Source organism: Xanthomarina arctica (assembly GCF_014638915.1).
In the GTDB taxonomy this organism is placed as follows: domain Bacteria; phylum Bacteroidota; class Bacteroidia; order Flavobacteriales; family Flavobacteriaceae; genus Xanthomarina; species Xanthomarina arctica.
Window position 1 is genome coordinate 922,741 of record NZ_BMFQ01000001.1, and the last position, 57,671, is coordinate 980,411.

Annotated in this window: 58 protein-coding genes (2 of these 58 only partly in view); 20 read left to right on the forward strand and 38 right to left on the reverse strand. The window is 32.6% G+C overall.

Annotated elements, in window-relative coordinates:
• Positions 1-360, reverse strand: partial view of an endonuclease/exonuclease/phosphatase family protein gene (locus tag IEV77_RS03995; RefSeq protein WP_188462064.1) — the 5' end (the start) only. It extends 693 nt beyond the left edge of the window; the window shows 360 of its 1,053 coding nt (coding positions 1-360); its start codon is at positions 358-360; the stop codon falls past the left edge of the window.
• Positions 361-499: 139 nt separating this feature from the next.
• Here IEV77_RS03995 and IEV77_RS04000 point away from each other — a divergent pair, with 139 nt between their 5' ends.
• From IEV77_RS04000 to IEV77_RS04010, 3 genes are all read left to right on the forward strand, one after another.
• Complete coding sequence (locus IEV77_RS04000; RefSeq protein ID WP_188462066.1) at positions 500-3,295, forward strand: carboxypeptidase regulatory-like domain-containing protein; 2,796 nt, start codon at positions 500-502, stop codon at positions 3,293-3,295.
• 38 nt (positions 3,296-3,333) lie between these two features.
• On the forward strand, positions 3,334-4,749 hold the full coding sequence (locus tag IEV77_RS04005; RefSeq protein ID WP_188462068.1) for a DUF5689 domain-containing protein: 1,416 nt from the start codon (positions 3,334-3,336) through the stop codon (positions 4,747-4,749).
• A gap of 77 nt (positions 4,750-4,826) precedes the next feature.
• Positions 4,827-5,204, forward strand: coding sequence for a hypothetical protein (locus IEV77_RS04010; protein ID WP_188462070.1), 378 nt, complete (start codon positions 4,827-4,829; stop codon positions 5,202-5,204).
• A 247-nt stretch (positions 5,205-5,451) separates the two neighbouring features.
• On the opposite strand, the gene IEV77_RS04015 is transcribed toward IEV77_RS04010, so the two are convergent.
• Entirely contained in the window at positions 5,452-6,360 is a 909-nt protein-coding gene (locus IEV77_RS04015; protein WP_188462072.1) for an endonuclease/exonuclease/phosphatase family protein, read from the reverse strand.
• 167 nt (positions 6,361-6,527) lie between these two features.
• Here IEV77_RS04015 and hflX point away from each other — a divergent pair, with 167 nt between their 5' ends.
• Complete coding sequence (gene hflX, locus IEV77_RS04020; protein ID WP_188462080.1) at positions 6,528-7,742, forward strand: GTPase HflX; 1,215 nt, start codon at positions 6,528-6,530, stop codon at positions 7,740-7,742.
• Between the two features lie 67 nt (positions 7,743-7,809).
• Here hflX and IEV77_RS04025 read toward each other — a convergent pair whose 3' ends face one another.
• The 12 genes from IEV77_RS04025 to IEV77_RS04080 all read right to left on the reverse strand — a co-directional run bounded on the left by IEV77_RS04025 (position 7,810) and on the right by IEV77_RS04080 (position 18,149).
• Positions 7,810-8,733, reverse strand: coding sequence for a DUF3078 domain-containing protein (locus tag IEV77_RS04025; protein ID WP_188462082.1), 924 nt, complete (start codon positions 8,731-8,733; stop codon positions 7,810-7,812).
• 116 nt (positions 8,734-8,849) lie between these two features.
• Complete coding sequence (locus tag IEV77_RS04030; protein ID WP_188462084.1) at positions 8,850-9,794, reverse strand: DUF3078 domain-containing protein; 945 nt, start codon at positions 9,792-9,794, stop codon at positions 8,850-8,852.
• Between the two features lie 114 nt (positions 9,795-9,908).
• Positions 9,909-10,421, reverse strand: coding sequence for a DUF2480 family protein (locus IEV77_RS04035; protein ID WP_188462086.1), 513 nt, complete (start codon positions 10,419-10,421; stop codon positions 9,909-9,911).
• A gap of 67 nt (positions 10,422-10,488) precedes the next feature.
• A complete protein-coding gene (locus IEV77_RS04040) occupies positions 10,489-10,815 on the reverse strand; it encodes a DUF59 domain-containing protein (protein ID WP_188462088.1) in 327 nt (108 codons plus the stop codon).
• An 83-nt stretch (positions 10,816-10,898) separates the two neighbouring features.
• Positions 10,899-11,321 (reverse strand): SufE family protein, encoded by a 423-nt coding sequence (locus tag IEV77_RS04045; protein ID WP_188462090.1) that lies wholly within the window; start codon positions 11,319-11,321, stop codon positions 10,899-10,901.
• Positions 11,322-11,372: 51 nt separating this feature from the next.
• Positions 11,373-12,170, reverse strand: coding sequence for an META domain-containing protein (locus IEV77_RS04050; RefSeq protein ID WP_188462092.1), 798 nt, complete (start codon positions 12,168-12,170; stop codon positions 11,373-11,375).
• Between the two features lie 53 nt (positions 12,171-12,223).
• On the reverse strand, positions 12,224-13,441 hold the full coding sequence (locus IEV77_RS04055) for an aminotransferase class V-fold PLP-dependent enzyme (RefSeq protein WP_188462094.1): 1,218 nt from the start codon (positions 13,439-13,441) through the stop codon (positions 12,224-12,226).
• Positions 13,442-13,560: 119 nt separating this feature from the next.
• On the reverse strand, positions 13,561-14,874 hold the full coding sequence (gene sufD / locus IEV77_RS04060; protein ID WP_188462096.1) for a Fe-S cluster assembly protein SufD: 1,314 nt from the start codon (positions 14,872-14,874) through the stop codon (positions 13,561-13,563).
• 157 nt (positions 14,875-15,031) lie between these two features.
• Positions 15,032-15,784, reverse strand: coding sequence for a Fe-S cluster assembly ATPase SufC (sufC, locus tag IEV77_RS04065; protein ID WP_188462098.1), 753 nt, complete (start codon positions 15,782-15,784; stop codon positions 15,032-15,034).
• Between the two features lie 66 nt (positions 15,785-15,850).
• Positions 15,851-16,258, reverse strand: a complete 408-nt coding sequence (locus tag IEV77_RS04070) for a hypothetical protein (RefSeq protein WP_188462100.1) — start codon at positions 16,256-16,258, stop codon at positions 15,851-15,853.
• A 63-nt stretch (positions 16,259-16,321) separates the two neighbouring features.
• Positions 16,322-17,770: a Fe-S cluster assembly protein SufB gene (gene sufB, locus IEV77_RS04075; RefSeq protein ID WP_188462102.1), complete on the reverse strand. Its 1,449-nt coding sequence runs from the start codon at positions 17,768-17,770 to the stop codon at positions 16,322-16,324.
• Positions 17,771-17,819: 49 nt separating this feature from the next.
• Positions 17,820-18,149, reverse strand: coding sequence for a HesB/IscA family protein (locus tag IEV77_RS04080; protein WP_188462104.1), 330 nt, complete (start codon positions 18,147-18,149; stop codon positions 17,820-17,822).
• Positions 18,150-18,524: 375 nt separating this feature from the next.
• Here IEV77_RS04080 and thiL point away from each other — a divergent pair, with 375 nt between their 5' ends.
• Positions 18,525-19,571: a thiamine-phosphate kinase gene (gene thiL / locus IEV77_RS04085; RefSeq protein ID WP_188462106.1), complete on the forward strand. Its 1,047-nt coding sequence runs from the start codon at positions 18,525-18,527 to the stop codon at positions 19,569-19,571.
• On the opposite strand, the gene IEV77_RS17655 is transcribed toward thiL, so the two are convergent.
• The 3 genes from IEV77_RS17655 to IEV77_RS04095 all read right to left on the reverse strand — a co-directional run bounded on the left by IEV77_RS17655 (position 19,561) and on the right by IEV77_RS04095 (position 20,963).
• Positions 19,561-19,788 carry a DUF1660 family phage protein gene (locus IEV77_RS17655; RefSeq protein ID WP_506016854.1) on the reverse strand — a complete coding sequence of 76 codons (228 nt, stop codon included), beginning with the start codon at positions 19,786-19,788 and terminating at the stop codon, positions 19,561-19,563. The two genes, thiL and IEV77_RS17655, sit on opposite strands and share 11 nt — an antisense overlap.
• 73 nt (positions 19,789-19,861) lie before the next feature.
• Positions 19,862-20,125 (reverse strand): DUF1660 family phage protein, encoded by a 264-nt coding sequence (locus tag IEV77_RS04090; RefSeq protein ID WP_188462108.1) that lies wholly within the window; start codon positions 20,123-20,125, stop codon positions 19,862-19,864.
• A 64-nt stretch (positions 20,126-20,189) separates the two neighbouring features.
• A complete protein-coding gene (locus IEV77_RS04095; protein ID WP_188462110.1) occupies positions 20,190-20,963 on the reverse strand; it encodes an alpha/beta fold hydrolase in 774 nt (257 codons plus the stop codon).
• A gap of 120 nt (positions 20,964-21,083) precedes the next feature.
• On the opposite strand from IEV77_RS04095, the gene brnQ reads away from it, so the two are divergent.
• Entirely contained in the window at positions 21,084-22,367 is a 1,284-nt protein-coding gene (gene brnQ, locus IEV77_RS04100; protein ID WP_188462112.1) for a branched-chain amino acid transport system II carrier protein, read from the forward strand.
• A gap of 12 nt (positions 22,368-22,379) precedes the next feature.
• Here the strand turns inward: brnQ and IEV77_RS04105 are convergent, their stop codons facing one another.
• Entirely contained in the window at positions 22,380-23,420 is a 1,041-nt protein-coding gene (locus tag IEV77_RS04105; protein WP_188462114.1) for a DUF481 domain-containing protein, read from the reverse strand.
• Between the two features lie 121 nt (positions 23,421-23,541).
• Positions 23,542-24,834, reverse strand: a complete 1,293-nt coding sequence (locus IEV77_RS04110) for an aminopeptidase P family protein (RefSeq protein WP_188462116.1) — start codon at positions 24,832-24,834, stop codon at positions 23,542-23,544.
• A 290-nt stretch (positions 24,835-25,124) separates the two neighbouring features.
• Here IEV77_RS04110 and IEV77_RS04115 point away from each other — a divergent pair, with 290 nt between their 5' ends.
• From IEV77_RS04115 to IEV77_RS04135, 5 genes are all read left to right on the forward strand, one after another.
• A complete protein-coding gene (locus tag IEV77_RS04115) occupies positions 25,125-25,796 on the forward strand; it encodes a succinate dehydrogenase cytochrome b subunit (RefSeq protein WP_188462118.1) in 672 nt (223 codons plus the stop codon).
• A 15-nt stretch (positions 25,797-25,811) separates the two neighbouring features.
• Positions 25,812-27,824: a fumarate reductase/succinate dehydrogenase flavoprotein subunit gene (locus IEV77_RS04120; protein ID WP_188462120.1), complete on the forward strand. Its 2,013-nt coding sequence runs from the start codon at positions 25,812-25,814 to the stop codon at positions 27,822-27,824.
• Between the two features lie 44 nt (positions 27,825-27,868).
• Complete coding sequence (locus tag IEV77_RS04125; protein WP_188462122.1) at positions 27,869-28,228, forward strand: four helix bundle protein; 360 nt, start codon at positions 27,869-27,871, stop codon at positions 28,226-28,228.
• Positions 28,229-28,291: 63 nt separating this feature from the next.
• Complete coding sequence (locus IEV77_RS04130) at positions 28,292-29,038, forward strand: succinate dehydrogenase/fumarate reductase iron-sulfur subunit (RefSeq protein ID WP_188462124.1); 747 nt, start codon at positions 28,292-28,294, stop codon at positions 29,036-29,038.
• 117 nt (positions 29,039-29,155) lie between these two features.
• Complete coding sequence (locus IEV77_RS04135) at positions 29,156-30,925, forward strand: MutS-related protein (protein WP_188462125.1); 1,770 nt, start codon at positions 29,156-29,158, stop codon at positions 30,923-30,925.
• On the opposite strand, the gene IEV77_RS04140 is transcribed toward IEV77_RS04135, so the two are convergent.
• Positions 30,918-31,808, reverse strand: coding sequence for a thioredoxin family protein (locus IEV77_RS04140; RefSeq protein WP_188462127.1), 891 nt, complete (start codon positions 31,806-31,808; stop codon positions 30,918-30,920). The two genes, IEV77_RS04135 and IEV77_RS04140, sit on opposite strands and share 8 nt — an antisense overlap.
• Before the next feature lie 212 nt (positions 31,809-32,020).
• Between IEV77_RS04140 and IEV77_RS04145 the strand changes: the two genes are divergently transcribed.
• Positions 32,021-32,974 carry a sensor histidine kinase gene (locus tag IEV77_RS04145; RefSeq protein ID WP_229736571.1) on the forward strand — a complete coding sequence of 318 codons (954 nt, stop codon included), beginning with the start codon at positions 32,021-32,023 and terminating at the stop codon, positions 32,972-32,974.
• Entirely contained in the window at positions 32,971-33,669 is a 699-nt protein-coding gene (locus tag IEV77_RS04150; RefSeq protein WP_229736572.1) for a LytR/AlgR family response regulator transcription factor, read from the forward strand. The genes IEV77_RS04145 and IEV77_RS04150 overlap by 4 nt, the downstream gene beginning before the upstream one ends.
• Positions 33,670-33,735: 66 nt before the next feature.
• On the opposite strand, the gene IEV77_RS04155 is transcribed toward IEV77_RS04150, so the two are convergent.
• Positions 33,736-35,859: a S46 family peptidase gene (locus tag IEV77_RS04155; protein WP_188462129.1), complete on the reverse strand. Its 2,124-nt coding sequence runs from the start codon at positions 35,857-35,859 to the stop codon at positions 33,736-33,738.
• Positions 35,860-35,955: 96 nt separating this feature from the next.
• On the opposite strand from IEV77_RS04155, the gene IEV77_RS04160 reads away from it, so the two are divergent.
• Together IEV77_RS04160 and IEV77_RS04165 are read left to right on the forward strand one after the other, a co-directional pair.
• Positions 35,956-37,098: a methionine aminotransferase gene (locus IEV77_RS04160; protein ID WP_188462131.1), complete on the forward strand. Its 1,143-nt coding sequence runs from the start codon at positions 35,956-35,958 to the stop codon at positions 37,096-37,098.
• 9 nt (positions 37,099-37,107) lie between these two features.
• Positions 37,108-37,887, forward strand: coding sequence for an amidohydrolase (locus IEV77_RS04165; RefSeq protein ID WP_188462133.1), 780 nt, complete (start codon positions 37,108-37,110; stop codon positions 37,885-37,887).
• Here IEV77_RS04165 and IEV77_RS04170 read toward each other — a convergent pair.
• Positions 37,879-39,486, reverse strand: coding sequence for an Ig-like domain-containing domain (locus IEV77_RS04170; protein WP_188462135.1), 1,608 nt, complete (start codon positions 39,484-39,486; stop codon positions 37,879-37,881). The genes IEV77_RS04165 and IEV77_RS04170 overlap by 9 nt on opposite strands.
• A gap of 58 nt (positions 39,487-39,544) precedes the next feature.
• Positions 39,545-40,222: a ComF family protein gene (locus IEV77_RS04175; protein ID WP_188462970.1), complete on the reverse strand. Its 678-nt coding sequence runs from the start codon at positions 40,220-40,222 to the stop codon at positions 39,545-39,547.
• 165 nt (positions 40,223-40,387) lie between these two features.
• Between IEV77_RS04175 and IEV77_RS04180 the strand changes: the two genes are divergently transcribed.
• A complete protein-coding gene (locus IEV77_RS04180) occupies positions 40,388-41,272 on the forward strand; it encodes a DUF8428 domain-containing protein (protein WP_188462137.1) in 885 nt (294 codons plus the stop codon).
• Positions 41,273-41,335: 63 nt separating this feature from the next.
• Complete coding sequence (locus IEV77_RS04185) at positions 41,336-42,874, forward strand: glycine--tRNA ligase (protein ID WP_188462139.1); 1,539 nt, start codon at positions 41,336-41,338, stop codon at positions 42,872-42,874.
• A 119-nt stretch (positions 42,875-42,993) separates the two neighbouring features.
• On the opposite strand, the gene IEV77_RS04190 is transcribed toward IEV77_RS04185, so the two are convergent.
• The 8 genes from IEV77_RS04190 to IEV77_RS04225 form a co-directional block, all read right to left on the reverse strand.
• Entirely contained in the window at positions 42,994-45,213 is a 2,220-nt protein-coding gene (locus IEV77_RS04190) for a TonB-dependent receptor (RefSeq protein WP_188462141.1), read from the reverse strand.
• 336 nt (positions 45,214-45,549) lie between these two features.
• Positions 45,550-45,954, reverse strand: a complete 405-nt coding sequence (arfB, locus tag IEV77_RS04195) for an alternative ribosome rescue aminoacyl-tRNA hydrolase ArfB (protein WP_188462143.1) — start codon at positions 45,952-45,954, stop codon at positions 45,550-45,552.
• A gap of 1 nt (position 45,955) precedes the next feature.
• A complete protein-coding gene (locus IEV77_RS04200; RefSeq protein ID WP_188462145.1) occupies positions 45,956-47,506 on the reverse strand; it encodes a DUF4301 family protein in 1,551 nt (516 codons plus the stop codon).
• On the reverse strand, positions 47,507-48,070 hold the full coding sequence (locus tag IEV77_RS04205; RefSeq protein ID WP_188462147.1) for an AAA family ATPase: 564 nt from the start codon (positions 48,068-48,070) through the stop codon (positions 47,507-47,509).
• Positions 48,031-48,663 (reverse strand): nicotinamide riboside transporter PnuC, encoded by a 633-nt coding sequence (gene pnuC / locus IEV77_RS04210; RefSeq protein ID WP_188462148.1) that lies wholly within the window; start codon positions 48,661-48,663, stop codon positions 48,031-48,033. Before pnuC ends, IEV77_RS04205 begins: the two co-directional genes overlap by 40 nt.
• Positions 48,647-48,907 (reverse strand): hypothetical protein, encoded by a 261-nt coding sequence (locus tag IEV77_RS04215; protein ID WP_188462150.1) that lies wholly within the window; start codon positions 48,905-48,907, stop codon positions 48,647-48,649. Before IEV77_RS04215 ends, pnuC begins: the two co-directional genes overlap by 17 nt.
• 59 nt (positions 48,908-48,966) lie before the next feature.
• Complete coding sequence (locus IEV77_RS04220; protein ID WP_188462152.1) at positions 48,967-49,695, reverse strand: phosphoglycerol geranylgeranyltransferase; 729 nt, start codon at positions 49,693-49,695, stop codon at positions 48,967-48,969.
• Between the two features lie 61 nt (positions 49,696-49,756).
• A complete protein-coding gene (locus IEV77_RS04225; RefSeq protein WP_188462154.1) occupies positions 49,757-50,386 on the reverse strand; it encodes a 4'-phosphopantetheinyl transferase family protein in 630 nt (209 codons plus the stop codon).
• Positions 50,387-50,516: 130 nt separating this feature from the next.
• Between IEV77_RS04225 and ahcY the strand changes: the two genes are divergently transcribed.
• Together ahcY and IEV77_RS04235 are read left to right on the forward strand one after the other, a co-directional pair.
• Positions 50,517-51,833 carry an adenosylhomocysteinase gene (gene ahcY / locus IEV77_RS04230; RefSeq protein WP_188462156.1) on the forward strand — a complete coding sequence of 439 codons (1,317 nt, stop codon included), beginning with the start codon at positions 50,517-50,519 and terminating at the stop codon, positions 51,831-51,833.
• A gap of 280 nt (positions 51,834-52,113) precedes the next feature.
• The gene (locus IEV77_RS04235) at positions 52,114-52,575 is read left to right on the forward strand and encodes a DUF1569 domain-containing protein (RefSeq protein ID WP_188462158.1); all 462 of its coding nucleotides are present in this window, start codon (positions 52,114-52,116) and stop codon (positions 52,573-52,575) included.
• A 44-nt stretch (positions 52,576-52,619) separates the two neighbouring features.
• Here the strand turns inward: IEV77_RS04235 and IEV77_RS04240 are convergent, their stop codons facing one another.
• From IEV77_RS04240 to IEV77_RS04260, 5 genes are all read right to left on the reverse strand, one after another.
• Entirely contained in the window at positions 52,620-52,952 is a 333-nt protein-coding gene (locus tag IEV77_RS04240) for a hypothetical protein (RefSeq protein WP_188462160.1), read from the reverse strand.
• A gap of 101 nt (positions 52,953-53,053) precedes the next feature.
• The gene (gene rpmA, locus IEV77_RS04245) at positions 53,054-53,314 is read right to left on the reverse strand and encodes a 50S ribosomal protein L27 (RefSeq protein WP_109681945.1); all 261 of its coding nucleotides are present in this window, start codon (positions 53,312-53,314) and stop codon (positions 53,054-53,056) included.
• Positions 53,315-53,356: 42 nt separating this feature from the next.
• Positions 53,357-54,028, reverse strand: coding sequence for a 50S ribosomal protein L21 (rplU, locus tag IEV77_RS04250; protein ID WP_188462162.1), 672 nt, complete (start codon positions 54,026-54,028; stop codon positions 53,357-53,359).
• Positions 54,029-54,125: 97 nt separating this feature from the next.
• On the reverse strand, positions 54,126-54,581 hold the full coding sequence (locus IEV77_RS04255; RefSeq protein ID WP_188462163.1) for a DUF4199 domain-containing protein: 456 nt from the start codon (positions 54,579-54,581) through the stop codon (positions 54,126-54,128).
• A 113-nt stretch (positions 54,582-54,694) separates the two neighbouring features.
• Positions 54,695-55,597, reverse strand: coding sequence for a DMT family transporter (locus IEV77_RS04260; protein WP_188462164.1), 903 nt, complete (start codon positions 55,595-55,597; stop codon positions 54,695-54,697).
• A gap of 89 nt (positions 55,598-55,686) precedes the next feature.
• On the opposite strand from IEV77_RS04260, the gene IEV77_RS04265 reads away from it, so the two are divergent.
• Entirely contained in the window at positions 55,687-56,079 is a 393-nt protein-coding gene (locus IEV77_RS04265; protein WP_229736573.1) for a heavy-metal-associated domain-containing protein, read from the forward strand.
• A gap of 215 nt (positions 56,080-56,294) precedes the next feature.
• Here IEV77_RS04265 and IEV77_RS04270 read toward each other — a convergent pair whose 3' ends face one another.
• Both IEV77_RS04270 and pckA read right to left on the reverse strand, forming a co-directional pair.
• The gene (locus IEV77_RS04270; protein ID WP_188462165.1) at positions 56,295-57,266 is read right to left on the reverse strand and encodes a T9SS type A sorting domain-containing protein; all 972 of its coding nucleotides are present in this window, start codon (positions 57,264-57,266) and stop codon (positions 56,295-56,297) included.
• Positions 57,267-57,368: 102 nt separating this feature from the next.
• A protein-coding gene (gene pckA, locus IEV77_RS04275; protein WP_188462166.1) for a phosphoenolpyruvate carboxykinase (ATP) crosses the window boundary here: on the reverse strand, positions 57,369-57,671 show its 3' portion. 1,308 nt of this gene lie beyond the right edge of the window; only the last 303 of its 1,611 coding nucleotides appear in the window; its start codon lies beyond the right edge, outside the window — the gene reads right to left on this strand; its stop codon occupies positions 57,369-57,371.

Genomic DNA, 57,671 nt, shown 5'->3' on the forward strand with positions numbered 1-57,671 from the left:
AATACCATAATCCTTGTCAATTAACAATGGGTCGTTGGCAACATCTTCCATAACCTTTCTATTTTCAACTTCTGAAACACCTAGAATAGCTGGAGAGTTATGTGCGACATCTGTTCCAATATCAGCAATAACACGCGCCATATTATGCACTTTCTTGTTATATACTGCTTGGATGTCTCCCTTCATTTCCATAATAGGACTGGCTTCATCATTTTTATTTGGATCATTGATTGTATCAAATAAATTTTCCAAATTATAAAAAGCGACTGTAAGGATTTTAAATTTCTTTTTTTCTTGAGCGTTAACAGATAAAACAGCCGTAAGAAGTAAAGCTGTCCACCAGAATTTCAAATTTTTCATTTACTAGTATGTTATGTTATAGTTATGTTAATACAAATTGTACGTCAAAAGTAGATATTTATTATAAATAATGTAAATTTGCTGGCCTTAATTAATTATTAAATTAATGCAAATTAAATTATTAACTATAAATTCAAGTATGAAAAAACGATTATTTATTTTTCTATTCGGGATTATTTCAACTGTTACAGCAGTCGCTCAAGAAACTGTTGTAAAGGGAAGTGTAACAGAAGCCATTTCTTTTGAACCAATTCCAGGTGTAACAATTGCAGTTGAAGGTACCGTGATAACTGTAGAAACAGATTCCAATGGGGAGTTTCAATTCCTAGAGCAAGTTCCATTAGGAGAACAGGTTTTGAACCTTTCTAGAAGCGGGTATACCTCTAAACGTTATCCTGTTGTAATAAACGAAGGTCAAGTCCTTAATATTACAGATATGACTTTAAGTAAGGATGTTGCTGACGATGCTTTGTTTACTATTACTTTATCAGACGATGAACTAGATAGCGACGATAGCGGTTTGGATAATGTTTCGGGACTTTTACAAGCGTCTCAAGATGTATTACAACGTACTGCTGCTTTCGAGTGGAGTTCTTCTTTCTTTAAAGTAAGAGGTTTAGATTCTGAAAATGGAACTGTTTTAATTAACGGTATCGAAATGAATAAATTGTACGATGGTAGACCGCAATGGAGTGATTGGGGTGGATTAAACGACGTACTTAGAAATCAAGAATTAACAACTGGTTTAGAGCCTTCAAACTATACTTTTGGTGGTATTTTAGGATCTACTAATATGATTGTTAGAGCTTCTAAATACAGAGAAGGTGGACGTGTTACTTACTCTTCTTCTAATAGAAGTTATACTAATAGAGTTATGGCTAGCTACTCGTCTGGATTAATAGATGGCGGATGGGCTTATACCATTATGGCAGGTAGACGTTGGGGTAATGAAGGATACCAAGATGCTACTTTATACGATGCTAATTCCTTTTTTGCTTCTGTAGAAAAAGTAATTAACGAAAAGCATAGCTTGAATTTCACTTCAATCTACACACCTAACCGTAGAGGTAAATCTTCACCAAACACGCAAGAAGTTTACGATTTAAAAGATATTCGATATAATGAATATTGGGGCTATGTAGATGGTGAAAAGAAAAATTCACGTATCAAAGAAGTTGAAGAACCAGTTTTAATGCTTAATCACTATTGGGATATTTCTGATAAGACCAGTTTAAACACAAATGTTGGTTATCAATTTGGTAAAATAGGAAATAGTCGTTTAGATTATGCTGGAGGAGCAAATCCAAGTCCTGCATATTACCAAAACTTACCTAGTTATTCTTTAGCAAGACCATTAGGTCCAGAATACGGACAGGCATATATAGATGAACAGAATTTTATAGATGATGGTCAAATAGATTGGAACCGTATTTTTGATGCCAATCTTACTAATAACATCGCTACAAATGGAGAGGAATATGCGGCTTATGTTTTATACGAAGACAGAAACGACGACAAACTATTTTCAGCAAATACGATCTTTAATACAGAGATTAATGAAAACATCATGCTAAATGCTGGAGTTACTTATAAAGGATATAAATCTGAAAATTTTGGAGAAATTCTTGACATGTTAGGTTCTACAACAGGTTATTTAAACGTAGATTCTTTTGATGGATACCAATATGATATGGAAAATCCAAACAGAGTTTTAGGAGCTGGAGATAAGTATAGATACAATTACAATATTTTATCCGATGTTATTTCTGGTTATGCACAAGCCCAATTTAAATATAATAAAGTAGATTTCTATGTATCGGGTAGTTTAGAAAACACAACCTATCAAAGAGATGGACTTTGGGAAAATGAAGCATACGAAGGTAATTCTGCTGGAAAAAGCGAAAAACTAAATTTTACGGGTATTGGTATTAAAGGTGGAGCAACTTATAAAATTTCCGGAAAGCATTTAATAAATGCAAATGCAGGGTATATTACTCAAGCACCTACCATTAGAAACACGTTCTCAAACTCAAGAGAAAATAATAATATAGTTGATAATATTACTGAAGAAAAAATAACTTCTGCAGATATTAGCTACATTTTTAGATCCTCAATTATAAAAGCAAAGATTACAGGTTTTTATTCTCAAATAGAAGATGCCAACGAAATTTCATTTTACTATGCAGATGGTTTAACAAACATTAATGTTTCTGGTACTGGTGACGTAACCGATTCAAACGACGTAAATATTAATGAGACAACAGCTTTTGTTCAAGAAATATTACAAGGGGTGGACAAACAGAATATTGGAGCAGAATTAGGTATTGAAGCGCAAGTAACACCAACCATTTTATTAAAAGGTGCGGCTTCAGTAGGTCAATATATTTACTCTAACAATCCAAACTTGTATTTAACTTCTTCAAGTTTTGGAAGATCACAAACGTTTACTGCTAATTTAGAAGATTATAAAGTTGCTGGTGGACCACAACAAGCCTATTCTGTTGGATTCGAATATAGAGATCCTAACTATTGGTTTTTTGGAGCTACTGTTAATTTCTTATCAAATACTTACGTAGATATTAGCCCAATAACAAGAACAGAAAATTTCTATCTTGATAGAGATGGTTTACCATTTAATAATTATGATGTCGCTACTGCTCAGGAATTACTTAAGCAAGAAGAATTTGATAGTTATTTTGTTGTAAACCTAACAGGTGGAAAATCTTGGAAAATTGGTGATTACTATATTGGTTTCTTTGCTAGTGTAAATAACTTGTTAGACGAACTTTATAAAACAGGTGGTTTTGAGCAAGGTAGAAATGCTAATTACGAAGAGTTATTGGCAGATAAAAGTCTTGAAACTCCAGTGTTCGGTTCAAAATATTGGTACGGACGTGGAACTACCTATTTTTTAAATGTTAACTTTAGATTCTAAAAAAAGAAAAAGAAAAAATTAATTAAAAATTATTACTCATGAAAACAAATAAATTTTTAAAAATAGTACTAGGACTAATGGTAACTTTCGCCACTGTCTCATGTGTGCAAGACGACGATTATACAGTTCCTACTAGTCAAGGAGATGAAGAAAGTGCGGCACTAGCAAATTTGATAGCAACTGGAATAGAAGTTGATATGGAATATGTTAAGGAATTATACAATTCTAGTCCTGGAATCCCTTTTGAAGTAGAAGATAATATATACGTAATAGGATATGTTTCTTCTAGTGACAAAACAGGAAATTTCTTTAAAGAATTTTTTATGCAAGATAGTCCTAGTAATCCAATGGGAGGATTAAAAGTGGTGCTTGATGAACTAGATTCTTATAATCAATTCAACCAAGGACGCCAAGTTTACATCAGTTTAAAAGGAACATTTATTGGTGAAGAACGTGTAGGAAATGGAATTTATACCATTGGTGGAGGTACAGAATTTGACCAATATGGTGGTACAGTTACAAGACTTAATGTAAATCAAGTTGGAAACAATTTGTTACGTTCTTCAGTTACTGAAGAGATTGTACCTTTAAATGTTACTTTTTCTGAAATTACAGATCAACATGTAGGTGTTTTTGTTCAAGTAGATGGAGTTGAATTTGCGGCGAACTTAAATGGGTTACGTTATTTCGATCCGATTCAAGTGTATGATACGCAAAGAACAATGCAAACTTGTACTGGATTTGGTTATGCTTCATTCTCTCTAGAAACGAGTTCTTTTGCAAACTTTAAAGCAGAATTATTACCAACTGGAAATGGTTCAATTAAAGCTGTTGTTAATAAAACTTTCGATGGTAGTGCTCGTGTGTTAGCATTAAATAATGTATCAGATGTTAATATGAATTCTGATAGATGTACACCTTTAGATTTTAGTGATTTTGAAGTTATATATGAAGAAGATTTTCAATCTGCTGTAGATGGAACAAATTTAGATTTACCAGGTTGGACTAATTTTGCTGAAGCAGGTTCTCGTGTTTGGAGAGAAGAAGCTTTCCAAGGTAACGGTTATGCAGAATTTAGCACCTTTGGTTCTGGTGATGTTTCAAATATTGGATGGTTAGTAACTCCGGGATTTGATATGGATGCACAAGAAAATGAGTTCATAAATTTCACAGCAGCTCAACACCACTTGGACTCTCCTGATAATACTATAGAAGTTTTTGTTTCTACAGATTATGATGGTTCTGATGTGCTAGGAGCAACTTGGGAACCATTAGTAGCTAGTTTTCCTACTCAAGCTAATTCTTGGTATGAGTTTGTAGACTCTGGTTTAATTGATGTGTCTAGTTACTCAGGAACACTTTATGTAGCTTTTAAAGTTACTGGTTCTGGAACAAACGAACAATTAGATGGTGCTTACCAGGTTGATAATTTTGTTATGTTAGCTAGTATGTAATTAATTTTTTAAGACATATTAAAACCTGCTAATTAATAAAATTAGCAGGTTTTTTAATTTTTATTTAATCACAAAATATGACTCTTTTCGATTCTCTATTTTTCAATGTATTTAAGCATTATAAAGATGCTAAAAACAAAAATGCGAACCAGATTGCAACAACATATATTTCTATTTTGCAATGTGCAATCGTATTAGCTTTAGGTGTTTTTTTTGCAGGGTTTTTTAGTCAAACAAATATGGAAACCATGTCTCAAGATAAAGCCTGGGCATTATTTGTTATGGCTTCCATTTTTATATTTTTTAAAAACTGGATTCAATATGCAGGGAAAAAAAGAAAGATCCTGAATGCAAAAATGCTTAAAAAGAAAGCGTCAAATAACTCTATTGTAATGCTTTGGTTGCTTCCAGTAGCTTGCGTTGCATTGGCATTAGTTATTTACCAGGCGATATAATTTTAGTTCTCAGTCACAGTCTCAGTTTTCAGTAGGATTCAGCTCTGAAACAACTTAGCGTCTTTGCGAGTGTTTATTATAGTTTGCAGACACAGACACAGACACAGACACAGTCACAGTCACAGTCACAGTTTACAGGAGTAATCTAGAACATTGATACTTCGCGTCTTCTCACTTTGCAAGAATTAAAATGAAAACTTCTCAGTGGACCTCAGCGTTTCTCTGTGAGTCTCTGTGTAATAACTAGTTATGTTCCCAAAATAACATAAACCGGAAAATGATCGCTATAGCCTCCGTAATATGTTGGACCTTTAAAGGTTCTTTTAGGGGTTCCCTTATGTTTTCCTTCTGTGTTTTTTAGAAATTCGGCATCAAAAATATGGGCTCTTTTAAATGCTATGCTGTTTTTTTCGGGATTGAAAAAAGTTTCAGACAACAGAATTTGATCAAATAAGTGCCATTGTCTGCTATTGTGGATAGAACCTTTACTGAAACTTCTTAAGGGTTCGAAAGGATTTTGTAACTTAAAATCATATACCAAACGTTTCACACTTTTACTAGTAGGATTATCGTTAAAGTCTCCCATAACAATTATTAGAGCTTTTTCATCTTCCTTAATTATGGTAGAGATTATCTCACTTACCTTATTGGAAGCAATCAAACGCTTAGGTTCTGTTAATTTTTCACTTTCTCGTTTGGAAGGCCAATGATTAACTAAGACATGTATCTTAACCTCATTTAAGACCCCTGTAACTAACAAAATATCTCTTTTGTATTCACGATTTCCTAAGTCATCGAATAACTCAATGCTAAAAGCCCTAGAAGATTCTACGTTGAAAATTCTCGTATCATAAAGTAACGCGACATCCATGGCTCGTTCATCCTTAGATTTAAAAAAAACGAAATCATAATGACAATCTTTTAGTAGATCCAATTGGATTAAATCTTGTAAAACAGTTTGGCCTTGGATTTCTGCTAGTCCTATAAGAGTTGGGTGTTGATCAGTTTCTGCCCTTCCTATTTTGGAAATGGTCAAACCAATATTTTTTAATTTTTCAGCATAGCGTTTTTCTGTCCATTTTCTGTCTGTATCTGCATGTGACTTCTTTGGTGCTTCAAAAAAATTTTCAGTATTGTAAAACGCTATGCTGTGCATGTATTTATTTCATTGTTGGATAGAGGAATAAACGGAAAATCTTTCAATTTTGGTATCATTATTGTAAATTAGTGTCAAATGATTTTTAAGAAGTTACTAGTTCAGGTTTTAAAAATATAAAAATTAAAATGCTTACAATTACGTAACTTCGTACTTTATTAATATATATGATAGAAAAAAAAGATATAGAGCTTGAAAGAGCTGTTTTAATAGGTGTTGTAACCAAACAACAAGACGAAGCTAAGTCTAAAGAATATTTGGACGAACTAGAGTTTTTAACATACACAGCAGGAGGAGAAGTTATTAAACGCTTCACTCAGAAAATGGATATGCCTAACCCAAAAACTTTTATTGGAACAGGTAAGATTGAAGATGTTAGAGTTTTTATAAGCGAGAATAATATTGGTACAGCCATTTTTGACGACGAGTTATCCTCTGCTCAAGAACGAAACATCAGTAAAATATTAGAATGTAAAGTTTTAGACAGAACCAATTTAATCTTAGATATTTTTGCTCAAAGAGCTCAAACTAGTTATGCTAGAACACAAGTAGAATTAGCACAATGCGAATACCTATTACCTCGTTTAAGAGGAATGTGGACGCACCTAGAACGCCAAAAAGGTGGAATTGGAATGCGTGGACCTGGGGAAACTGAAATTGAAACAGACAGACGTATTGTTAGAGAAAGAATCACCCTTTTAAAAGAGAAGATAAAGACCATCGACAAACAAATGGCTGTGCAACGTGGTAACCGTGGTAAAATGGTTCGTGTGGCTTTGGTGGGTTATACTAACGTAGGGAAATCTACTTTAATGAATGTGGTAAGTAAAAGCGATGTATTTGCTGAAAATAAACTATTTGCAACCTTAGATACTACGGTTAGAAAAGTGGTTATTCAAAACTTGCCATTCTTATTAAGTGATACCGTAGGGTTTATTAGAAAGTTGCCAACGCAATTGGTAGACAGTTTTAAGAGTACGTTAGACGAAGTTCGTGAAGCCGATTTATTACTACATGTGGTTGATATTTCGCATCCTAATTTTGAACATCATATTGAATCTGTAAATAAAATTTTAGGTGAAATAGGTAGCGCGGACAAACCAACCATTATGGTTTTTAATAAAATTGATGCCTACACGCAAGAGCCATTTGATGAAACAGATTTAATAGCTGAAAGAACTGAAGCAAATTATTCTTTACAAGAATGGAAAAAAACTTGGATGAATCGTGTGGGCGATAACGCCTTGTTTATCTCTGCTTTGAACAAACAAAATTTAGACGAATTTAAAAAACGTATTTATGACGAGGTTAGAGAAATCCATGTCACACGTTTTCCATATAATAACTTTTTGTATCCAGATTATAACGGAGAAGAAGAATAAAAAAAAGCGCCTTTTTGGTTGCTGAGCGTAGCCGAAGTATGGCGCTTTTTTTATATGCTAGTTTTTATTAGAAATTTACATTTAAACCCAACCCAAATACTTCACGCATTTGAAAGCCTTGGTAAGAATTATCATCATAAATGGTTTGGAATGTTAGATTTGTAGAAAATACATCATTTATTTTCATTACAATATTCATGGTGTAATCTATATCCACATTAGTAGGTTTATCTAAATAGTTAGAATAAAGGTTAAGAATGTTTTCCATGGTAATGTTTTTCATAATATCAAACTTATAGTACCCACGGAAATTGAAACCAAATTCATATAAATGGTTCTTTCCTGGAGCAACACCGTAGGTTTCAACATCATTACTTGATTCGTAATATACATTGTCGCTATCAGAATCGTTAATGGTATAAACTTCACTAGTGATAAAAGTGAATTTAGAAGATACAGGAGCAAAGTTGACGTTCAATCTTTTGCTTTTTTTCCATAAAAAACCTGGACCAAAACTCCAGTAAGCTGGTTTAAAAAATCCTGATGTTGGATAATCTTCGTTGTCTCCAACAAAATCATCATTATAATCATAACCATCAGTAAACTGTGTTCTAAAATTCATGTAGAATGAAAAACTCCAATTTTTCTTGTTTAAATTACGACCGATAATGGAGTTAAGTTCCATTCTATCATCTGTTTTTCTCTTACCGTCATCATCATTGATGGTAAGTCCATAACTAGCAAGAATCTTATTATCCCATAACCATGGGCCTTTTACATAATTAATGTCGTAATTAATATTTATGTTGGCGGCAGCATTATTATCTCCTCCTGGTTGCCAATTTAAAAATGCAGATTGGTTAATTAATAGTGTGATTTTACCGTCAAAAGTCCATCCTTCTAACGAATCCTTTACTTTTTTTGAATCCTCCTGTGCATACATTAAGGTTGCACTTATTATTAAGGCAATTGTGAGTAATAATTTTTTCATTATAAATAATATTAATCGGTAATTCTCTAAGGAAGGCCCTTAAATTTGTAGATGTAAAAAGCGTCTTATTAGCTAGGTTAGTAGCCAATAAGACGCTTTTATTGTATGTGGGTTTATTAGAAATTATAACTTAAACCAAATGTAGTATAAACTTGTACTGCATTATCTACATTGTCAAAATCTGGTTGGGTTCCAATTTCTCCTCCATCTTGCCAATTATTATAAGAATAATTAAGAGCTTCTTGCTTGTTATCTCTTAAACCAAGCTCAAATCCAAGTCCAATACCTTTCCAAACGGTATAGCTTAAAGAGTTTATCCAAGTCCAGCTAGAAAGATCTGAGTCTTTATAACTCATAAATGCGGAAAGATTTGAATTAAATTTTAAACCTCCAAAAGAACGGTTGTAATTAGCAACAACTTTAGCACCAAGAGACGATTCGAAAATAGCATCGTTATCAGCAAAAACGAAGTTGTAGTTTAAAGGATGAACTACTACTACTAAATTTTCTACAGGAGTCCAAGTAACACCAACACCAACATCTAAATATCCAGGATCGTTGAAGTTGTTTATTAATGTAGTTCTGTACTCAGCTAAAGTAGAAGCAGCTAAATTTTTAGCTATTTTATAACCAAAAAGAGAAGTTACATTGAAAACATCGCTAGCTTCCCTAAAGCTATCATCATCATTTGGATCATCTTTGTCATCATATTTTACCCAACTTAAGTTAATGATGGCTGTATTGTACCAAAAGTATTTTTCTCTGTCTAATTTTGCATGCGGATTAACGGTAATAGTTACGTTACCTGCAGAGTTGTTTGGAGAACCTTGACTATACCAGTTATTGAAATTAGAGAAACTTGCTCCAATAGTACCAAAAGCACCAAATTTCCAACCTGGGTAAGCATCAATTTGTTTTTGTAAATCATCAACACTAGATTGTAAGGCTTTAATAGAGTCTTTTTTTGCTGTTTGTTCAGATTTTAACTCATCTTTAGTTTGTGAAAATCCTGCTGAAATAGTAAATACTATTAGAAGGATAGAAAGTAATTTTTTATTCATATTAAAAGGGTTTTAAGGATTAAATAATTGTATAAAGCGCTGCAAAGATATAAGTTACATGGCAGTTTTCAAAAAAAACAGTTCAATAAGTAACTTTTTTGAAAGGAGAGTTTTTTAAGTTTTTGGTTTTTTATATAGAGGAACAGAAGAACAAGCTTCTCCATACATAATGGACATGGCGATAGGTTTGAGTTTTTCTGTAATCATTAAATAAGCATTTCGAGGAACGGGTTTATTGGAACAGCCTTTAATAATGACAGGCTTGTTTTTAAACGCTTCTAAATCTAATTGATTAATAATATCCTGATAAATGGAAGTTTCTAGCATTTCTAAATCTCCAATTAGGTTTTTTTTAGAGACACCTTCTAGTTGAGTAGCAATTAACATATAAGCCCAAGCAGGTACAATGGCATCTGTAGAGCAGGTTAAAGCCACAAACTGATTTTGATATTGCGACCAATCATGTTGTTTAACTTGTTCTCTGAAATCTTTTTCACGCAGAACAAAACCTTCATAAAGCCAGTCTTTAATGTCAAATAAAACGCGTTTTCCAATAGGATAATAATCCTCCAAGTCTAAAACGGCTAATTTACTGTTCGCAATGCGATTTATAATTTCTTCTTGCACGTGTTGTTGTTTGTTGTTTGTTGAGAAGTTGAAGTTGCAGTACTGAAAACTGCGACCGCATACTTAATTAAAGCATTCCAAGTTCCAGTTTTGCTTCTTCGCTCATTAGTTCCTGAGTCCAAGGTGGATCGAAAGTAATTTCTACTTCAGCAGTTTTAACCTCATTCAACGATTTTACTTTTTCTTCAACTTCTAAAGGTAATGTCTCAGCAACAGGACAATTAGGTGTTGTAAGTGTCATTAGTATTTTTACTTCGTAATCTTCGTTTACAAAAACGTCGTAGATTAAGCCAAGTTCGTAAATATCAACAGGTATTTCTGGATCGTAAATTGTTTTTAAAACGTTTACTATTTTTTCGCCTAAAGCGTTTGTGTCTATGGTTGTTTTACTCATGTTTTTAAGTATATGCGTTAAGTTGTTTGTTGTTTAGTCGTAGTCTTTTAAAACAACTTTACGACTAACAACTAAGGACTTTACTAATTAAGCTGTGTTTGGTATGCAATGGCATACAATTTTAATTGTTTAATCATACTAACCAAGCCGTTTGCGCGAGTTGGCGATAAGTGTTCTTTTAAACCAATTTCGTCTATGAAATCCGTGTCGGCTTCCATGATATCTTTTGGAGTTTGATTGGTAAATACACGAATTAAAATAGCAATAACACCTTTGGTAATTATGGCATCGCTATCTGCTGTGAAATCAATTTTGTTGTTATCCATGCTTGCATGAACCCAAACTTTACTCTGGCAACCCCTAATAAGGTTATCATCGGTTTTAAATTGCTCATCAATTTTGGGTAAAGTTTTTCCCAGATCAATCATATATTGATAGCGTTCTTCCCAATCGTCAAACATGGCGAATTCCTCTATAATCTCGTTTTGAATGTCTTGAATATTCACTTTTTATTATTTTATACAAAAATACAATAACAATTACTTCTAATCAATTATTTACTGTTTTTCAGCAAGTTCGATAAAGGTTGAAAGTAGGGTAGCAATGTATTTATTAGGTTTTCCCGCATCAAATTCTGGAGTTTCATAGGTGTTACCTTGATAGGTGACTTTGAAACGAGCACTAGCGGCTGCATCAACAAATCTATTTTCTGAAGGTGCTTCTAAAGTTTTTAATTTTTCTAAATCTAAAGCTTCTATCGCTTTTAAAAGTTGTTTGTTTTCTGCCTTAGAACAGGTTTTGAATGTTAGCGTAGAACTTCTGTCTTTCTGAATAGATATCTTCCCATTTTCATAAATATAATGATTGTAGAAACCTCTTGTAACGGCAGTGTATTCTAACGTGTAATTTGAATCCTGAGATATATTTTCTTCGGATTTGCTATTTGCTTTTATTAGAACGACTTCTTTATTTAATAAGGTTAATTCCTGACCTTTTATGGAAAAAGTAGTAACCCTGCTTAAAGCGGTTAACATGTTTTGTTCCGTCTTGGTTTCATTTTCGCCACAAGCCATTCTGGTTGAAGCCAAAGGTCCAAATGAGATAGAATTTCCATCCATTTTATAGGTTCCAGAGAAACGGTTGCATCCTGAAAATCCCGAAACGGTTTTAGATTCATTATCAAACAGAAGGGTTAGTTTACTTAGAGAATAGTCGGATTCATTAAGCATATCGATATCGTATGTTCCAGAAATTTCTGTCATAGTTTTTTGGCTATTTTCAGTAGCAATAGCCTCTTTAGAATTTCCACAAGACATGAAAGTAAAAAAGCTTAGTAAAAGGGTTAAATATTTCATTTTGCTAATTTTGTTTTAGATGATATTAATTACAAAAAGGAAGCCAAAGTAGTTTAAGACAACATCATTTTTGCTTTCTTAACGCCTTCAACCAGAATATCTACTTCTTCTTTTGTGTTATAAAAAGCAAAAGAAGCTCTAATAGTACCTGGAATTTTGAAATAGGCCATGATAGGTTGAGCGCAATGATGCCCTGTTCTTACGGCAATTCCTAATTTATCTAAAATGGTTCCAACATCGTACGGATGTATTCCTTCTAGATTAAAAGAAATGACGGATGTTTTGTGACTTAGTTTAGGACCATAAATTTTTAAACCTTCTATTTCTAAAAGTTTTTTGGATGCATATTCTAAAAGCTCATGTTCATAGCTTGCAATGTTATCGAAACCAATGCTATTTAAATAGTCTATTGCAGCACCAAAAGCAATACCACCACAAATGTTAGGTGTTCCTGCTTCAAATTTATGAGGTAAATCGGCATAAGTGGTTTTCTCAAAAGTTACTTCAGCAATCATTTCGCCACCACCTTGATATGGTGGTAATTTATTAAGCCATGATTCTTTTCCATAAAGCATTCCAACACCTGTTGGACCGCACATTTTGTGAGCAGAAGCTACATAAAAATCGGCATCTAGTGCTTGAACGTCTGGTTTAACATGTGGACAAGCTTGAGCCCCATCTATTAAAACGGCTGCACCAACTTGATGGGCCTTTTTAATAATTTTTTCTATGGGATTAATGGTTCCTAAAGCGTTTGAAATATGATTTACAAAAACTAATTTGGTTTTATCTGAAAGTAAGTTATCGTATGCAGACATAACCAATTCGCCAGAATCATTCATGGGAATGACCCTTAAAATAGCGCCAGTTTTTTCGCATAACATTTGCCAAGGCACAATATTACTATGATGTTCTAGAGCTGATACAATAATTTCATCATCCTTTTTTAGCAAGGAAGCGAATCCATGAGCCACCAAATTGATGCTTTCGGTTGTACCAGAAGTCATGATAATTTCGTGCGCATGTTTGGCATTAAAATGATGTTGAATTTTGTGTCTTGCTTCTTCGTACTTATCTGTTGCTTCTTGACTTAAGGTATGAACACCTCTATGGATATTTGCGTTGTAATTTGAATAATAATCTACAATAGCATCTATAACCTGTATGGGTGTTTGTGAAGTAGCTCCGTTATCTAGGTACACTAAAGGTTTACCATGTACTTTTCTTGAAAGTATTGGGAAGTCTTTTCTTATGTTATCTATGTTGAACATAGTTTGGTTTTTTTAGCCCAGATTGAGGCAATTGTTGAAGCTCCTCGCAGAGAGCGACTGCCGAAAGCTGGAAGTAGCTTCAAAAAAATTAAATTTTAAGATTCCTGTCTGTTTAGGGGTTAGAGATCAAATCCCATATTAACTCCTAATTTATTGGCTATAATTTTAGTAATCCGTTGTTTGATTTCTGGTATTTTTACCGAACTCAACACATTATTACTAAAAGCATACATTAATAAAGCTTTGGCTTCTTTTTTAGGAATCCCTCTAGATTGCATGTAAAATAAAGCGCTTTCGTCCAATTGTCCGATAGTACAACCGTGAGAACATTTCACATCGTCTGCAAAAATTTCAAGTTGAGGCTTCGTATTTATCGATGCTTTATCGCTAATTAAAATGTTATTATTAGCTTGAAATGCATTGGTTTTTTGAGCTTCTTTATTAACAAGAACTTTTCCGTTAAAAACACCAGTAGAACTATCGTCGTAAATACCTTTATAATCTTGGTGACTTTCACAATTTGGCTCTATATGATGCACTAAAGTATTGTGATCTACATGTTGTTTTTTACCAATAATGGTCACTCCTTTTAATGTAGAATCGATGCGTTCGCCATTTTGATAAAAATTAAGATTGTTACGTGTTAATTTTCCTCCAAAAGTAAAGGTGTGTACAGAACAATGACTCTCTTGCTTCTGATTAATAAACGTACTGTCAATTAATGACGCATTTTCGTTATCGTTTTGAATTTTGTAATAATCAACAATGGCACGCTTGTTAGCAAAAATTTCTGTAACGCTGTTAGTTAAGACTGGATTGTCCGTTAAACTTTGGTGACGCTCAATAATTTGTACATGAGAATTCTCGTTAACCACAATTAAATTACGTGGTTGTTGCAATAAAGCAGCTTCATTTCCAGTTGAAAAGTGAATAATCTGTATGGGTTTTTCAACTAGTTTATTCTTTGGAATATGGATATAAGCACCTTCTTGTGAGAAAGCTGTATTTAAAGATGATAAACTGTCTTTAGTAGCAATTTTATTGAAGTAATTTTCAATTACTAATTGGTATTTAGGCTTGTTTAAGGCGGCAGACATTAAACATACATCGATACCTTCATGTGTGGTTTGCGATAGATGCGATGAATATTTTCCGTCAATAAATACAATTTTGTAACTGTCTATTTCGTGAATGAAATACTTTTTAACATCATTATATTCAATGTTTTTTTCGTGTTTAGGAAAAACACTATAATCATGTTTTAAAACACTATTTAATGAAGTATATTTCCAAGCTTCTTCTTTTTTAGAAGGAAAGCCTTCGGTTTCGAATATTTTTATAGCTTCGCTTCTAACATCGTGAATTGGTGAATCAATATCCACATGGTTTTCGAATGCTAAAAAGGACGATATGAGTTTTTCTTTTAATTCCATTTAATTCAGTTTTCAGTTTTCAGTCGCAGTAATCAGTAATTTTGAATATGCTAAAGAAAGCTGTTTACTATTTATATATATGTTGAAAGCTATGCCATTCGAAGTAATCAGTATGGAGTGAGCAACTGCAAACTGCGACTGAAAACTGCAAACTATTTTAAGTTACCACCTCTTGCTTAATCCAGTCGTAACCTTTTTCTTCTAGCTCATGTGCTAATTCTTTTCCACCTGATTTTACAATTTTACCGTCGTGTAAAACATGTACAAAATCTGGAACGATATAATCTAAAAGTCTTTGGTAGTGAGTAATTATTATTACTGCATTGTCCTTGCTTTTTAATTTATTAACGCCATTTGCAACAATACGCAAGGCATCGATATCTAAACCAGAATCTGTTTCATCAAGAATAGCTAGTTTAGGTTCTAACATGGCCATTTGAAAAATTTCGTTTCGTTTTTTCTCACCTCCAGAAAAACCTTCGTTTAAAGAACGTGATAAAAACTTTCTGTCTATTTCTAGCATTTCAGATTTTTCACGAATTAATTTCAGCATGTCTTTCGCTGGCATATCTTCTAAACCTTGAGCTTTTCGAGTTTCGTTAATGGCCGTTTTTATGAAGTTTGTTACAGAAACTCCTGGAATTTCTACAGGATATTGAAACGAAAGAAAAACACCTTTATGTGCGCGTTCTTCAGCTGCTAATTCATCAATATTTTCATCGAACAAAAGGATTTCTCCCTCAGTAACTTCATACTCTTCTTTTCCAGCAATTACTGAAGCCAAAGTACTTTTTCCAGAACCATTTGGTCCCATAATGGCATGAACTTCCCCTGGATTAACTACTAAATTAATGCCTTTTAATATGGCTTTATCGTCAACACTTGCGTGTAAATTATTTATTTTTAACATACTTAATTATTCAAAAAATTACAATTTAAGTTCTTTTAAACTTAAAAGTTTTATTGGGTTTTTAGATTATTTTCCAGATTCTAAAATGATGTCTTTTTTATTTGGATCTGGCTTAGTGACGTATAATATTTCTTTTATTTCAACACGAAATGGCCAGCCTTCCTCTCCTTCTGGTTTAGAAACAATCTTACCTTTTACTTCTACAGGAACCATGTCTGTTTCTTCTACTTTATAAGCTTTCACCATTTCATTTAATTCCTGCATTTTTTCGTCTACAACTACGCCGTAGACTTCTCCTTGAGTTTGTAAAACTGCAGCATCTGCATAATAGACGAAATCACCCATTAATAAGGTTAAATCATCATTTTGCTGTTCTAATTTATCACTATCGGTTTCAAGGGATTCCGTTTTAGAATCGTTTTTACAACCATAAAAAGTTGTAATTGCTAAGAATAGGATGAATGTTTTTTTCATATTGTAATCTTCAATTAATTATTAGACCTTTCAGGTTTTAAAAATCTGAAAGGTCTCTTGTTTTTATCCAACACTTCCTTCTAAGGAGATTTCTAATAGTTTTTGAGCTTCAATGGCAAACTCCATAGGAAGCTTATTTAATACGTCTTTACTAAAACCATTTACAATTAATGCTATGGCTTTTTCAGTTTCTATACCACGTTGGTTACAATAAAAAATCTGGTCTTCACCAATTTTACTGGTTGTGGCTTCGTGTTCTATTTGTGCTGATTTGTTTTTTACTTCAATATATGGAAAGGTATGCGCACCACAATCATTACCCATTAACAAACTATCGCATTGCGAGAAGTTACGAGCATTGTCTGCATTAGCACTTATTTTAACTAATCCTCTATAGGAATTTTGAGATTTTCCTGCAGAAATTCCTTTAGAAATAATGGTCGATTTGGTGTTTTTTCCCAAATGGATCATTTTAGTTCCAGTATCTGCTTGCTGATAATTATTTGTTACAGCAATAGAATAAAATTCTCCAACCGAATTATCTCCCTTTAAAATACAAGAAGGATATTTCCATGTAACTGCAGATCCTGTTTCTACTTGTGTCCAAGAGATTTTAGCATTCTTTTCACACAAACCTCTTTTAGTAACAAAGTTGTAAACACCACCTTTTCCTTCAGCATTTCCAGGATACCAGTTTTGTACAGTAGAGTATTTTATTTCGGCTCCATCAAGAGCAATAAGTTCTACAACTGCCGCGTGTAATTGATTTTCATCTCTACTTGGTGCTGTACAACCTTCTAAATAACTTACATAACTATCTTCGTCTGCAATTAGAAGTGTGCGTTCAAACTGTCCTGTTCCTCCTTGATTGATTCTGAAATAAGTTGATAATTCCATAGGACAACGAACCCCTTTTGGAATATAACAAAAAGAACCATCGCTAAATACAGCGGAATTTAAAGCGGCATAAAAGTTGTCTTTTTGAGGAACAATAGTTCCTAAATACTTTCTAACTAGTTCTGGATGCTCTTTTATTGCTTCGGAAATAGGCATAAAAATAATACCTTTTTCACCTAATGTTTTTTTGAAAGTTGTTGCTACAGAAACTGAATCCACAACAATATCCATTGCTACGTTGTTCATCTTTTTCTGTTCATCTACAGAAATCCCTAGCTTTTTATACATTTCTAGTAAATCTGGATCTACATCGTCCAGCGTTTTATTAGGATCTACAGATTTTGGAGCAGAATAATAAGCAATAGCCTGAAAATCTGGCTTGGCATAATGTACATTTGCCCATTCTGGCTCTGTCATTTCTTTCCAAGCTTTAAAAGCTTCTAGTCGCCATTCTGTCATCCATTCTGGCTCTTCCTTTTTAAGTGAAATGGCTTTTACGATTTCTTCGTTTAAACCTATAGGAAACGTGTCCGATTCAATATCAGTATAAAAACCATATTCGTATTCTTTGGTTTTTAATTCTTCTCTTAAATCGTCTTCTGTATACTTGTTCATATTCGAAATTTAATATTAAAGTCTTCCTTTTGGGAAGATTTAGATGGTATTAGAGTGAGAATGATTCCCCACAACCACAAGTTCTGTTCGCATTTGGATTGTTAAATACAAAGCCAGCGCCATTTAAACCACCTGAGTATTCAAGGGTTGTTCCAATGAGATATAAAAAGCTTTTTTTATCGACAATAATTTTTACGCCATTGTCTTCAAAAACCTTGTCTTCTTCTTGTTTTTCTTTATCGAATTTTAAATCGTAAGACAAACCAGAACAGCCACCACTTTTAACACCAACACGCACGAAATCTGTAGCTGAATTAAAGCCATCTTCGCTCATTAATTCTACTACTTTCTTTTTTGCAATTTCTGATACTTTAATCATAAATTAAATAAATTAATTCAAGTGTTTTTTAAAATTCGCTCTATTTATACTATGTAACCTTTTTAATAAAACGCATCTTTAAAACAGAGAGATTTTTATTAAGAAGGTTTCTAAATAGAAACGCAAAGATACAACATATGTCTAATTTTACCATGGAACCTAACATTATATTAGCATATTATCGAATAGGTTTTTCTTATAGGTCTAGCAAACCCGTATGGCCAATGAATAAAGGGAATTGAAACCTTACTGTTATACTTTACATCCTCAAAATAAAACGCTCTTATAACGTCTTTTTCCTGATTCTAACTCCTTGATTTATTTTTAATAGTTATTTTTATCTGCTTATCAATAGAAGCTTCTTATTTTTGCATTATGATTGAAGATAAAAACCAGAATAAAACCGATTTGGCAGCTTTAGGTGAATTTGGCCTGATAGACCATTTAACCAAAAATTTCACTATAAAACAAACTTCGACCATTAAAGGCATTGGGGATGATGCGGCTGTCTTGGAATTTAATAAAGGACAAATAGTTGTTACTACCGATATGCTTGTTGAAGGTGTGCATTTCGATTTAAGCTACATGCCTTTAAAACATTTGGGTTATAAAGCCATTGTTGTAAACTTATCTGATGTGTATGCTATGAATGCCCAAGCAACACAAGTTACGGTTTCTATAGCAGTATCAAATAGATTTCCACTTGAGGCTTTAGAAGAACTTTATGCCGGTATTGAAACAGCTGCTAGTCTTTATAATATTGATGTGGTTGGAGGTGATACAACATCTTCTACTACGGGATTGATAATCTCTGTAACAGCCATTGGCACGGTCGATTCTGAAAATGCAGTTTATAGAAGTGGTGCAAAACCAAATGATTTGCTTGTGGTTTCTGGCGATTTAGGTGCCGCTTATATGGGCTTACAAGTTTTGGAAAGGGAAAAAGAAGTTTTTAAGGTAAATCCGAACAACCAACCAGACTTGGATGGTTATACTTATATTATTGAAAGACAACTAAAGCCAGAAGCTCGAAAAGATATTATTGAATTATTAAAGGATTTAGAAGTTAAACCAACTTCTATGATAGATATAAGTGATGGTTTATCTTCTGAAATTATGCATTTATGCAAACATAGCAATATTGGTTGCGATTTGTATGAAGATAAAATTCCTTTAGATCCGCAAGTTATTTCTACTTGTGAAGAATTTAATATCGATAGTACCACTGTTGCGTTAAATGGTGGTGAAGATTATGAATTACTTTTTACAGTTTCACAAGAGGACTTTCCCAATATAAAAGCCAATCCAAATTTTACCGTAATAGGTTTTATGAAAGACGAGGCTTCGGGGATGCATTTAATAACAAGAGCAGAAACAAGTATTCCTTTGAAAGCACAAGGATGGAACGCGCTTAATAATTAGTTGAAAATAAAGTGGCTTTCTTTTTCTTTTTTTTATGAATGTAATGTAAAACTTCATTAATTTCTTTTTGTTTTGAAGTTAAAGGTATTAAGATACCGTTCACATTAGTTGTCATTTCTTTCTTGCAATGAAGACATTGAAACTCACTAACATAATTAGTTACTTTTTTTGTTACTTTAAAATCATGACCTACGAGGGAACAAATCAGACTCTTCATATTGTTTAGCTATAATCAATTAAGGATTAATTGATTAATGTAGTGAATTTAAATGAGTCTTCAAGCTATTAAGTTAATAGATTGCCGTAACGAGCGATTTGTTTTTTAATCGCATGGTACGTCTATTGTACATATCTTCTAACAAATTATTAATTTCTTGATATTTTGGAGTTAGTTCTGTTAGATGTCCATTGCTGTTTGTAGTTAATTGTTTTTTGCAACATTTACAGGTGTATTCTTTTACATATGAAGTAACCTTTTTTGAGACCTGGTAATTGTGTCCAAATACATCGCAATATAACTTGGATGGAGATAGGTGAGTAGTTGTTTTTTTCATAATCGGTTGGTATTGGGAATACTAACATAGATCAAAAAAACCAACTAACGACAAAAAGATATAATTATTCGATGAAATGCATGGTGTTGTAAGTTAATTCTGTCTTATTTTCAATATAACTCATATGTCCTTCTGAAAATTCAACCACTTCAACAGTTGTCTTTGCCAATATTTTTTTTGTTATTTCAGCATCTAAAAGAGGATCCTTCTTGCCAATGATTAGCATTTTTTTTATTGGAAGGATTTTAAATAGTTGCGTTCTATCTCTTCTAATTTTCATGCCTTCATTTGCGGCCATATATCCTTGGATTGGCGTTTTTAAAGCTTCATTTAATGCTAATTTTATTTCGGAAGAATAAAGCTCTTTACTTTCTGCACTAAAAAGATTGATAAACGACATTCTAACCAAATTCTCAAAATTAGTTTTTGCCATATTATTGGCTCTAGTTCTTAATATTTTTCGTTCTTCGTTATCTGCCAAAAATGTTGAGTTCATTAAGCAAATACCATTTAAAGCTTCTGGATTTTTTTCAGCGTAAGCTAAAGCTACATAACCTCCCATGGAATGTCCGATGCATGTAAATTTTTCAATTTTCAAATAAAGCAATATAGCTTCTATAGCTTCGGCCATAAGTTCCATGCTATGAAGGTAGCCAAGACAGCCAGTTTGCCCATGGCCTAAAAGATCTATAGCAATGGCTCTATGGTTTTTTGAAATTTCTGGTATCAAATCTTGCCACATACTACTATTTTCAAGAAACCCATGCAATAAAACTATAGGCTCTCCAATCCCTTGATCTGTATAAAAAACAGGGATTCCTTTGTGTTCTAAAATCATTTTTAAACTATCTTGTGCAAAGATAAAAAGACTTACTAGCTTGAAGAAATAAGTGCTAATTAATTAAATAAGAATTGTGATTAATAGATTTGTGTTTTTTAAGTTTACACAATTTTAAATATGAATAAACCAAAAGAAATACTTGTAACTGCATTCGCCTTATTTTCGTTATTTTTTGGAGCAGGAAATTTAATACTACCACCTTACTTAGGGTTTAAAGCAGGCCAAGATTGGTTTTTAGTAACTATGGGTTTTGCTCTAACTGCTGTTTTAATTCCTGTACTTGGAATTTTTGCTCATGCAAAATTGCAGGGAACCATATATGATTTTGGTAAAAAAGTATCACCTCTTTTTAGTTCCATATATTGTATTGTAATTTATGTGATAGCTATTTCTTTGCCTGCTCCCAGAACGGCTTCCGTAACACACGAAATGGCAATAGCTCCTTTTTTCAATACAAGTACTTTGGTAACAAGTACCATTTATTTCTTATTGGTATTTGTCTTTGTAATGAACAGGAATAAAATATTGGACCTCATTGGTAAATTTTTAACGCCTTTAATCGGAATTATTTTATTAAGCATTATTCTTGTTGGAATTATAACATCTCCTTTTGAACTAAGCAAACCGCTATTGGAAGCTCCTTTTTCTGGAGGAATTCTTGAAGGTTACCAAACTTTTGATGCCATTGGAGCTGTGGTTGTTGGAGCTGTAATTGTTATTTCAATTAATATGCGAAACAATAAAACCTTTGAAGAAAAGAAAGATCTGATAACAAAATCTGGTCTAATCGCTGGCTTTGGACTTATGGTTATTTATACAGGATTAATTTTGTGTGGGTCCTTATTTCAGAGTAAATTTTCTTTAGATGCCAGTAGAACAGAAGTGCTTATAGGCTTAAGTAATTTTACTTTAGGCTATACTGGTTCTTTGTTTTTAAGTGTTTTAGTTGCTTTGGCATGTTTTACTACAGCCGTAGGAATTGTAACTGGTACTTCCGATTATTTTAAAGGATTGTTCAATGGGTCTCAAATGGCTTATGTAGTCACTGCTATTTTGGGTTGCCTTATAGGTGTCTTGGTAGGTAGTTATAATGTAGGATTTATTATAGACGTTGCCTTGCCAGCACTTATGTTTATTTATCCAATAACAATTATACTAATTGTTTTAAATGTATTACCAGATAAATACGCCACTAAAATAGTGTTTAGGGCAGTTGTATTAATAACCTTTCTATTTAGTATTCCTGACTTTTTAAAATATATGATGCCCCTAGAAGACATTCAATATTTTCTAGGTTTTATTCCATTATCCGAATATAGTCTCGCTTGGGTTTTTCCATCAATAATTTCTTTCTTGTTGATGAATTTGTATGTCAATAAATTTAGAAAGGAAAAATTATAATAAGATTATAGCTTAATGAAGGCTGTATGTCAATTGGAAATTAATACCGTAATCATTTTTTGAAACGGCATCTGCAGGAGGTTTACTGTCGTAGGTGTAATAAAATTTTAAACCAACTTTAAAATTATCGTTCAAGAGATTTATTTTAGGGTTTAAATTAAAAACGGCTCTATATCTTCCGGAGTCTGTAAAATAAGGCAAGAAACTAACATCTGCATCTACCCATATTTTTGGAGCTTTGTATTTATACACGCGCCACACAAGTTGCATAACTCCTGCAACATCATCCTGCTCAGGTACGTCGCCATAAGGAATCTCATGGGTTAAATTAAGACCTGCACCAGCATAAAATCTATTCCAGTCATTATAAGAAATGTCTTTTAAACCTAAGACATCGATTCCCCATCTTTCTTTAATACCTAATTCGGAATTCTGGCTTACGGATACAGATAATTGAGAGGACCATCCTTTTTTAAGTAGCCTTTGCCAAGCTAAGGAGACATCTGTTTTTCTAGAGCCTAAGGTGTCTTTTTGGTAGGTGTTATTACCATCCCAAGCTAATTCTAAATATACTTTCTTTCTTCTATAGCTTAAATCTCCAGATAGAGCTAAGTTCCCAATGTCACTACCTTTAGAATAATTAAAACCAAGACTAAAATTACCACTAATTTTAGTCCAGAAGCTATTTTTTATGGGATATATCTCAACAATATCATATATTTTTACTAATATTTTTTTTTCTGGCGTAACAATATAAACAGATCTTTTTTCTTCTGAAGCTTCAAAAGAACCAAAGTAAATTTTATCATCTTTCATTTTAATTTCAAATTGTTTTTTTGAAATTATAGTATTTACCATGATCTCTTCTAGACTAATGGTGCCCATGCCTTCCATTTTCCATGTAACAATCCCATAAGCCATATTCTTAAAATCGCCCGTTAAAATGTTTTTGTTAACATGATAAATGGTGTCCGTTTTTTGAGCCATTCCTTTTTTAATAGGTAAGAAGAAGGCCAAAATTAAAATAAGGATATAGTAAGTTGTTCTATTCAAATCAGGGTGGTTTTCAGAAAAAGTAAAAATAATCTTTTCTATGAATAAGAACATATAAAAATAAAAAAACCTCAAAAGCTTTAAATCTTTTGAGGTTTTTAAGTAATTCTAGGAATTGAAATTACGAATTCATTAAGTCTTCAATTTCTTCTACTTCAATAGGAATATTTCTCATTAAATTAAAAGGCTCTCCTTTCTTTTGGACAACAACATCGTCTTCTAATCTAATTCCAAATCCTTCAGCAGGAATATATATTCCTGGCTCTACGGTAAATACCATATTTTCTTGGAAAGGTTCAGTCAAAATCCCGTAATCGTGCGTGTCTAATCCCATATGGTGAGATGTTCCATGCATGAAATATTTTTTATATGCTGGCCAATCTGGATTTTCATTTTTAACATCGTTTTTATCAAGTAATTTTAATCCCAATAATTCTGAAGTCATTAATTTTCCTACTTCCACATGGTAATCTGTCCAATTGTTACCTGGAACTAATAATTTTGTAGCATCATTTTTAACACGATTTACCGCATTGTAAACTTCCTTTTGTCTTTCAGTAAATTTTCCTGAAACGGGAATGGTACGTGTCATGTCACTAGAATAGTTAGCGTATTCTGCACCTGCATCAATAAGAATTAAATCGCCAGCTTTACATTGTTGGTTGTTTTCAATATAATGAAGCACATTGGCATTGTTTCCAGATGCAACAATAGGTGTATAGGCGAATTTTTTTGAACGATTTCTTAAAAATTCATGCATAAATTCCGCTTCAATTTCATATTCCCAAACGTTTGGTTTTACAAAGTTTAAAACCCGTCTAAAACCCTTATCTGTTATATTACAAGCTTCTTGAATTAAATCTAATTCTATGGCGTCTTTTACAGAGCGTAAACGTTGCAAAATGGGATTGCTTTTGGCAACATTATGTGCTGGATATTTATCTTTTAGCCATTTGTTAAAACGGTCTTCTCTGGTTTCTGTTTCAACACTAGCTCTATAATGTTCATTTTTATTAATATAAACAGTATCTGCCTGAGACATTAACTCGTGCATAATTTTCTCAAAATCCTGCAACCAATAAACAGTTTTAATACCTGCGGTTTTAAAAGCGGCTTCTTTGGTAAGTTTTTCACCTTCCCAAACAGCGATATGGTCGTTTGTTTCTTTTAAAAATAAAATTTCTCGATGATTCTCTTTCGGACAATCAGGGAATAATACCAAAATACTTTCCTCTTGATCGACACCACTTAAATAAAATATGTCCCGATTTTGCTCGAAAGGCATAGTGCTATCTGCACCAATAGGATAAATATCGTTCGAATTAAAAACAGCTAAACTATGAGGCTTCATTTTAGCTGTAAAGTTTTTACGATTTTTTATAAAGAGTTTGTTGTTGATTAAATGGTATTTCATGAAAAGTGAATTTTTCATTTCTGCAACTATTTGTAGAGAGGAACAGAAATCTCATTAATTATTATTTTCTCAAAAATACGGATTTCCTTTTGGCAAATAAAAAAGGCGGTACACTTTATAAAATATTTAACGAAGACGAAATAGGAGCTTTTTAAAAATAGTTACCAACTATGAGTTGATAATTCAGGATTCTGTTTAAAATCATTCTAAATACCTATATTAATCCCGCTCTACGTTGTCTAAAACTGATTGGAAGCGTATATTTGTTAGATATAAATTAAACTTCAACAATGAGCGGAATTTTGGATTCTTCGATTGGAAGAAAATTTGCCATGGCACTCTCGGCATTCTTCCTAATGATTTTTTTACTACAACATTTTGTAATTAACTTAACCTCAGTTTTTAGCGCTGATACATTTAATGAGATTTCTCATTTTATGGGTACTTTTTGGTTAATTCAATATGTGATACAGCCAATTTTGATTTTTGGTGTGCTATTTCATTTTATTATGGGATTTGTACTAGAAATTAAAAATAGAAAAGCAAGAAACATCAGTTATGCTAAAAATAATGGCGCTGCCAATTCAACTTGGATGAGCAGAAACATGATTTATAGTGGGATGTTTATCTTAATCTTTTTAATCATTCACTTTATAGATTTCTGGATTCCAGAAATTAACACCAAATATATTGTAGGTGATATGTCTGGAATGCACGATGGAGAATTTAGATATTTTCATGAATTACAAGAGAAATTCGTTCCTATTTGGCGCGTGGCTTTATACTGTGTAGGTTTTGTCTTTTTAGCCTTGCATTTAATGCATGGGTTTAATTCTGCTTTCCAATCTGTTGGAGCAAATAACAAATACACAAAAGGATTAAAAGGTTTTGGAATGGCTTACGCTATTATATTACCATTAGGATTTATCGTTATTGCGTTATTTCATCATTTTAATCACTAAAAAACACATCTAAATATGGCTTTAGATTCTAAAATACCAGAAGGTCCAATTGCAGACAAATGGACTAATTATAAAAATCATATCAACCTAGTGAATCCTGCAAACAAACGTAACATAGATGTTATTGTTGTTGGAACAGGATTAGCAGGAGGTTCTGCGGCTGCTACTTTAGCAGAACTTGGTTATAATGTAAAAGCTTTTTGTTTTCAAGATTCACCAAGACGTGCGCACTCTATTGCAGCACAAGGGGGAATTAATGCAGCAAAAAATTATCAAGGTGATGGCGATTCTACTTACAGATTATTTTACGATACTGTGAAAGGTGGTGATTACCGTTCTCGTGAGGCTAACGTTTATCGTTTAGCTGAAGTTTCAGGAAATATTATCGACCAATGTGTGGCTCAAGGGGTTCCTTTTGCACGTGAATATGGTGGATTATTAGATAACCGTTCGTTTGGTGGAGTTCTTGTATCAAGAACATTTTATGCTGCTGGACAAACTGGACAACAATTATTATTAGGAGCTTATTCTGCTATGAACCGTCAAATTGGTCGTGGTAAAATTAAAATGTACAACCGTCACGAAATGTTAGACGTGGTTGTTGTAGATGGAAAAGCTCGTGGAATTATAACACGTAACTTAATTACTGGAGAAATTGAAAGACATTCAGCTCATGCTGTAGTTCTTGGAACTGGTGGTTATGGAAACGTATTTTTCCTTTCAACAAATGCTATGGGATCGAATGTAACAGCTGCTTGGAAAGCTCACAAACGTGGCGCTTACTTTGCAAACCCTTGTTACACACAAATTCACCCAACATGTATTCCTGTTTCTGGAGATCATCAGTCTAAATTAACATTGATGTCTGAATCTTTAAGAAATGATGGACGTATTTGGGTTCCTAAACATATGAAAGATGTTGAGGCTATTAGATCTGGAACTTTAAAACCAAAAGAGTTAAAAGAAGAAGATAGAGATTATTACTTAGAGCGTCGTTATCCTGCATTTGGTAACTTAGTTCCTCGTGATGTTGCTTCTCGTGCAGCAAAAGAACGTTGCGATGCTGGTTTTGGTGTTAATGCAACTGGAGAAGCTGTATTTTTAGATTTCGCTTCGGCCATTCAACGTTACGGAAAAGAGCAAGCTGTTATTCATCATCTAGATGTTAATGATGCGGCATTAATTAAAAAATTAGGACAAGAAGTAGTAAAGAATAAATACGGAAACTTATTCCAGATGTACGAGAAAATCGTAGATCAAGATCCTTATAATACGCCAATGATGATTTATCCAGCGGTGCATTACACTATGGGAGGAATTTGGGTAGATTATAATTTAATGACTACGGTTCCTGGATTATATTGTATTGGAGAAGCAAACTTTTCAGATCATGGTGCAAACAGACTTGGAGCTTCGGCTTTAATGCAAGGTTTAGCAGATGGTTATTTTGTATTACCTTATACCATTGGAGATTATTTGTCTCATGATATTAGAACTGGAGAAATTCCAACTAATTCAAAAGCATTTGATGAAGCTGAAAAAAGTGTTAGAGATAGCATCAATCATTTCATAAATAATAAAGGAACTCATTCTGTTGATTATTTCCATAAGAAACTTGGAAAAATTATGTGGAATAAAGTTGGAATGGCTCGTAATGTAAAAGGTTTAACTGAAGCAATTCAAGAGATAAAAGAACTTCGAGCAGAATTCTGGAAAGATGTTAAAGTTCCTGGAATTAACGAAGAATTTAACGACGAACTTGCAAAAGCTGGTCGCGTAGCAGATTTCTTAGAATTAGGAGAGTTATTCGCTAAAGATGCTTTACAAAGAGAAGAATCTTGTGGAGGACACTTTAGAGAAGACGCGGTTGAGTTAGATGGAGAACAAAAAGGGGAAGCAAAACGTGACGATGAAAATTTTGCTTACGTAGCAGCTTGGGAATACAAAGGAGAACCAAGTGATGCCGTACTTCATAAAGAAGAGTTAGAGTTTAAAGATATTGAGTTGAAGCAAAGGTCTTATAAATAGATTAAAAAGAGAAAAGAGAAGAGACAAAAGAGAAGAGACTTAAAATGGGCTTAAGAAGAAGACATAATTATAAGAATTTAAAAATTTGGCAATTAGGTCTCGAAATAGCAAATAATATTTCAGATGTTTTAGAAAATTTCCCAAAACATGAAAAATATGATTTGAGTTCACAATTAAGTAGATGCTCTGTCTCGATGCCAAGTAATATAGCAGAAGGTTCCGCTAGAACTGATAAATCTTTTTCTCATTTTATTGATATTTCATTAGGATCATCTTTTGAATTGGGAACGCAACTTTTAGTTGCTCACCACAGAAAATATATAGATGCTGAGACATTAAAAAAAATAGAAGAAAAAAATGAAGAGTTTCAAAGAATGACAATGGGTTTTCAAAACGGATTATAAAATCTGTTTTCTTTTCTCTTTATTCTCTTTTCTAAAAAAATAGTTACCTAAAATCAAAACATTATGAATCTTACACTAAAGATTTGGAGACAAAAAAATAAAAACGATAAAGGTGGTCTAGTTGATTATAAAGTCACTGATGTCTCTCCAGATATGTCTTTCCTTGAAATGTTAGACGTATTAAACGAAGACTTAATTAATAAAGATGAAGAACCCGTAGCTTTCGATCACGATTGTCGTGAAGGAATCTGTGGTATGTGTTCTCTTTATATTAATGGGGAAGCTCATGGTCCTGATAGAGGTGTTACTACTTGTCAGTTACACATGCGTATGTTTAAAGATGGAGATACTATTTATATCGAACCATTTAGAGCCGCTGCTTTTCCAGTAATAAAAGATTTAATAGTTGATAGAACATCATTCGATAGAATTCAACATGCTGGTGGATTTATTTCTGTAAATACATCTGGAAATACGATTGATGCAAACACAATTCCCGTTAATAAACATGATGCAGATACAGCTTTCGATTCTGCTACCTGTATTGGTTGTGGCGCTTGTGTAGCGAGTTGTAAAAACTCGTCTGCTATGTTATTTGTTTCTGCTAAAGTATCTCAATTTGCTTTATTACCACAAGGTCAAATTGAAGCGACAGATCGTGTACTAAACATGGTGAAACAAATGGACGAAGAAGGTTTTGGTAACTGTACCAACACTGGAGCTTGCGAAGTAGAATGTCCAAAAGGAATTTCACTAGAAAATATTGCTCGTATGAATAGAGAATATTTAAAAGCTAGTTTAAAAGGTTAATATCATGTAGAGCGTGGTCACTGAGCGTAGTCGAAGTGAAAGCGAAGAATCTCAAATAAGTTAAAATCCCAAGCTAAGTCTTGGGATTTTTGTTTCTTTACATTTCAATTTTTTGTTATGAATCATCCAGATACATTTTATAAAATACAGCTTGAAAAGCATCAGCAGGATTTAAAGAGTTTTAATAAAAAACTACTAGGAATGAGTAGTTTAAGACTACTCTTGTTTTTAGTAACTGTTGCAGGAATTTACTTTACTTTCAATATGTGGCAAGTAGCTCTAGGTATTGGAATCGTTGGTGTAATCATCTTTATAGTTTTATTGTCAAAATATACAAATGTCAAGCGACTAAGAGATGTTAGCAAAGCTTTGGTAGCAATAAATGAAGAAGAAATTGCTATTGCTTCAGGAAATTTTCATCATCGAAATTCTGGAGAACAGTTTCTAGATCCACATCATTTTTATAGTTTGGATATTGATTTATTTGGAAGAGGTTCTTTCTTTCAATTTATAAATAGAACAAATATAAATGAAGGTACAGAAACCTTAGCAAAAGCATTAACTTCAAACACAATTGAAGATATTATCTTAAAGCAAAATGCTATTAAGGAACTAGCTGATAAACCTGAATGGCGACAACAATTTTCGGCATTTGCTACGCTAATTGAAGCCGAAACTCCTGCAGTTAAAATTATTGAGTGGTTAAACAGTCATGAGTTGTTTTTACCAAAAATAATGAAATGGTTTCCAAGAGTTTTTACTTTAGCCTCCATTGCAGTAGTGGCTCTTGGCATATTTAAAATAATAGATTTAGGCTTTGTTGGTTATTGGTTGTTAGTAGGTTTAATTATTACTGGTTTTTATTTGAAAAAAATTAATGTTTTAGCTAGCAATACAGACAAAGTAAGAGATACGTTTAGACAATATGCTTTACTTCTTAATCACATTGAAAATGAAACGTTTTCTTCGGAATTATTAAAAAATAAGCAAGCTTATATTCAACAAGAACATAAGAAGGCTTCCGAAATATTTTCTCAATTTTCGAAGTATTTAGACGCCTTGGATAACAGGAATAATATGATTTCTGCCATCTTTGGAAATGGTTTTTTTCTATCGGATTTAAAGAATACCTATAATATTGAACAATGGATTTTTAAATATAAAACTACGGTTTCACATTGGTTTGAAGTGGTTTCTTTCTTCGATGCTTATAATAGCTTAGGAAATTATGCTTTTAATCATCCAGAGTATGTGTTTTCGGAAATTGTAACTAACAAAACAGTCATTGAAGCTGAAGGTTTAGGACATCCGTTATTAAAGAAAAATAAGCGTGTAGATAGTGATTTAGAAATCCATAGTCAGGAATTTTTTATTGTTACCGGAGCTAATATGGCTGGAAAAAGTACGTTTTTAAGAACCGTTTCTTTGCACATCGTTATGGCAAATGCTGGATTGCCAGTTTGTGCTGAATCTAGTAAATACAGTCCTGTGAAACTTATTACAAGCATGCGAACTAACGATTCTTTAACGGATGATAGTAGTTACTTCTTTTCAGAGTTAACCAGATTAAAGTTTATAGTTGATGAAATTGCTAAAGAACCTTATTTCATCATTTTAGACGAAATTTTAAAAGGCACAAACAGTACAGACAAAGCTATTGGCTCACGTAAGTTTGTTGAAAAATTAGTTGCCGGAAATGCGACAGGAATTATAGCTACTCACGATTTAAGTTTGTGTGAAATCTCTAAGGAATTACCTGAAGTTAAAAACCACTTTTTTGATGCTCAAATTGTGGACGACGAACTCTTTTTCGACTATAAATTTAAAGATGGGATTTGCCAGAATATGAATGCCAGTTTCTTGTTAAAAAAGATGGAGATTATTTAGGGTTGTTTATTTTTTCAATCATTTCAACAGCATTTTTATCATCTGGTTTTAAACTCAATACTTTGTAATAATTTTTTAAAGCTTCAGTGTTATTTTTAGAAATAAAATAGGCTTCACCAAGGCTATCATATACATTGTATTTGTAGGGAAATATCTTTGTGTTCAAATCAAAAACATATAATGCTTTATCAAGTTGGTTAGAACGCAATAAAGAGTATCCAAAGGTGTTTAGTTCGCGACTCCCTTTTACAAATTCTGCCAAACGTGGCACAAGTATGGATTCCTCTAGCTTTAAACTATCCAAAGTTTTTTCTTGTAACAAATAGTTTAAATAATTAGCTGCCATATAATTAGGTGAATATTTATTATCTGTTACAATTTTTAGCATATCGCGTTCTAAAGTTTCATTAGGATGCTCTACAATTCTGTTGTATTCCTTGCCATTTTTATAAAATATAAAGGTTGGAACTCTATGAATGTTTAAGCCTTTTTCTTCGTGATTTGGGGCTTGTTTATAGGCTTCATTGGTATTATCTACGGCTATAATTTCTAATTGACTCTCTGGAAAGTTAGCTGTTTCCAAAATCTTATAAAAATGTGGTACTTCAAGTTTGCTGTCTCCACACCAAGTTCCTAAAAACACTTTAATCGTATATTGATTTAAGGAGTCTTTTAATTTTTCTACAATTTTATCGTTTACTAAATAATCATTGTAATTTGTGTCAAACCAAGCATTAAAGGGAGCACTCTCCAAGCCTTTTTTGTTAATGATACCTAGTAGCTTTTCAACACCTTCATCATCTTTATAAACGGTATTTATAGATTGTGTAAACCCTGTTTGAATGCATAAAAAAATAGTTATAAATAGAATGTAGTGTTTCATGGGTATTGGTTTTTATCCAAAAGTATCATGATAATATATTGAGAACTAATAATCTGTATTTTCAACATCTTTAGATATACCAACGGATGATTTTGAAGTATAAATGGTTGTTTGCAACACTATTTGTGGTTTTTATACATAATTTTTGATGGAATAAAGAATTCTAATTACTTTCATCAAAACATATCATTCGTTTGAGACCCTTAAAAAAATTGACTTCACAAATATTAGTTCACATCCTGTTTTGGATGTTGTTTGTATTTGTGTCTTTATTTATGTTTTCGGAATATTATTGGCGAGAAAATCCCTTTTTACAATATGTGGCCATTCTGGTAACCATTGTTTATGTCAACAACTTGTTGCTATTGCCATTTTTTATAAAAAAACGACTTTACATTTTGTATGTTTTTGTGTTCGCTGCCATTTCCTTTTTTGCAACACAATTGTATTGCAACGTCTTTGCACAATGCGGTTGTTCAATCATGAAATGCCTCAGCGATTATCTTTGGCAAACTTTAGTGCCACTAATTTTTTTCTCTTTTATTTGGATGTTGAATCGGTTTTTAGACAAACAAGATGAAGTAGAACAAGTAAAGAAAGAACACTTGGAGATGGAGTTGAAATTCTTGAAATCTCAAATTAATCCGCATGTACTTTTCAATAATTTAAATACCATTTATTCTTATGCATTAGAAAAACCAAATGAAGCGCCAGAGCTTATTTTAATGCTTTCAGATAATTTAAAACACGTGTTATATGAAAGTAATGCTGAAACCATTTCATTAGAAAGGGAAATACAATTTATTGATAATTACATGACCTTTCAAAGTATTAGAACCGAAGGAGTGAAAAACATTCAATACAGTAAATCTATTGAATCGAATAATTTATTAATCGCTCCTTTGTTGTTAATTACCATTATAGAAAATGCTTTTAAACACAGTACATTGAATAGTGATATTTTTGTTGAAATTAAAGAAGCAAATGGTATTTTGGAATGTATTTGTTCAAACAATTTTGATAAGGATAAAACGACCAATGAAGATTTTAAAATAGGATTACAAAATCTTGAAAAACGATTGAAACTTATTTATATGGATACCTACAGTTTGGATTTTTCGAAAAATGACAAGTTTAAGGTATATTTAAAATTGAAGCTCCAATGATGACTTGTATTATTATAGAAGATGAAATTCCTGCTCAAAAAATTCTTAAGAATTACTTAGGAAAACTTCCTAATATGGAACTGCAAGGTGTTTTTAAAGCCGCAATTGAAGCCAATAGTTTTTTAAATAATCATACAGTTGATTTGGTTTTTTTGGATATTAATTTACCAGATATTTCTGGAATAGATTTTATAAAAACGATTAAAAATCCGCCAGCAATTATCATGACTACTGCTTATCCAGATTATGCAGTTAGTAGTTTTGAGTTGGAGACTATTGTTGATTATTTGGTTAAACCTTTTTCTTTCGATAGGTTTCTTAAATCCATTAACAAGGCAAAAGAACGAATTGAAAAAACAGAGAAAATATCTGAGAATGGCCTTGAAGAAATTCTATTTCTAAATGTAGATAAAACACTTCATAAAATTGAAACTAATAGTATCGTTTACATTGAATCTAATAGGAATTATATCACCGTTATTACAGACAATAAAAAATTATCATATATAGATTCTTTAAAAAACTGGATTCAAAAATTACCAAATAATCAATTTATTCAAGTCCATAAATCTTTCATAATAAATAGGAAATATGTTGAAAAAATTTCTGGAAATGAAATTTATGTTCAAGGCAATAGAATTCCAATTGGTAGAACCTATAAGCAAGAATTATTAAAACAGTTGAAGATTATTTAAAATAAAAAGACCTGCCAGGTTTTAAAAACCTCGCAGGTCTGATAGAATTATCAATTTTTGTCTAAACTATTTCTTTTTCTTTCCTTTAGCTTTTGATTGCTCCTTTTTCTTTGGGTGAACCAAGGTCATTTCATCAATCAAATGTTTTGCGCCAGCATAGTTATCTACTATAAATAACACGTAACGTAAATCGACCATGATGTTTCTGCAAATTTCTGGATCGTAATACATGTCACTCATGGTTCCTTCCCAAACTCTGTCGAAATTTAGACCTACTAAATTTCCATAGGCATCGATAGCAGGACTTCCTGAGTTTCCTCCAGTAGTATGGTTAGTTCCTAAAAAGCAAACCGGTACTTTTCCGTTAGCATCTGCATAAGGGCCATAATTTTTTGATTCGTATAATTCAATCAATTTTTGTGGTACATCAAACTCATAATCTCCTGGAATGTATTTTTCAATAACACCATCCAGATAACTTACCGGAGAATAATAAACGGCATCTCTTGGCGAGTACCCTCTTACTTGACCATAAGTAACACGAAGTGTGCTGTTGGCATCTGGATAGTATCTAGCGTTTGGCAACACCTCCATAAGCGCTGTCATATACTCTGTTTGTAAGGCAGTAATTGGTTCGTTCTTAGCTTGGAATTCTGGGTTAATGGTGTTGTAGAATTCCTCAATCATAGGTTTTGCATAAACGTATGCTGGATCGTTGTTAAGGTTTTTAATGACTTCTTCTGGAGTACCTTGAAACAATTCTAAAGCTGTAACGATGTTTGTTAATGCCGTTTGGTCATAAATGGAGGCATCGATGTTTTTAGAATAAAAAGGCATCACATTTTCAAACACACCTTTATCAACATTAACATCATAATCTTTATGGATTCCTGTTAATGTTCCTTCCATTGAAGCTTTTGCTTTATCGAAACTTTCTGGATTTTGAGCCACAGCTTGTTCAAATTGATAAGCTCTAAAAGTCATGTTCATCAATTCGTTTGTAACCAAAAAGACTTCAATAAAGTTTCTACGTTTGATGTTTACTTCTTCGAAGTTTTCATATAACACATCAAATTCTGGAAGGATGTTTCCGTATTTATCTTCAAGACCTTGTTCTTTTAATGCTTTTGTGAAAGTGGCTTCAAATTCACGACGTTCTTGAATGGCATTACTTTTTTCAATGCCTAAGTTTTCACCAATCCATTTTTTCCAAGCATTTGCAATTCTAGCTTGTTTGGAAGCATATTTAATTCTAATCTCGTCACTAGATTTCATATTGGCGTCGATCACTTTTAAGGCCGCTTCACGAATAGCAATATTGCTCGGGTTGTATTCTGTAGTAATTTGTTCTATAGCAACAGCAGGTAAATACTCGTCTGTTGTTCCAGGGAAACCGAAAATCATGGTAAAATCACCTTCTTCAACACCATCTAAAGAAATTGGTAAAAAGTGTTTTGGAGTGTAAGGCACATTGTCTTTACTGTATTCTGCAGGACGATTATCTTTATTTGCATAAATTCTAAACATCGAAAAATCTCCTGTATGTCTAGGGAATACCCAGTTGTCTGTATCAGAACCAAATTTACCAATACTTGTAGGTGGAGCTCCAACCAAACGAATATCGTTAAAACGTTCTGTTACAAACAGAAAGTACTGATTGCCTTTATAAAATGATTTTATTTTAGTGTCTTCCCAAGCTTCTTTTTTAACTGTAGCCTCAAAAGTATTAGAGTTTTTAGAAATTAGAGATTGTTTTTCCTTTTCAGTCATATCTTCTGTAACTCCATTTAAAACTTGAGTTGTTACATCTTCAATTCTAACAATAAATTCTATATATAAACCTGGATTTGGAAGCTCTTCTTCTAAATTCATAGCCCAGAAACCATCTTTTAAATAATCGTTTTCTAAGGAAGAATGCGATTGAATCTGGCCAAAACCACAATGATGATTGGTAAGCACCAAACCTTTTGGGGAAATAATTTCACTGGTACAACCACCATTAAAATGTCCAATGGCATCTTTTAAACTAGAGTTGTTTACATCATAAATATCCTTGGCTGTTAGTTTACTTCCAAGATCTGTCATTTCTTGCTCGTTCATGCCTTCTAAAAGCGAAGGAATCCACATGCCACCTTGTTGTGCCGACACTTGAAGCGTGATAAAAAGTAATAGAATTTTTAAAAATTTCATAATCAGTTAATTTAGTATTCCCCAAAGATAAAAAACCAAGATATAAAAGATGTTAAAATGACTTAAATTTATCGGTCTATCAAGTATCTTTATGGTATGAAGCACCTTTCTAAACTGCCAAATATTGAAACCACTATTTTCACGGTTATGAGTGGCTTGGCTAATAAACATCAAGCCATTAATTTATCGCAAGGGTTTCCAAATTTTAAAAGCGACCAAAAACTAATAGATCTAGTTTCTAAAGCTATGAATTCGGGTTTTAATCAATACGCTTTAATGCCTGGGAATATGGAGTTGCGAGAAGCTATTTCTAAAAAGTTTGATTTGCTTTATGGAAATTCTTACCATCCAGAAACTGAAATAACCATTACTGCTGGAGCAACTCAGGCTATTTATGATGTTATTACTGCTTTTATTAGAGCTGAAGATGAAGTCATTATTTTTAAACCAGCTTACGATTGTTATGAACCTTCAGTCTTAATTAATGGAGGAAAACCCGTTTCTATACAATTAGAATCTCCAAATTATCAAGTGAATTGGGAAGAGATGAAGCAGAAAATCACCTCTAAAACGAAGATGATTATCGTCAACACACCACATAATCCAAGCGGGACTATTTTGAGTAAAACAGATATGTTGCAACTTCAAGAAATAACTAAAAACACCAATATTATCGTGTTAAGTGATGAGGTTTATGAGCACATGGTTTTTGATGATGAAAAACATCAAAGCGCCTGTTTGTTTCCAGATTTAAAATCACGAAGTTTTATTGTGGCTTCTTTTGGAAAAACCTTTCATAATACAGGTTGGAAAACCGGGTATTGTTGTGCGCCAAAGGAGTTGATGGAAGAGTTTCGGAAAATCCATCAGTTTAATGTTTTTAGTGTGAATCACCCAGTTCAAAAAGGCTTGGCAGATTATATGCAAGATCCAAATACCTATCTAGAATTATCAGGGTTTTTTCAGGAAAAAAGAGACTTGTTTTTAAGTCTGATTAAAGATTCCAAATTTAAATTCAAGCCCTCTCAAGGCACCTATTTTCAGGTGTTGGATTATTCAGGAATTACTCAGGAAAACGATGTGGATTTTGCCAAACGTTTAACTATTGAAAATGGTTTGGCATCCATTCCTCTTTCGGTGTTTAACGAGAATAAATTAGATAATAAAGTCTTGAGATTCTGTTTTGCAAAAACAGATGAGACTTTAAAGAAAGCAGCAGATATTTTAAACAAAATTTAGTTTTTTAAAATGCAAGATCAATTAAAAATAGCGCTTATTCAAACCGAATTGTTTTGGGAAAATCCAAAGCAAAATAGAATTCATTTTACTAATAAAATAGAATCCATTTCAGAATCTGTGGAACTTATTGTGCTTCCTGAAATGTTTACTTCTGGATTTACTATGAATCCTAAAAAAGTTGCTGAAACGATGTTTGGTGAAACCGTTGTTTGGATGCAGGAAATGGCTATGCTAAAAGAAACGGCCATCATGGGAAGTATGGTTATTTCTGAACATGGCAATTTTTATAATAGGTTATTGTTTGTTCATCCAAATGGTATTATTGAAGCATACGATAAAAAACACACTTTTACACTCGCTGGTGAAGACAAGGTTTATACTGCTGGTAAAACAAAATTGTTGGTTACTTACAAAGGTTGGAGAATTTGTCCGTTGGTTTGTTACGATTTACGCTTTCCTGTTTGGGCAAGAAACGTGGAAGATTATGACCTCTTGATTTATGTTGCGAATTGGCCAAAAGTTAGAATTACAGCTTGGAAATCACTCTTAAAAGCTAGAGCTATTGAGAATATGGCTTATTGTGTTGGCGTTAATCGCATTGGATTAGATGGCAATAACCATGAATATTCTGGGCATTCGGCTGTTTTTGATGTTTTAGGAGAAAAAATAGACCATATTCCAGACAACAAGGAAGCTATTGAAATAATAACCTTAAGTAAATCCCACATTAAAACATACAGAGAAAAACTCAATTTTTTAAACGATAAAGACGCCTTTAAATTAGAGTAAGGTAAAATCGATAATTGGATCCCAGTTGGCTCTTACTTCTACCTGTTCAGGAAAATAACTAATTTTTTCAGGTTGTTCCTTTTTAAGGAAATTACCAGAGTCAAATAGTTTGTTTTTATTAGTATCGTGTACCACTCGTAAATAATATTTATCAGGCTTCACGTATTTAAAGTCTATAGGTTCTGGTTTGTCACTATATTTTTCTACTACAACGATACCTTTTGCATCTGTTAATTGAACAATTACAGGATAATTTACATTTTTTAAGTTCACCCTAACATTTCCGAAATCTGCAAATGTTCTCGTGCTTACGTTATAATTTAATGTGTCATTTTTATTTTCAAAAAAATCTGTAAAGGCATCTGGCAATACTTCAATCTTATATTTGTTGCTTTCAGTTTTATCAAAAATCAGGGAGAGAGCGTTGTTTAAAGTATCTAGTTTGGTATTAAATTTTACCTCTGTTGAATCTTTATCTCTAATAGAAATTCTTTTGGTTTCTATTTTGTCAAATGGAATATTCCCCGAAATTTTAAAATCTTCTTCAAAACCTATGGTGCTACTTGGAGAGGCTTTAATAATTAAAGTATCCCGTTTTTGCTCGCTAATTTTAACTGTAAAATCTTGAGAATAATTAATATTAGTAACATTAAAAAGTAAAGAATCTGTTTCAGTAAACCGTGGTTTGTACCAATAATTCAGAGAATCTGTTTTTGCATCTTTAGTAACGCGATGTCTAAATTCCATTATAGTGTCGGATAGAATCCGGATTTTCATTTTTTCATAATCACCTTCAAATCCAAAAGCAATTTTTTCACCTGAAATTAAACGCGGACTAACAATTTTTGGGTCTGCTGCTTCTTTGAATAATTTAATAGTATAAAGCGTGTCCTTAGGAACGGAAATAGGAGTCTTCAAAAATCCAATCTTATCACTTCGTTGTTGGTATTTGCTATCTTGATTTTCGTCTTTTAAGGCAACCAACATGTATTTTCCAGCTTTAATGTTATCTATAGAAAAAGTGGTTGTGCTATCTAACGTGTTGGTTAAGTATTTTGGTTGCTTTTTGTAAATGGTCGAGTCTGTATAGGTTGAATCCATTTCGTAAAGCATCACAGATACATATTCGTCAGGTTTTTGCAAGGTGGCATCCATAATATGACCTTTTACAGAAAGTGAATCTATGTAGCTTCCTGTTGAAAATACATATCTGTAATACGGATATGGATTGCCTTCACTATTATCTACAATGCTGTTTCCAAAATTAAAAGCATAAGTTGTATTCGCTTCAAGTGTGTCCTTAATTTTAATGGTTATGTATTTGCTAGCCGAACTTTGAGGCATTATTTCTGGCGCAGGATCCATTGGAGGCGAGACAATTAACTGTTTTTGAAGATTTTTAATCTTAATATATTCGTTAAACGTAATCCTTATTTCGGTTTCTTTAAAGTTTGTTGAAAAATTCTCAGGCACTGATTTTACAATTACAGGCGGTGCTATATCTTTATCTCCTCCATTTGGTCTTCCTTTATTGGCGCAATTGGCTAAAAGGAAGCAAAATAAAATAAGAAATAAAGATTTATAAAAAGCGTGATTCATTTTTCATTATTAAATTAGACACAAAGAAACAATATAATTCCCATTCATAAAACTATCCTTAAGCGATTGCCATGGCAACGATACTAATTTTAACATTAGGTGCTTGGTTTAAAACAGAAATACAAGCTTCCATAGTTGCTCCAGAAGTAATAATGTCGTCCACCAGAAGAATGTGTTTATTGGAGATTTTTTCTTTATTTTGAATTGTAAAAAGTTCGTCGTTGTTAATCCACCTGCTAAATCTGCTTTTATTAACTTGAGATGCCGTGTTGGTGACCTTTATAAGGACATCGTCATAATAGTTGGTATTAAGTTGTTTTGCAATCTCTTGTCCAAATTTTGCTACTTGGTTGTAACCTCTTTTTCGTAGTTTCTTTTTATGAAGCGGGACAGGGATTACGGCATCAATAGTTTGATAGGCTTCTATCTCCTTCAATTCTTCCCCAAGCCAAGTTCCTAAAAACATACCAATGTCTTCATAACCTTTATATTTTAAATTGTGGATAAGCGTTTGAGTAATCCCTTTTTTTTCAAAACGGAGTAAAGCAGTAGCGTGTTCTATTTTTGCACGACCGTAAAAAGTTTTTAATACGAAATCGTCGTTATCGAGATGATAATTGGTTATAGGTAAATTGTGCCTGCAATCTGTGCAAATATATTCTTCGTTGTCGCTTAACTGAAATTGACAAGCATAACATACTTTTGGGAAAAACAAGTCTAAAACCGATTGAAACATCTTCATTAAAATTAAACATCCTAAAGATATTAATAACATTTTAACCTTTAATCGTATTTTTTGTAAACAATTTAGAACTTTAACAAATTTTTTATCACTTTATCGATTAAAATAAAATAACACAATCATAATGTATAGTTTCGCAGAGTAAAATTATATATTAAGATGATAGTTAACCCTCAATTATTTAACTACAGATTAATTATAGGTACATTGGTAATAGCAATTGTTGTTTTAGGGTCTTATAGCTTCTCAAATTATCAAACTCTTAAAAATCATGAAGAATTCCTTAAAATGGAATCTTTACTTGTTCAAAATGAATTGAATGAAATGATAAAGAGTTATGACGCTGTAAAAGTGAATAGCAATACCATTGAATTAGAATTAGCAGATATTAAAACAGAACTTTCAACTGTTTTAGACTCTTTGTCGATTTTTAATACGGATGTATCCATAATTTCTAAGTACAAAAAACAAGTAGCAGGTCTTTTATTCGAGAAAAAACGACTTTACGCTAAAGTAAATTTATTTGAAAAACAGCATGAAACACTTCAAGAAGAGTTTCTGTCTATGTCTCAAAGATTTAGTGAGCAGCAGACTTATTTTGATATTCTAGAAAATGAAAATCTAAAACTTTCACACGAAATCAAAAAAATTACATCAGTTTCGGCTAAAAACGTTAATGCGGTAGCTTTAAGTACTATTAGTCCCATTAGTGATGTAAAGACCAATAAAATAAAAAAATTGGATCATATTGAAGTTTGTTTAACGCTTTTAAGCAATGAATTTACCTCAAAAGGCAATAAAAATATTTTTGTTCAACTTATAGGTCCAGACAATCAATTGGTAGTCGAAAGAGGGCATGTAAAATTCAAGGATATTGCTTTCGATTATAGCGGTATGACCGTTGTTAACAATACTTACGACAATATTGATGTCTGTACAAAAATTAATGTTGAATCCAAATCAAAATTAACAGAAGGCACCTATAATGTGATTGTTTATAACGATGAGCTAGAAATAGGAAAAACACAAATAGAACTTAATTAACTAACCAATTATATTTTTTGCAAAACCGTTCCATTAGTTGGAACGGTTTTTTATTTTTGCAGTATGGCAAACGAAGATCAATTTAAAAAAGTAATCTCTCATGCAAAGGAGTATGGTTACGTATTCCAGAGTAGTGAAATCTATGATGGACTAAGCGCAGTTTACGATTATGCTCAAAATGGAGCAGAATTAAAGAAAAACATTCGTGACTATTGGTGGAAAGCAATGGTCCAGATGAATGAAAATATTGTAGGTATCGATTCTGCAATTTTCATGCATCCAACTATCTGGAAAGCTTCAGGTCATGTCGATGCGTTTAACGACCCTTTAATAGACAATAAAGATTCTAAAAAACGCTATAGAGCCGATGTTTTAATTGAAGACTATTGCGCGAAAATAGAAGGTAAAATAGATAAAGAAGTAGCCAAAGCTGAAAAACGTTTTGGAGAGGCTTTCAATAAGGAAGAATTTGTTTCTACAAATCCTCGTGTTGTAGGATATCAGGAAAAAATAACTGAGATTCTTGCCAGAATGGGAAAATCTTTGGAAGCTGAAGATTTAGTAGATGTGAAAGCTCTTATTGAAGAATTAGAAATTGCAGACCCTTTAACTGGTTCTAGAAACTGGACAGAAGTGAAGCAGTTTAACTTGATGTTTGGAACCAAACTTGGTGCTAGTGCAGAGCATGCAATGGATTTATACTTACGTCCAGAAACAGCACAAGGTATTTTTGTAAACTTTTTAAATGTTCAGAAATCGGGACGTATGAAAATTCCTTTTGGAATTGCACAAACCGGAAAAGCGTTTAGAAACGAAATTGTTGCGAGACAGTTTATTTTTAGAATGCGTGAGTTTGAACAAATGGAAATGCAATTTTTTATTAAACCAGGAACACAAAAAGAATGGTTTGAGTATTGGAAAGAAACCCGAATGAAATGGCATTTATCTCTTGGTATGAACGCAGATAATTACCGTTTTCACGACCATGATAAATTAGCTCATTATGCTGATGCCGCAACAGATATCGAGTTTAAATTCCCTTTCGGATTTAAAGAATTAGAAGGAATTCACTCGAGAACCGATTTCGATTTAAAACAACACGAAGAATTTTCAGGTAAAAAACTGCAGTATTTCGATCATGAAGATAATGCGAGTTACACACCTTATGTGTTAGAAACATCTATCGGTTTAGACAGAATGTTTTTAGCTGTTTTTTCAAATTCTTTAGTTGAAGAGGAATTAGAAAATAACACCACAAGAACCGTTTTAAAATTACCTGCAGTTTTAGCTCCTGTAAAAGCGGCTATTTTACCATTGGTTAAAAAAGATGGTTTACCAGAAATTGCAAGGCAAATTTTTGAAGATTTGAAATGGGATTTCAATGTGGATTATGATGAAAAGGATGCTGTTGGAAGACGTTATAGACGTCAAGATGCCAACGGGACACCATTTTGTATTACTGTAGATCACGATACTCTGGAAGATAATACTGTTACCATTCGTCATAGAGATACTATGGAACAAAAACGTGTGAAGATTGCAGATTTAAAAGATATTATAAAAGCTGAAGTTGATGTAAAGCATTGGCTTCAAAAAATGTAAAATTCCAAATGTCACACTGAGCTTGTCGAAGTGCGACTTGAAGAATCTAAAAAATAAAACTCCCAAACTAATTTAGTTTGGGAGTTTTTTTGTTTGTTAAAATGAAACTTTGCGAACTATTAAAACTTCAAAGTTACCCCTAATAAAAAGTTTGTAGTTGCTTGAGGATAATATCCTGTACCTTCAATAGTTGTTATTTGATTTGGATCTGACCAATCATCATCATAGGTATAGTAAAATCCATTAGAACTGTATTTTTCTCCAAAAATATTATTTACCAAGGCCGAAATAACAATGGCTTTAAAAATGGATTTTGTTTCAATTTGATACATCACATTAAAATCGTTTACAAAATAACTGTCTAATTTTGACGTTTCAGAATCTGTGTTTCCCATATACTGTTCGCCTACAAACTTACTTAACAAAGCCATTTGGAAGCCTTTAAAAGGTGTGAAAATAAATGCATTTCCCGCAACAATGTTTGGGGAAAATGAAATGTTGGTCGTTCCTAGGTCAACAAGTTCTCCATCAAGAGACACAACGGTTTCTTCGTTTTTATTAGTGCTTAAAGCCAAATTCGGTTGTATGCTAAACTTATTAGATACTTTAATATTGGCTTCCATTTCTAATCCCAACCTGTAACTTTTTCCAGAATTGTTTCGAATTGGGTTTCCAACATCATTAATTGCTCCTGTTAAAACCAATTGTTCATTATACAACATATAGTATAAGTTGGTTTTAAAGGTGAAAACTTCAGCTTGATGTCTCCAGCCTAACTCGAAATCGTTTAATTGTTCTGGTTGGATGTCTGGATTGTTTTCAAAATCATCTCTATTGGGCTCTCTATTGGCTCTTGCATACGAAAAATACATGTTGTTATTTTCGTTCATGTTATAGGTGATTCCTGCTTTCGGATTGAAGAAATTGTAATGTTTATCAACTACAAATGGTGCCACATCCGAATTTGTTCCAGTTGTTTTATAACTTACATAGCGTTCTTGTAAATCCAAATACAAACTTACATGTTCATTCATTTTATAAGACGCCTTTGCAAAGCCACTTAAATCTAACTTCTTTCCATTTCCATTGTAATATCTGTCTCTTATCATCATGTTACTGGCATATTGAGCCCAGATTATTTCACCAAAATGATCTCCGGAATAAGTGCTTAAAGAAGTTCCAAAAATAAGATCTAAGGCCTCGTTTTTATAATTAGCATTGGCATTTAAAACATAAAAATTATTGTCTAACCATCTGCGTCTAACTAAGTCTGTTTCAGAAATGGTTTCAGTTCCAATTTCAATATTTGGCAATCCATAATCTGCAAATTCCTGATCCTCCTTGTACTGCTCAAAATAACCTTTTCCTTTGGTGTAATTAAGTGCTAGGTTGGTAGACCATGAATTGTTTATACGCTCATTCCAATGGAATTGATAATGATCTTGTTGGTAATCGTCAACTTCGTTATCGTAAAATTGAACATTTCCATTGGCATCGGTATATATTCCTGCAGAATTAAAAGTTCTATCATGCTCTAAAACATATGGGTCTTCAATTCCGTTCCACGATTGGTAAGTCACTTCTTTTCCACTAAAAGTAATGGCTTTTAGCATGGTATTTCCATCTATAAAAGTAGCCTGTAGAAAATAAGATTTTAAGTTTGAAGAGGCTCGATCTACATAACCATCGGAGGTTATTTGTGATAAACGTCCAGCAATTTCAATTTGATCGTTTAGTAAACCAGTACTAAATTTTAGGGTATGTTTCCAGGTGTTATAGCTTCCATAACTATTTGCCAATTCCCCAAATGGGTTTTCTGAAACAGCATCTGTTAGCACGTTAATACTTGCTCCAAATGCTCCAGCCCCATTGGTTGAAGTTCCAACACCACGTTGTAGTTGAATGCTTTCAACAGACGAAGCAAAATCGCCTAAATTCACCCAATAAGATCCTAAAGATTCAGAATCGTTATAAGGAATTCCATTAATGGTTACGTTAGTGGATTGCGAGTTAACACCACGTACCCGAATGCCTGTATAGCCAATTCCTGCTCCAGCATCTGAAGTTGTTACCACCGACGGTAAAAAATTTAAAAGAATAGGCACATCCTGTCCTAAGTTCCTTTTTTGTAATTCTTCTTTACTAATGTTTGAATGGGTAATTGGCGATGTAGCATTAACACGAACCGCTTTAACTAAAACTTCGTCTAAAGCCTCGAGTTTTGTAGAATCTTGTACTTTTTCTTGCGAATATGCCGAAAAACTTAACAGTAAAAAAAGTAAAATTGCTTGAGAGCTCTGCCTACTTCTAAATGACAGATTGTTGAATAAAATTTTCATCCGATAAATAAATTTATACGAATAAAAAGAGGTTATTATTCTTTGTTAGTAATTAATTGTGTTTGAAATCATGAAATTATTAGGTCGCTGAATAAAATCGGTCTATCCGATAAATAAGCTCGCAATGATATCATCATTTCGGTTTAAAAATCCCTAAACAGCATTACCTGTTCTAGGTTCATTGGGTATGATCTCAGCCGATAATAGGCACCCCTTTTTGAGAACGGGGCAAAGGTAGATTAGATTTCCGATTTAAAAAATAGGAAGGCTACTTTTTTTTGTTTTTCGCAACAAATTTCAATAAGATATTGGTTTACCGAGTATTGCGATTGAATACTAAAACTCGGGAGATTTTCTATTAGCTTTCTTGTCAGCTTGTTGCTTCTTTTTTGATAAGCGCTTTAATTTAGCAGATCTAGGAACCTTGGTCGGTCTTCTCCTTTTCGGTTTTTTTAAACCTTCTTTTATAAGTTCTAAAAAGCGTTTTATTACTAATTCTTTATTCTTATGCTGACTTCTACTTTCGTCGGAGTTTAGAATTAGAACACCATCTTTCGTTAATCTACTTGCTAAATTTTTTGATAAGAGGGTTTTTCGGTCTTCAGATAAAACTAGAGAATTTGTTAAGTCGAAATTTAAAACCACTTTAGAAGAAACCTTGTTTACATGTTGTCCGCCAGCTCCAGAGCTTCTAATAGCTTTGAAAGTTAATTCGGCAATAAGAGCATTTTCATCTACCATGTTAATGTGTTTGATGAGTAGGTTTCAACAAGTCTGTTACCGTTTTAACAGGATTGAATGTAATTAAAGGAACTTCAACAAATACAGTATTCCAGTTTGCCATACTTCCATTCCAAAGACCTGGTAACTCTAATGCTTTTAAGTCTTTACCATTCTTAGTTTTCATGGTTATAAAGGCTGTTTTATGGTCTACAAATTTTTGTAAATCAAACTTATTCCCTTTATAATCCTTGATGCCACAAACTAAATCTACAGGATTAAAATGCGTTGCGTTTTCTAAGATATCTTTCTGTGATTTGTCCTTTTTATTAATTTGAGCAGACTCTACTATTTGAAGAGATACTTGACCATTTTCAGTTTTCACCCAAAAAGGCCCACCTCCTGGTTCGTCTTCGTTTTTAACCATCCCACAAATACGTATAGGTCTATTTAATTTATCTTTTAAATAAGCTATTTGATATTCTTTAGCATATTTTTCGAACTCTGAGGAAATAACCACGTACATTTTATTAGATAAAAAGTTGCCGATTTCTACAATTTCACTTTCCGTGATATCAGAATTTTCTAACTTTTCAAGATACTGGAATGCTGTTGTTTGGATGTTGATTAAAATTCCGGCTAACATTTTTTTGTATTCACTCACCTCTTTTTCATATTTAAAAACTACTACATTATCGATGTTTTTAATGAAGATAATGTCGGCATTTAAATCGTTTAAATTAGAGAGTAAGGCGCCATGACCCGATGGTCTAAAAAGTAAACTATCATCTTCTAATCTAAAAGGTTTGTTGTCTTCGGTAACAGCAATGGTATCTGTGGATTCATTTTGGTAGGAGAATGAAATTTTGAATTGGATATTGGTTTTACGTTCAACAATAGGTTGTATCTTTTTAAACTCGTTGTCAAAAACATCCTTGTATTTTTCTGAAATTGTATAGTGTAAATTGGCTTTGTTATTAGCTGAAGCATAAAGTGCGGCTTCAAATAAATGCTCTTCGAAAGCCGTGGCAATATGTTTCTTGTATTTATGAAAAGGTAACAAACCTTTTGGGTAAAAACCATAGTTAAGCTTGTCTGAATCTAGCATGGTTTTTATAAAAATATAAAACTGTTTGTCTGCTGAAGCTTGATAATATTCTGGGTGTGATTTTAAAATTTCATCTAAAACTATTTGATAAAAAGGTAGTTTTTCTAAACCAACAAAAAATACAGCCAATACAGCATCTTTTGTTCTATTTATATAAGCATTCAGAGTTTCGCGCTTGGGATTATAATCTTCGAGAAAACTAAAAAACGATTTAAACATTCTAGTTGCAGCGCCAGAAGCGGGAACAAACTTTATAATAGAATACTGGTTTCTTTTAGCATCAAACAATAGGATAAACTCCTTTGTTTCTTCATCCGAAAGTTGCAGGATACCATGTTTTAAAGTTGCAGCAGATTGCAGGTTAACAAAAGGTAATTCAGTTTTAAATAACTCGATTTGCGTCGTTATTTTTTTAACGGTTATGCCCTTGGCTTCAATTTGTTTTATGTCTTTTTCTGAAAACATTCAGTGATTTTTTATTAATTGATCTATGTGTTTTATGGCAGTTTCTAATCTTTTTTCAAAACTTCCATTTAGAATCACATAAGGAATTTTGTTTTTAATTAACACGTCTTGAAATGCCTTAAACATGGCTTCTCTTTCATGGGGTTTGTCGCGAATGCCATCTGGTTCCCATGGAATATCAATATTAGTTAAAAAATAGAGATTATAGTAATTTTCAATAGCATATTTGTTTAACGCTTCGTGAGAATAGCCTTGATAATAGGCTTCGCTATAGACCTTGGTTTCTAATAAATTGGTATCACAAATTAACAAGTTATCAACATTGGTAGTAAGAGAATTCTCTAAAGCTATTTGTCCTTTGGCAATTGGCAAAACATCTTCTTTTGTCAAGATTTCGTTATTTTCTGCTTTTTGTTCAGCGTAGATTCTAGAAAATTCTGGAACCCAAAGAGTTTTATAATGTGTGGCTAATTGCTTTGATAAAACGGATTTTCCAGTGGATTCAGGACCAAAAAGAACCACTTTTAAGCAATTGCTTTCTCGTTGTTTAAGTGTTTCTTCCATGCGGCATATCCATAAAATGCGATTATTGTAAAACCTAAATATTGTAAACTAGTAAATGTAAATCCTTTATAAAAATATAGCGGAATTGAAATTAAATCACCTATTATCCAAAAAATCCAGTTTTCAACTTTTCGTCTGGCCATTAGCCACATCCCAACAAAAAAGATGGCTGTGGTAAGTGTATCTAAATAAGCAACCCAACTGGTCCACATATTGAAAGTGTTATAAACAATACCTACAAATAATAGCGTTGCAAAAAAGATCCAGATGCTCGTAATTTTTTCCTTTTTAGTTGTAAATGAAATAGGAGTGACGTGAGTAGCATCTACTTTTCTTGTCCAAATATACCAACCATAAACACTCATGATAAAATAATAGGCATTAATCATCATATCGCCCAATAATTCCCATTTTAAAAGTAGGTACACAAAAATACTGGTGCTTATAATTCCTGTTGGAAAGACCAAAATGTTGTTTTGTTTGGAAAACCAGACAGATAAAAACCCAAAAATTACGGCAATAATTTCTAGAGAAATATCTAAAGTTTGATAACCCGCATATTGCTCAAAAAAGAAGTTAAAAATTTGGTTCATAGTCACTTCTATCAGTTTTTACAACCTTCATGGTTAAAACACATATTTTTTGCTCTTCAAAAGATTTATGTATCTGCCCTGTTAAAAATGGCATCAATTCATGATATTCACCAAATATCTGCGTGCTCAAGGGGTTTTCTAAAACCGTGAATTTGGAATCCCTTAAGGATTTTATAAAGTTAATAACATGAATTTCGTAATCGTCTTGTAAAGGCGATAAGGTTAAGTCTACTGATATTTTCATTGTGTATATTTTTATTCATTCCCACAAAGATGGGAATCTCCTACTTAATTTGAGCACTCTTATAATTTTTTTAATTCTTTGAAAAAAGTTTCGTCATCTTCAAAAGCAGTTCCAATAACTACTAAATCTGCACCAGATTCATAAACTTCCCTTAATTGTTTTTTAGTTTTTATGCCACCTCCAACAATTAAAGGAATCCTTATTTCGTTTTTAACTTTATTAATTATATCTGAAGGAATGGGTTGCAAAGCACCACTTCCCGCTTCTAGATAAATTAATTTCATACCTAATAATTCTCCAGCTTTTGAAGTATCTATTATTTCTTGAAAATGTTCTATTAATAAAGGCTCAGTGTTTGTTACTCTTTGAACCGCAGTTTCTTTACCGTTTTCAATCAACAAGTAGCCTGTTGGAATAATTTCCAAATCAGTATCTCTTAATTTTGAAACAGAAGCTACTTGTTTTCCTATTAAATAGTCTGGATTTCTTCCGGAAATCAAAGATAAAAACAGCAAGCCATCAGCCTGATCTGTAATTTGAGACACATCGCCAGGAAATATAATGATTGGTAATTTCGTGTGTATTTTTAATTCGGAAACTAGTTTTTCTGTGGCAAATTCTTCAACGGTACTTCCTCCAACAAAAATATGAGTAGCTATGGATTTATTAACCTTAACGATAAAATTAGACAACCCTTCTAGCTTCATTTTATCAGGATCGATTAAAACGGCTAAAAGTCTTTCACCTTTAGAAATGGATTGTAATATGTTATTATATATGTTTTTCATTTGAAATAACCTGTTTGTAGACTGGTAGGTTTACAAATGTTTTTATATCTATTTTCTTTTTTTAGGCTGGCAGGGCATAAGCGCAGGTAAAGCCTTCAAATTCGAAAAACTGAGTTTGAAACCTGTGTTTTTTGTTTTCGTAATCTATCCAAGCAACGGTAGAGCCTTCTTTAATTGTAAACGGAATAACTAAAGTGTTTTGTAAAAAACTCAACCCTGGCGTTGCAAAAAGCTTGTATAAAGATTCTTTGATACACCAAATAACCGTTAATCTATTGATGTAATCAGGTTCATTTTCTTTTAGATATTGAAATTCATATTCCATGAATTTATGTGCTATTACGCCTATTTTTTCACGTTGTTTTTCAATATCTATACCTACTTTAAAATCACTAACTACAACCGCAGAAAATGTAAAAGAATGTGTAATAGAAATATGTTTTCCGTCCTTTAAATGGGGCTTTCCATTGTCATCATAAAACAAATCGGTATCTGTATAACCAAATGTTGAAAGCAAGTGTCTTACACTTAAAAAACCTCGTTGGTGCAGTTCACTTTTCATTCCTAAAACCCGTTTTAAATTTTCAGGTTTTAAGCTAACTGCTTGAAATAAATCGTTATAAGACTCTGTAATCTTCCAGATTTTAACAGTAGTTTGTGAGTTAGGCTGAAGTGTTTTATAAAGAGGCATTTAATTTTCTAAAAGTTATTAGTTATCTTTGCATGGCGTTAGGCAAATTTGCAAATATTGTTAAGCGAATTTAACTATTTAAGTTTTAATGCCAAAGAGACTGCATTTAATAATAAAAGAAAGTAGATATATGAGTACGAAAACCATTCCATTTGTAGCTAATAAAGTGAAAGATATTACACTTGCGGCTTGGGGACGAAAAGAAATAGAATTAGCCGAAGCAGAGATGCCAGGCTTAATGAGTCTTCGTGAAGAATACAAAAACTCACAACCATTAAAAGGAGCAAGAATTGCAGGATGTTTGCATATGACTATTCAAACGGCTGTTTTAATTGAAACACTTCAAGCTTTAGGAGCTGAAGTTACTTGGAGTTCTTGTAATATTTTCTCAACTCAAGATCAGGCAGCGGCTGCAATTGCCGATGCTGGAACTGCTGTTTATGCATGGAAAGACATGACAGAAGAAGAGTTTGATTGGTGTATTGAGCAAACTTTATTTTTTGGAGAAGATAGAAAACCATTAAATATGATTCTTGACGATGGTGGTGATTTAACCAATATGGTTTTAGATAAATACCCAGAGCTTGCTGCTGGAATAAATGGTTTATCTGAAGAAACTACTACAGGAGTTCACAGACTTTACGAACGTGTAAAAGCAGGTACATTACCAATGCCAGCAATTAACGTAAACGATAGTGTTACAAAATCTAAATTCGATAACAAATATGGTTGTAGAGAAAGTGCAGTAGATGCTGTGCGTCGTGCAACAGATATTATGATGGCTGGGAAACGAGTTGTTGTTTGTGGTTATGGAGATGTAGGTAAAGGAACAGCGGCTTCTTTTAAAGGTGCTGGAAGCATTGTTACAGTAACAGAAATCGATCCAATTTGTGCTTTACAAGCGGCTATGGATGGGTTTGAAGTTAAAAAATTAGAAACGGTTGTTGCTAATGCTGATATAGTTATTACAACAACTGGAAATAAAGATATCGTTCAAGGGCGTCATTTTGAAGCTATGAAAGATAAAACGATTGTTTGTAATATTGGACATTTCGATAATGAAATTGACATGGCTTGGTTAAACAAAAACCATGGTCATACTAAAAACACCATTAAACCTCAAGTGGATAAATATACCATTGATGGGAAAGATGTGATTTTATTAGCTCAAGGTCGTTTAGTGAATTTAGGTTGTGCAACAGGACATCCTAGTTTTGTAATGTCTAACTCGTTTACAAACCAAACTTTGGCTCAAATTGAACTTTGGACTAACAAGGATGCTTACGAAAATGACGTTTACATGTTACCTAAACACTTAGATGAGAAAGTAGCTCAATTGCACTTAGCTAAAATAGGTGTAGAGTTAACAGAACTTCGTGAAGATCAAGCTAAATATATTGGAGTAGAAGTAGAAGGGCCTTATAAACCTGAATATTATAGATATTAATTGTCATTCTGGGCGAAAGCGAAGAATCTCAAAATAAATACGAAATCCCAAGCAGTCATGTTTGGGATTTTTTTTTGGCGCCTGCCTGTCGGCAGATAGGTTAACACAAAGGTCAGGCTTTACGCAGTCGCTTTTTTGTGTTGTATACCTGCAACAACACTAAAAGAGGTTCAATAAATGCTTCAAACCCTAAGGGGTTTTAATTAGCATTAGATGTTTTTTAAACACAAGTTCATTTTGTATAGGAATAGTTTATCTTCCAACTTTAAAATATTTAATTATGAATTCGGAAAAATTAGACCTTTTAATTGATTCTTTAGAAAAGCAGATAGGGTATCAAGAAATTTCAAATCCAAATATTTCTAAAGCAAATATTGGCTGGCATATAGATCATAGTTTTAAGGTTCTCAATCAGGTTATTCTAACACTTCAAGCTTCAGATCCTGCCTTATATAAAAATAATTTCAGCTTTTTAGGAAAAATATTCTTTACACTTGGCTTCTTTCCTCGCGGTAAAGCAAAAGCGCCTAAATATGTAAGACCTCCTGAAACGATTTCAAAAGAAGACCTTCTAAATCAAATGAAAGAAGTAAGAGAAGGGATTATTACCATACCAAATTTAGATAAGAATGCTTTTTTTAAACACCCTATGTTTGGTAATATTAATACAACAAGAGTTTATCGTTTTCTAGAACTACATACCAGTCATCATTTAAAGATTATTAAAGAGATTAAGGCATAAAAAAATCCCTTTCAATTTCTTGAAAGGGATTTTTAACCGTTCTTTTATTTCTGTTTTCTAAATAAATAACTTAACCAGATTGGGTTGTTACCTTCAATCATGGCTTTTCTATCAACAAATTCCCAATTATTTTCATTCATATAATTAAGTAATTCTGAAGTGCTATCTAGATTTTCAATGGCTTTAATAGTAATCGTTTTTCCGTCGAGTGATTTCTGATTATTGACCTCAATGCGCTTAACTTTTCCACTGTTATCCATCTTCTGAAAAACAATGACTTCTAAATAATCATATTTGGTTATCTCTTGTGCATTAGCTGTATTAATTGAAAACAGGAGGATAGCAACTAGTAAAAATGCTGTTTTTATTTTTTTCATATTCATTATATTATTGAATAATAAATTTACAATTTAATTTTAAATAAAAAAACCTTTCTGTTTCCAGAAAGGTTTTTTTTATAGATTTAAAAATCTGTTTATTAAGCCTCAAAAGGCTCAATAGAAACATAAGATTTATTATCTTTTTTCTTAGTGAATTTTACTAATCCATCTACCCTTGCGTGTAACGTATGATCTTTTGAAGAATATACATTTTCACCTGGATGATGAGTATTCCCTCTTTGTCTAACGATAATGTTACCAGCTATTGCAGCTTGACCACCAAATATCTTTACACCTAAACGTTTCGATTCTGATTCTCTACCGTTTTTAGAACTACCGACTCCTTTTTTGTGTGCCATTGTCTTAAGGTTTTATATTATTAATATTAAATGAAACGAAAATTACTTTTCAATTCCACCGTCTAATTTGTCTTGTAAATCTTTTAATTCATCCCATTTGCCTTCAGCAGCTAATTTAGCTTGTTTTGGCCAAGTATCAGTAACTATATGAGCTAGTCTTGAACTTGCATCAGTTAGAATAGTACTTAATTCTTCAGGATTTGCTTTTGCTATTTTAGCAAAAGTATCGAAACCTGCACTTACTAAAGCCTCAGCAGCTTTAGGTCCAGCACCTTCAATTTTCTTTAAATCATCTGCTTTTGCAGTTGATTTCTTAGCAGTTTCCTTTTTTGGAGCAGCCGCTTTAGGTTCTGCTTTTTTAGCAGGAGTAGCTTTTTCAGCTTTAGCAGCTGGTTTTGCTCCTGAAGCAACGATGCTTTCAATTAAGATTTCTGTTAAAGATTGTCTGTGTCCGTTTTTTACACGGTAACCTTTACGTCTTTTCTTTTTGAAAACGATTACTTTATCACCTTTAAGGTGCTTTAAAACTTTGGCTCCTACTTGAGCTCCGTTTATAGCTGGGGCGCCTAAAGTTACTTTGTCTCCATCAGCTAAAAGAAGTACATTGTCAAATGACACTTGCTTACCTTCTTCTATTGCTAAACGATTAACAAAGACTTTTTGGTCTTTTTCAACTTTGAATTGATGCCCTGCTATCTCTACAATTGCGTACATAGCGTAACGTTTATTTATTAATATGATTAAAATATATCTGCTTGCCTATAGGAAAGCGGGTGCAAATATACTGCTAATTAATTAAATTACAAACGTTTTAATTGTTTTGAGGCACATTTTTACTGTTTTTAAAAATTTGCATGAAAGTTAAGGTGAGAATAGTCGTTGAGGATAGTCCTTCTATTAAAATAATGAAAATTAATATGCCTCCGCCATGATTGTAATCGTAAAACCATTCTTTTAGCAAAGTGTTCATAAATTCTACATCCAAATGGAAAAAATAGATGGCCATAAATATGGCAAATACAAAAGTAGCAAGAAAGCCAGTTAGTAAACCCGTTTTAAACCCATTAATATAAGTAAAAGTCGTCCCAGATATTAGTTTATATTGTTTTAGGACAGAGTAAATTCCAAAAGCCATAATGACTCCATTAAATAATCTTAAAAAGGGATTGGTATGCCATCCTAAAATTTTTAATATTACAAAATATATTATTAATGATATGGCTGTTAGTAACCCATATTTTATGGAAATTTTTGCTGAAGCATTCATATTTAAATAATTAGGCTTTTAAATTTCGTGAATATTTTGCAAAAAGCATAATTTTTTGGGATTTAATTGGACGGATTAATTTTAGGATGTTACCTAAAATTAATAAAGCGACCTTATTGTTTCCCTAATATAATTGTATTACTCGATTTTTGGTGTGAAAGATAAACACCTATTAAAATAATAATTGTTGCAAAACCTTGTAAGGGTGTAAATGTCTCACCATCTAAAACACCCCAAATTAAAGCTACTATTGGCATGATATAAGTAACGGATGAAGCAAAAACAGGGGTTGACATCTGAATTAATTTATTGAACAATACTTTTGCTAAAGCCGTTCCGAAAAAAGACAAAATTGTTACATAAACCAATGACATTTTAAAATGGGGGTTTTGAAAAGTTTCTGTATTAAAAAAATCGGATAGGAATAGAATTATAAGGGCTGGAATGACTATAATTATATAATTTCCTGAAGCTATAGCTAAAGGTTTAACATCTTGTAAATGCCTTTTTATAATGTTTACATTTAAGCCATACATGACGGTAGAAAGAATTACAAACCCTGCGTATAAATAGTTTTGTTCTGGATTTAATTCAGAGCCTTTAAGAATTAGAATAGCTGTTCCAATAAAACCTACAATAACTCCCAAAACCTGGCGTCTGGTAGATGAAATTCTAAAAACTGCAAATCCTAATAATATGGTGTTTAATGGCACCAAAGAATTTAAAATAGAAGTTACAGAACTATCTATTTCGGTTTCTGCAATGGCAAATAAGTAGGCAGGAATAAACGAGCCTATAAACCCGGAAAGTGCAATCCATTTCCATTGTTTTTTATTAATTTGTTTTAGTTTTTTATAACCAACTAATAATAAAAAGATAGCAGTTATAACGGTTCTTAAAGATCCTAACTGATAAGGTGTTAGTCCTAGAAGTGATTTTTTAATTAATATAAAAGAGCTTCCCCAAATTATCGATAGGATAAAGAGATATAACCATTTCACTTGAATATGTTTCATAGATTTATTTCAAAGCACAAAATTGGGATTTTAGATACAATAAACAGTAATAATTACTAATTTTGTAACTAAATAAATTTATAATACAAATGAAATCATTAAAAAATATTATCGGGTTAATACTATTAACTGTTTTTGTAACAGCTTGTAAGAACGAAACAGCTCCAGAAGTTGTGACGGTTGAGGTTGAAACAGCTACAGAGGAAGTAGTTACTTTAGATCCAAATGCCACTTATGCTAAGGCAGAATTTACTATTGAGGGTATGACTTGTGCAATGGGTTGTGCAAAAACCATTGAAAAGAAAATGGCTAAAATGGAAGGTGTAAAATCTGCGACTGTAGATTTTGACAAAAAATTAGCTATGGTTGAATATGATGAAGCCAAAGTAACTCCTACTTCTTTAGAGGAAGTTGTTAAGAAAACAGGAGATATGTATTCTGTAACAGACATGCATAGCGTTGATGCTTTTGGTGAAAATTAAATCTGTGATAAAGACTATAATAAGGCTTGTTGTGTAGACAAAAAAAAGCTGAGTCATCTGAAACTTCAACAGACAAAACAATGGCTTGCAAAGCAGATTGTAAAATGGCATGTTGTGCAGATAAAGCTAAAGCGTAGTTTTAAAAACCTTTATTAAAACAAAAAAAGACTGTCTTATAAGACAGTCTTTTTTTTGTTTGTTTTAGTAATCGATACTTAATTTATCACTAATTTTTTAGTGTCTATTTGATTGTCTGAGCTAAATCTAGCTAAATAAAGACCTGAAGCCAATTCAGAAACATCAATTAAGTTATCAGTATCAGTTAAGTTTTTTGTTAAGATAACTTTGCCTGTTATACTGTAAATGCTAACTACCGCATGAGGTAACTTAGTTGTTATATGCAATAGTCCATTTGCAGGGTTTGGGTACATGTTAAAAGCGGTCTCGATTGTATCATTTATTGATAGAGTCTGAAGGCATGAGCTACATTGTGCTTCATTGTCCACCATACAAAGAGTTAAATCATCAAAAAACCAAACAATATGTTCATCTATATCAATAACAGAAGAATCATCGAAAAAAATGCATGGTAAATTATGGTTGTCGTCTGAATCAAAATAGATCATATTATCTTGATTTCCATTTCTTAAATCTAAATAAGTTAAGCCATTATCCTTTAAGTGAACAGTAGTTATAATATGGTTTTGAGATAAATCTAAACTGGTTACATTATTATATCTGATATTTAAGAATGTAAGGCCCGAGTTTGTTGTAACATCCAGACTAGCTAAACTTGCACCTGCAAAAAGCATTTCAGATAAATTAGTAAGTCCTGTGACATTTAATGAGGTTAGAAGAGAACAACCAGTTGCATTAACGCTAGTTAATAAAGTGTTGTTTGTTAAATCTAAGTTAGTAATATTGTTCCAATCAACATTTAGTGCCGTTATATTAGTAAAGGCTTCAATTCCAGTTAAATCGGATATACCACGATTGCTCAAGGATAAAAGGCCGGTGAAAGAATTTGCATCCGCAGTCAACATTTGGCCATTTACAGCTCCATCTGTGTCAATGCCAGCATTAACCAATCGCGTCTCAAAAATAGCATCTGGAATTAATGTGATTTGACCATACGTTAGAGAAAAAAAGGCAAAAAATAATGCCATTAAATATGTATTTTTTTTCATAATGTTTGAATTGTAATTAACAGTATAAAATTAAATGTTTATGAAATGGTAACCAAAAAAAAAGTCAGCTATATAGCTGACTTTTAGGTTCTTTTAACTAATTTATTTTACATTTGGAGCTCCTGCAAGGATCTCATCGTTAGCAAACTCTTCGAATTTTTTAAAATTTTCTCTAAAAGATTCAGAAAGTTTATAAGCGGTTTTGTAATATTTTTCGTCATCATTCCATGTTAACCTAGAGCTTAAAACTTCGGTTGGAACCCCTGGACAAGATCTAGGTTGTTTTAGACCAAACACTGAATGCGTTCTATAAGTTTCTGGAGTTATTTCGTCTAAATCACCATTAAGAGCTGCGGTAATCATAGCTCTTGTATATTTTAATTTAATTCGACTTCCTACGCCATA

Bases quoted from the DNA above. Each gene is read 5' to 3' on its own strand.
- arfB (WP_188462143.1), bottom strand. From the start codon at position 45,954: ATGGTAGATGAAAATGCTCTTATTGCCGAATTAACTTTCAAAGCTATT.
- IEV77_RS04235 (WP_188462158.1), top strand. From the start codon at position 52,114: ATGAATTCGGAAAAATTAGACCTTTTAATTGATTCTTTAGAAAAGCAG.
- IEV77_RS04150 (WP_229736572.1), top strand. From the start codon at position 32,971: ATGATGACTTGTATTATTATAGAAGATGAAATTCCTGCTCAAAAAATT.
- IEV77_RS04110 (WP_188462116.1), bottom strand. From the start codon at position 24,834: ATGAAATACCATTTAATCAACAACAAACTCTTTATAAAAAATCGTAAA.
- IEV77_RS04155 (WP_188462129.1), bottom strand. From the start codon at position 35,859: ATGAAATTTTTAAAAATTCTATTACTTTTTATCACGCTTCAAGTGTCG.
- rplU (WP_188462162.1), bottom strand. From the start codon at position 54,028: ATGTACGCAATTGTAGAGATAGCAGGGCATCAATTCAAAGTTGAAAAA.
- rpmA (WP_109681945.1), bottom strand. From the start codon at position 53,314: ATGGCACACAAAAAAGGAGTCGGTAGTTCTAAAAACGGTAGAGAATCA.
- IEV77_RS04030 (WP_188462084.1), bottom strand. From the start codon at position 9,794: ATGAATAAAAAATTACTTTCTATCCTTCTAATAGTATTTACTATTTCA.
- IEV77_RS04135 (WP_188462125.1), top strand. From the start codon at position 29,156: ATGAATCATCCAGATACATTTTATAAAATACAGCTTGAAAAGCATCAG.
- brnQ (WP_188462112.1), top strand. From the start codon at position 21,084: ATGAATAAACCAAAAGAAATACTTGTAACTGCATTCGCCTTATTTTCG.
- IEV77_RS04240 (WP_188462160.1), bottom strand. From the start codon at position 52,952: ATGAAAAAAATAAAAACAGCATTTTTACTAGTTGCTATCCTCCTGTTT.
- IEV77_RS04140 (WP_188462127.1), bottom strand. From the start codon at position 31,808: ATGAAACACTACATTCTATTTATAACTATTTTTTTATGCATTCAAACA.
- sufC (WP_188462098.1), bottom strand. From the start codon at position 15,784: ATGTTAAAAATAAATAATTTACACGCAAGTGTTGACGATAAAGCCATA.
- hflX (WP_188462080.1), top strand. From the start codon at position 6,528: ATGATAGAAAAAAAAGATATAGAGCTTGAAAGAGCTGTTTTAATAGGT.
- IEV77_RS04000 (WP_188462066.1), top strand. From the start codon at position 500: ATGAAAAAACGATTATTTATTTTTCTATTCGGGATTATTTCAACTGTT.
- IEV77_RS04015 (WP_188462072.1), bottom strand. From the start codon at position 6,360: ATGCACAGCATAGCGTTTTACAATACTGAAAATTTTTTTGAAGCACCA.
- IEV77_RS04175 (WP_188462970.1), bottom strand. From the start codon at position 40,222: ATGTTTCAATCGGTTTTAGACTTGTTTTTCCCAAAAGTATGTTATGCT.
- IEV77_RS04050 (WP_188462092.1), bottom strand. From the start codon at position 12,170: ATGAAATATTTAACCCTTTTACTAAGCTTTTTTACTTTCATGTCTTGT.
- IEV77_RS04215 (WP_188462150.1), bottom strand. From the start codon at position 48,907: ATGAAAATATCAGTAGACTTAACCTTATCGCCTTTACAAGACGATTAC.
- IEV77_RS04255 (WP_188462163.1), bottom strand. From the start codon at position 54,581: ATGAATGCTTCAGCAAAAATTTCCATAAAATATGGGTTACTAACAGCC.
- IEV77_RS04205 (WP_188462147.1), bottom strand. From the start codon at position 48,070: ATGGAAGAAACACTTAAACAACGAGAAAGCAATTGCTTAAAAGTGGTT.
- IEV77_RS04080 (WP_188462104.1), bottom strand. From the start codon at position 18,149: ATGATTAAAGTATCAGAAATTGCAAAAAAGAAAGTAGTAGAATTAATG.
- thiL (WP_188462106.1), top strand. From the start codon at position 18,525: ATGATTGAAGATAAAAACCAGAATAAAACCGATTTGGCAGCTTTAGGT.
- sufB (WP_188462102.1), bottom strand. From the start codon at position 17,770: ATGAACAAGTATACAGAAGACGATTTAAGAGAAGAATTAAAAACCAAA.
- IEV77_RS04120 (WP_188462120.1), top strand. From the start codon at position 25,812: ATGGCTTTAGATTCTAAAATACCAGAAGGTCCAATTGCAGACAAATGG.
- IEV77_RS04200 (WP_188462145.1), bottom strand. From the start codon at position 47,506: ATGTTTTCAGAAAAAGACATAAAACAAATTGAAGCCAAGGGCATAACC.
- IEV77_RS04130 (WP_188462124.1), top strand. From the start codon at position 28,292: ATGAATCTTACACTAAAGATTTGGAGACAAAAAAATAAAAACGATAAA.
- IEV77_RS04170 (WP_188462135.1), bottom strand. From the start codon at position 39,486: ATGAATCACGCTTTTTATAAATCTTTATTTCTTATTTTATTTTGCTTC.
- IEV77_RS04010 (WP_188462070.1), top strand. From the start codon at position 4,827: ATGACTCTTTTCGATTCTCTATTTTTCAATGTATTTAAGCATTATAAA.
- IEV77_RS04265 (WP_229736573.1), top strand. From the start codon at position 55,687: ATGAAATCATTAAAAAATATTATCGGGTTAATACTATTAACTGTTTTT.
- IEV77_RS04190 (WP_188462141.1), bottom strand. From the start codon at position 45,213: ATGAAAATTTTATTCAACAATCTGTCATTTAGAAGTAGGCAGAGCTCT.
- IEV77_RS04270 (WP_188462165.1), bottom strand. From the start codon at position 57,266: ATGAAAAAAAATACATATTTAATGGCATTATTTTTTGCCTTTTTTTCT.
- sufD (WP_188462096.1), bottom strand. From the start codon at position 14,874: ATGGAATTAAAAGAAAAACTCATATCGTCCTTTTTAGCATTCGAAAAC.
- pnuC (WP_188462148.1), bottom strand. From the start codon at position 48,663: ATGAACCAAATTTTTAACTTCTTTTTTGAGCAATATGCGGGTTATCAA.
- IEV77_RS04025 (WP_188462082.1), bottom strand. From the start codon at position 8,733: ATGAAAAAATTATTACTCACAATTGCCTTAATAATAAGTGCAACCTTA.
- IEV77_RS04090 (WP_188462108.1), bottom strand. From the start codon at position 20,125: ATGAAAAAAACAACTACTCACCTATCTCCATCCAAGTTATATTGCGAT.
- IEV77_RS04095 (WP_188462110.1), bottom strand. From the start codon at position 20,963: ATGATTTTAGAACACAAAGGAATCCCTGTTTTTTATACAGATCAAGGG.
- IEV77_RS04125 (WP_188462122.1), top strand. From the start codon at position 27,869: ATGGGCTTAAGAAGAAGACATAATTATAAGAATTTAAAAATTTGGCAA.
- IEV77_RS04260 (WP_188462164.1), bottom strand. From the start codon at position 55,597: ATGAAACATATTCAAGTGAAATGGTTATATCTCTTTATCCTATCGATA.
- IEV77_RS04165 (WP_188462133.1), top strand. From the start codon at position 37,108: ATGCAAGATCAATTAAAAATAGCGCTTATTCAAACCGAATTGTTTTGG.
- IEV77_RS04220 (WP_188462152.1), bottom strand. From the start codon at position 49,695: ATGAAAAACATATATAATAACATATTACAATCCATTTCTAAAGGTGAA.
- IEV77_RS04160 (WP_188462131.1), top strand. From the start codon at position 35,956: ATGAAGCACCTTTCTAAACTGCCAAATATTGAAACCACTATTTTCACG.
- IEV77_RS04185 (WP_188462139.1), top strand. From the start codon at position 41,336: ATGGCAAACGAAGATCAATTTAAAAAAGTAATCTCTCATGCAAAGGAG.
- IEV77_RS04225 (WP_188462154.1), bottom strand. From the start codon at position 50,386: ATGCCTCTTTATAAAACACTTCAGCCTAACTCACAAACTACTGTTAAA.
- IEV77_RS04070 (WP_188462100.1), bottom strand. From the start codon at position 16,258: ATGAAAAAAACATTCATCCTATTCTTAGCAATTACAACTTTTTATGGT.
- IEV77_RS04055 (WP_188462094.1), bottom strand. From the start codon at position 13,441: ATGTTCAACATAGATAACATAAGAAAAGACTTCCCAATACTTTCAAGA.
- IEV77_RS04180 (WP_188462137.1), top strand. From the start codon at position 40,388: ATGATAGTTAACCCTCAATTATTTAACTACAGATTAATTATAGGTACA.
- IEV77_RS04115 (WP_188462118.1), top strand. From the start codon at position 25,125: ATGAGCGGAATTTTGGATTCTTCGATTGGAAGAAAATTTGCCATGGCA.
- IEV77_RS04005 (WP_188462068.1), top strand. From the start codon at position 3,334: ATGAAAACAAATAAATTTTTAAAAATAGTACTAGGACTAATGGTAACT.
- IEV77_RS17655 (WP_506016854.1), bottom strand. From the start codon at position 19,788: ATGAAGAGTCTGATTTGTTCCCTCGTAGGTCATGATTTTAAAGTAACA.
- ahcY (WP_188462156.1), top strand. From the start codon at position 50,517: ATGAGTACGAAAACCATTCCATTTGTAGCTAATAAAGTGAAAGATATT.
- IEV77_RS04040 (WP_188462088.1), bottom strand. From the start codon at position 10,815: ATGAGTAAAACAACCATAGACACAAACGCTTTAGGCGAAAAAATAGTA.